50 protein-coding genes and 2 tRNA genes (2 of these 52 only partly in view) are annotated in these 57,487 nt (G+C 71.7%); 43 read left to right on the top strand and 9 right to left on the bottom strand.

Annotation, left to right across the window (positions count from 1 at the left end):
- Positions 1 to 92, bottom strand: partial view of a hypothetical protein gene (locus tag ACZ6KY_RS23140; RefSeq protein ID WP_469312166.1) — the beginning only. Its footprint begins 472 nt before the window's first position; only the first 92 of its 564 coding nucleotides appear in the window; it begins with the start codon at positions 90 to 92; its stop codon lies off the left edge, out of view.
- Between the two features lie 256 nt (positions 93 to 348).
- On the opposite strand from ACZ6KY_RS23140, the gene proB reads away from it, so the two are divergent.
- The 5 genes from proB to ACZ6KY_RS23115 all read left to right on the top strand — a co-directional run bounded on the left by proB (position 349) and on the right by ACZ6KY_RS23115 (position 5,612).
- A complete protein-coding gene (gene proB / locus ACZ6KY_RS23135) occupies positions 349 to 1,455 on the top strand; it encodes a glutamate 5-kinase (protein WP_469312165.1) in 1,107 nt (368 codons plus the stop codon).
- A gap of 188 nt (positions 1,456 to 1,643) precedes the next feature.
- Positions 1,644 to 2,102, top strand: coding sequence for a hypothetical protein (locus tag ACZ6KY_RS23130; RefSeq protein ID WP_469312188.1), 459 nt, complete (start codon positions 1,644 to 1,646; stop codon positions 2,100 to 2,102).
- A 61-nt stretch (positions 2,103 to 2,163) separates the two neighbouring features.
- Entirely contained in the window at positions 2,164 to 3,450 is a 1,287-nt protein-coding gene (locus tag ACZ6KY_RS23125; RefSeq protein ID WP_469312164.1) for a glutamate-5-semialdehyde dehydrogenase, read from the top strand.
- A gap of 367 nt (positions 3,451 to 3,817) precedes the next feature.
- Entirely contained in the window at positions 3,818 to 4,420 is a 603-nt protein-coding gene (locus ACZ6KY_RS23120) for an SCO2584 family spore wall biosynthesis protein (protein ID WP_469312163.1), read from the top strand.
- Between the two features lie 124 nt (positions 4,421 to 4,544).
- Entirely contained in the window at positions 4,545 to 5,612 is a 1,068-nt protein-coding gene (locus ACZ6KY_RS23115) for an SCO2583 family membrane protein (RefSeq protein WP_469312162.1), read from the top strand.
- A gap of 43 nt (positions 5,613 to 5,655) precedes the next feature.
- Here the strand turns inward: ACZ6KY_RS23115 and ACZ6KY_RS23110 are convergent, their stop codons facing one another.
- Complete coding sequence (locus ACZ6KY_RS23110) at positions 5,656 to 6,801, bottom strand: M48 family metallopeptidase (protein ID WP_469312161.1); 1,146 nt, start codon at positions 6,799 to 6,801, stop codon at positions 5,656 to 5,658.
- A 70-nt stretch (positions 6,802 to 6,871) separates the two neighbouring features.
- Between ACZ6KY_RS23110 and ACZ6KY_RS23105 the strand changes: the two genes are divergently transcribed.
- The 10 genes from ACZ6KY_RS23105 (at position 6,872) to ACZ6KY_RS23060 (ending at position 12,846) form a co-directional block, all read left to right on the top strand.
- Positions 6,872 to 7,063 (top strand): hypothetical protein, encoded by a 192-nt coding sequence (locus ACZ6KY_RS23105; RefSeq protein WP_469312191.1) that lies wholly within the window; start codon positions 6,872 to 6,874, stop codon positions 7,061 to 7,063.
- A 211-nt stretch (positions 7,064 to 7,274) separates the two neighbouring features.
- Positions 7,275 to 7,436: a hypothetical protein gene (locus tag ACZ6KY_RS23100; protein WP_401326883.1), complete on the top strand. Its 162-nt coding sequence runs from the start codon at positions 7,275 to 7,277 to the stop codon at positions 7,434 to 7,436.
- Positions 7,437 to 7,505: 69 nt separating this feature from the next.
- Entirely contained in the window at positions 7,506 to 8,237 is a 732-nt protein-coding gene (gene nadD / locus ACZ6KY_RS23095) for a nicotinate-nucleotide adenylyltransferase (protein ID WP_469312160.1), read from the top strand.
- Positions 8,238 to 8,254: 17 nt separating this feature from the next.
- A complete protein-coding gene (locus tag ACZ6KY_RS23090; protein ID WP_469312159.1) occupies positions 8,255 to 10,093 on the top strand; it encodes an LCP family protein in 1,839 nt (612 codons plus the stop codon).
- A gap of 113 nt (positions 10,094 to 10,206) precedes the next feature.
- Entirely contained in the window at positions 10,207 to 10,650 is a 444-nt protein-coding gene (gene rsfS / locus ACZ6KY_RS23085; RefSeq protein ID WP_469312158.1) for a ribosome silencing factor, read from the top strand.
- Complete coding sequence (locus ACZ6KY_RS23080; protein ID WP_469312157.1) at positions 10,647 to 11,333, top strand: histidine phosphatase family protein; 687 nt, start codon at positions 10,647 to 10,649, stop codon at positions 11,331 to 11,333. The genes rsfS and ACZ6KY_RS23080 overlap by 4 nt, the downstream gene beginning before the upstream one ends.
- A gap of 117 nt (positions 11,334 to 11,450) precedes the next feature.
- A tRNA-Ala gene (locus tag ACZ6KY_RS23075) sits at positions 11,451 to 11,523 on the top strand.
- Positions 11,524 to 11,904: 381 nt separating this feature from the next.
- On the top strand, positions 11,905 to 12,078 hold the full coding sequence (locus tag ACZ6KY_RS23070; protein ID WP_261702676.1) for a hypothetical protein: 174 nt from the start codon (positions 11,905 to 11,907) through the stop codon (positions 12,076 to 12,078).
- Positions 12,079 to 12,081: 3 nt separating this feature from the next.
- Positions 12,082 to 12,315 carry a DEAD/DEAH box helicase family protein gene (locus tag ACZ6KY_RS23065; protein ID WP_037618755.1) on the top strand — a complete coding sequence of 78 codons (234 nt, stop codon included), beginning with the start codon at positions 12,082 to 12,084 and terminating at the stop codon, positions 12,313 to 12,315.
- Positions 12,316 to 12,773: 458 nt separating this feature from the next.
- Positions 12,774 to 12,846: transfer RNA gene (locus ACZ6KY_RS23060), tRNA-Ala, on the top strand.
- 136 nt (positions 12,847 to 12,982) lie between these two features.
- On the opposite strand, the gene ACZ6KY_RS23055 is transcribed toward ACZ6KY_RS23060, so the two are convergent.
- Together ACZ6KY_RS23055 and ACZ6KY_RS23050 are read right to left on the bottom strand one after the other, a co-directional pair.
- Positions 12,983 to 14,599, bottom strand: a complete 1,617-nt coding sequence (locus tag ACZ6KY_RS23055) for an NADH-ubiquinone oxidoreductase-F iron-sulfur binding region domain-containing protein (RefSeq protein WP_469312156.1) — start codon at positions 14,597 to 14,599, stop codon at positions 12,983 to 12,985.
- On the bottom strand, positions 14,596 to 15,888 hold the full coding sequence (locus tag ACZ6KY_RS23050) for a ferric reductase-like transmembrane domain-containing protein (protein ID WP_469312155.1): 1,293 nt from the start codon (positions 15,886 to 15,888) through the stop codon (positions 14,596 to 14,598). The genes ACZ6KY_RS23055 and ACZ6KY_RS23050 overlap by 4 nt, the downstream gene beginning before the upstream one ends.
- Before the next feature lie 422 nt (positions 15,889 to 16,310).
- Between ACZ6KY_RS23050 and leuS the strand changes: the two genes are divergently transcribed.
- The 8 genes from leuS to holA all read left to right on the top strand — a co-directional run bounded on the left by leuS (position 16,311) and on the right by holA (position 27,958).
- Positions 16,311 to 19,199 carry a leucine--tRNA ligase gene (gene leuS, locus ACZ6KY_RS23045; RefSeq protein ID WP_469312154.1) on the top strand — a complete coding sequence of 963 codons (2,889 nt, stop codon included), beginning with the start codon at positions 16,311 to 16,313 and terminating at the stop codon, positions 19,197 to 19,199.
- A gap of 208 nt (positions 19,200 to 19,407) precedes the next feature.
- Complete coding sequence (locus tag ACZ6KY_RS23040) at positions 19,408 to 20,139, top strand: hypothetical protein (protein WP_469312153.1); 732 nt, start codon at positions 19,408 to 19,410, stop codon at positions 20,137 to 20,139.
- Positions 20,140 to 20,211: 72 nt separating this feature from the next.
- Positions 20,212 to 21,057, top strand: a complete 846-nt coding sequence (locus tag ACZ6KY_RS23035; RefSeq protein ID WP_469312152.1) for a DegV family protein — start codon at positions 20,212 to 20,214, stop codon at positions 21,055 to 21,057.
- A gap of 125 nt (positions 21,058 to 21,182) precedes the next feature.
- A complete protein-coding gene (locus tag ACZ6KY_RS23030) occupies positions 21,183 to 22,454 on the top strand; it encodes a ComEA family DNA-binding protein (RefSeq protein WP_469312151.1) in 1,272 nt (423 codons plus the stop codon).
- Positions 22,455 to 22,858: 404 nt separating this feature from the next.
- Complete coding sequence (locus tag ACZ6KY_RS23025) at positions 22,859 to 25,486, top strand: ComEC/Rec2 family competence protein (RefSeq protein WP_469312150.1); 2,628 nt, start codon at positions 22,859 to 22,861, stop codon at positions 25,484 to 25,486.
- Positions 25,487 to 25,490: 4 nt separating this feature from the next.
- Positions 25,491 to 26,324 (top strand): arylamine N-acetyltransferase family protein, encoded by an 834-nt coding sequence (locus ACZ6KY_RS23020; protein ID WP_469312149.1) that lies wholly within the window; start codon positions 25,491 to 25,493, stop codon positions 26,322 to 26,324.
- 123 nt (positions 26,325 to 26,447) lie between these two features.
- Complete coding sequence (locus ACZ6KY_RS23015; RefSeq protein ID WP_469312148.1) at positions 26,448 to 26,693, top strand: hypothetical protein; 246 nt, start codon at positions 26,448 to 26,450, stop codon at positions 26,691 to 26,693.
- Positions 26,694 to 26,971: 278 nt separating this feature from the next.
- Positions 26,972 to 27,958, top strand: coding sequence for a DNA polymerase III subunit delta (gene holA, locus ACZ6KY_RS23010; protein WP_469312147.1), 987 nt, complete (start codon positions 26,972 to 26,974; stop codon positions 27,956 to 27,958).
- Between the two features lie 253 nt (positions 27,959 to 28,211).
- Here holA and rpsT read toward each other — a convergent pair whose 3' ends face one another.
- Positions 28,212 to 28,478, bottom strand: a complete 267-nt coding sequence (gene rpsT, locus ACZ6KY_RS23005) for a 30S ribosomal protein S20 (protein ID WP_261702665.1) — start codon at positions 28,476 to 28,478, stop codon at positions 28,212 to 28,214.
- 291 nt (positions 28,479 to 28,769) lie between these two features.
- Here rpsT and lepA point away from each other — a divergent pair, with 291 nt between their 5' ends.
- From lepA to hemW, 4 genes are all read left to right on the top strand, one after another.
- The gene (lepA, locus tag ACZ6KY_RS23000) at positions 28,770 to 30,638 is read left to right on the top strand and encodes a translation elongation factor 4 (protein ID WP_469312146.1); all 1,869 of its coding nucleotides are present in this window, start codon (positions 28,770 to 28,772) and stop codon (positions 30,636 to 30,638) included.
- 213 nt (positions 30,639 to 30,851) lie between these two features.
- Complete coding sequence (locus ACZ6KY_RS22995; protein WP_469312145.1) at positions 30,852 to 32,723, top strand: AMP-dependent synthetase/ligase; 1,872 nt, start codon at positions 30,852 to 30,854, stop codon at positions 32,721 to 32,723.
- A 657-nt stretch (positions 32,724 to 33,380) separates the two neighbouring features.
- Positions 33,381 to 35,504, top strand: a complete 2,124-nt coding sequence (locus tag ACZ6KY_RS22990) for a SpoIIE family protein phosphatase (RefSeq protein WP_469312187.1) — start codon at positions 33,381 to 33,383, stop codon at positions 35,502 to 35,504.
- Positions 35,505 to 35,681: 177 nt separating this feature from the next.
- The gene (gene hemW / locus ACZ6KY_RS22985) at positions 35,682 to 36,914 is read left to right on the top strand and encodes a radical SAM family heme chaperone HemW (RefSeq protein WP_469312144.1); all 1,233 of its coding nucleotides are present in this window, start codon (positions 35,682 to 35,684) and stop codon (positions 36,912 to 36,914) included.
- A 68-nt stretch (positions 36,915 to 36,982) separates the two neighbouring features.
- Here hemW and ACZ6KY_RS22980 read toward each other — a convergent pair whose 3' ends face one another.
- Both ACZ6KY_RS22980 and ACZ6KY_RS22975 read right to left on the bottom strand, forming a co-directional pair.
- Entirely contained in the window at positions 36,983 to 37,789 is an 807-nt protein-coding gene (locus ACZ6KY_RS22980) for a DUF3097 domain-containing protein (protein WP_469312143.1), read from the bottom strand.
- A gap of 31 nt (positions 37,790 to 37,820) precedes the next feature.
- On the bottom strand, positions 37,821 to 38,606 hold the full coding sequence (locus ACZ6KY_RS22975; RefSeq protein WP_469312142.1) for an MBL fold metallo-hydrolase: 786 nt from the start codon (positions 38,604 to 38,606) through the stop codon (positions 37,821 to 37,823).
- Positions 38,607 to 38,784: 178 nt separating this feature from the next.
- On the opposite strand from ACZ6KY_RS22975, the gene hrcA reads away from it, so the two are divergent.
- The 10 genes from hrcA to ACZ6KY_RS22925 all read left to right on the top strand — a co-directional run bounded on the left by hrcA (position 38,785) and on the right by ACZ6KY_RS22925 (position 49,904).
- Complete coding sequence (gene hrcA, locus ACZ6KY_RS22970; protein WP_469312141.1) at positions 38,785 to 39,801, top strand: heat-inducible transcriptional repressor HrcA; 1,017 nt, start codon at positions 38,785 to 38,787, stop codon at positions 39,799 to 39,801.
- Positions 39,802 to 40,938, top strand: a complete 1,137-nt coding sequence (dnaJ, locus tag ACZ6KY_RS22965) for a molecular chaperone DnaJ (protein WP_469312140.1) — start codon at positions 39,802 to 39,804, stop codon at positions 40,936 to 40,938.
- Between the two features lie 111 nt (positions 40,939 to 41,049).
- Positions 41,050 to 42,144: a nitronate monooxygenase gene (locus ACZ6KY_RS22960; protein ID WP_469312139.1), complete on the top strand. Its 1,095-nt coding sequence runs from the start codon at positions 41,050 to 41,052 to the stop codon at positions 42,142 to 42,144.
- Positions 42,141 to 42,890, top strand: a complete 750-nt coding sequence (locus tag ACZ6KY_RS22955; protein WP_469312138.1) for a 16S rRNA (uracil(1498)-N(3))-methyltransferase — start codon at positions 42,141 to 42,143, stop codon at positions 42,888 to 42,890. Before ACZ6KY_RS22960 ends, ACZ6KY_RS22955 begins: the two co-directional genes overlap by 4 nt.
- A gap of 52 nt (positions 42,891 to 42,942) precedes the next feature.
- Positions 42,943 to 43,335: a VOC family protein gene (locus ACZ6KY_RS22950; RefSeq protein ID WP_401326819.1), complete on the top strand. Its 393-nt coding sequence runs from the start codon at positions 42,943 to 42,945 to the stop codon at positions 43,333 to 43,335.
- Positions 43,336 to 43,531: 196 nt separating this feature from the next.
- Positions 43,532 to 44,047, top strand: a complete 516-nt coding sequence (locus ACZ6KY_RS22945; protein WP_469312137.1) for a hypothetical protein — start codon at positions 43,532 to 43,534, stop codon at positions 44,045 to 44,047.
- Between the two features lie 73 nt (positions 44,048 to 44,120).
- Positions 44,121 to 47,333 (top strand): S41 family peptidase, encoded by a 3,213-nt coding sequence (locus tag ACZ6KY_RS22940; RefSeq protein ID WP_469312136.1) that lies wholly within the window; start codon positions 44,121 to 44,123, stop codon positions 47,331 to 47,333.
- Between the two features lie 114 nt (positions 47,334 to 47,447).
- Positions 47,448 to 47,825, top strand: a complete 378-nt coding sequence (locus tag ACZ6KY_RS22935; RefSeq protein ID WP_469312135.1) for a histidine triad nucleotide-binding protein — start codon at positions 47,448 to 47,450, stop codon at positions 47,823 to 47,825.
- Positions 47,826 to 47,831: 6 nt separating this feature from the next.
- Positions 47,832 to 48,737 carry a ribonuclease Z gene (locus ACZ6KY_RS22930; protein ID WP_469312134.1) on the top strand — a complete coding sequence of 302 codons (906 nt, stop codon included), beginning with the start codon at positions 47,832 to 47,834 and terminating at the stop codon, positions 48,735 to 48,737.
- A 174-nt stretch (positions 48,738 to 48,911) separates the two neighbouring features.
- A complete protein-coding gene (locus ACZ6KY_RS22925; protein ID WP_469312133.1) occupies positions 48,912 to 49,904 on the top strand; it encodes an adenosine deaminase in 993 nt (330 codons plus the stop codon).
- Between the two features lie 94 nt (positions 49,905 to 49,998).
- Here ACZ6KY_RS22925 and ACZ6KY_RS22920 read toward each other — a convergent pair whose 3' ends face one another.
- Positions 49,999 to 51,381 carry an MFS transporter gene (locus ACZ6KY_RS22920; RefSeq protein WP_469312132.1) on the bottom strand — a complete coding sequence of 461 codons (1,383 nt, stop codon included), beginning with the start codon at positions 51,379 to 51,381 and terminating at the stop codon, positions 49,999 to 50,001.
- A gap of 407 nt (positions 51,382 to 51,788) precedes the next feature.
- Here ACZ6KY_RS22920 and ACZ6KY_RS22915 point away from each other — a divergent pair, with 407 nt between their 5' ends.
- The 6 genes from ACZ6KY_RS22915 (at position 51,789) to ACZ6KY_RS22890 (ending at position 56,824) form a co-directional block, all read left to right on the top strand.
- Positions 51,789 to 52,898 (top strand): carbohydrate kinase family protein, encoded by a 1,110-nt coding sequence (locus tag ACZ6KY_RS22915; protein WP_469312131.1) that lies wholly within the window; start codon positions 51,789 to 51,791, stop codon positions 52,896 to 52,898.
- A gap of 247 nt (positions 52,899 to 53,145) precedes the next feature.
- Positions 53,146 to 54,204, top strand: coding sequence for a PhoH family protein (locus ACZ6KY_RS22910; RefSeq protein WP_469312130.1), 1,059 nt, complete (start codon positions 53,146 to 53,148; stop codon positions 54,202 to 54,204).
- Positions 54,205 to 54,216: 12 nt separating this feature from the next.
- Positions 54,217 to 54,714 (top strand): rRNA maturation RNase YbeY, encoded by a 498-nt coding sequence (gene ybeY, locus ACZ6KY_RS22905; RefSeq protein ID WP_328668970.1) that lies wholly within the window; start codon positions 54,217 to 54,219, stop codon positions 54,712 to 54,714.
- The gene (locus ACZ6KY_RS22900; protein ID WP_469312129.1) at positions 54,711 to 56,015 is read left to right on the top strand and encodes a hemolysin family protein; all 1,305 of its coding nucleotides are present in this window, start codon (positions 54,711 to 54,713) and stop codon (positions 56,013 to 56,015) included. The genes ybeY and ACZ6KY_RS22900 overlap by 4 nt, the downstream gene beginning before the upstream one ends.
- Positions 56,012 to 56,371 carry an MmcQ/YjbR family DNA-binding protein gene (locus ACZ6KY_RS22895; protein ID WP_469312128.1) on the top strand — a complete coding sequence of 120 codons (360 nt, stop codon included), beginning with the start codon at positions 56,012 to 56,014 and terminating at the stop codon, positions 56,369 to 56,371. The genes ACZ6KY_RS22900 and ACZ6KY_RS22895 overlap by 4 nt, the downstream gene beginning before the upstream one ends.
- 99 nt (positions 56,372 to 56,470) lie before the next feature.
- On the top strand, positions 56,471 to 56,824 hold the full coding sequence (locus ACZ6KY_RS22890) for a cytidine deaminase (protein ID WP_469312127.1): 354 nt from the start codon (positions 56,471 to 56,473) through the stop codon (positions 56,822 to 56,824).
- A gap of 92 nt (positions 56,825 to 56,916) precedes the next feature.
- Here ACZ6KY_RS22890 and era read toward each other — a convergent pair whose 3' ends face one another.
- Positions 56,917 to 57,487, bottom strand: the 3' portion of a protein-coding gene (era, locus tag ACZ6KY_RS22885) for a GTPase Era (RefSeq protein WP_261702641.1). 395 nt of this gene lie beyond the right edge of the window; the window shows 571 of its 966 coding nt (coding positions 396-966); its start codon lies beyond the right edge, outside the window; its stop codon occupies positions 56,917 to 56,919.

The following is a 57,487-nucleotide window of genomic DNA, read 5'->3' as shown; positions in this document are numbered from 1 at the left end:
GCGTTGGTGGCGATGACGTCCTGGTGGAGGGCCTGTTCCACGGGAACGACGTCGTACGGGCTTTTTCCCGGTCTCAGGAGGATGCGCTTCACGGGGGGAACGGTAGGTGCCACAACGTTCAACTTGACTTTGCACTGCCTTTAATTCCCCTGAGGAACGTGTACGACCTTTTGCGCGCACGCAACTTGTGATCACGCGACTACGCGGCGCCGTCCGTCTGCTGGACCGGCGGGCCAACCCCCTTCCCCTTCGCGTAGATTGCGCAGCGGGGCACCCGGACCGACCCGAGGGGACACACAGCAGGTGGCAGCGGCAAGGCAGACCGAGACGCACGCCGGCAGGGATGCTGTGGCGCGAGCCCACAGGATCGTCGTCAAGGTGGGCTCCTCGTCGCTCACCACCGCCTCCGGCGGCCTCGACGCGGACCGGGTCGACGCCCTCGTGGACGTCCTCGCCAAGGCGCGCGACGGCGGCGAGAAGGAGATCGTCCTCGTCTCCTCCGGCGCCATCGCCGCGGGCCTCGCGCCGCTCGGACTGCGCCGCCGCCCCAAGGACCTCGCCCGCCAGCAGGCCGCCGCCAGTGTCGGCCAGGGCCTTCTGATGGCCCGCTACACGGCCTCCTTCGCCCGCTACGGCATCCGCGTCGGACAGGTGCTCCTCACCTCCGACGACACCAGCCGGCGCGCCCACCACCGCAACGCCTCGCGCACCCTCGACAAGCTCCTCGCGATGGGCGCCCTGCCCGTCGTCAACGAGAACGACACGGTGGCCACGGACGAGATCCGCTTCGGCGACAACGACCGGCTCGCCGCCCTCGTCGCCCACCTCGTACGCGCCGATCTGCTCGTCCTGCTCTCCGACGTGGACGGCGTCTACGACGGAGACCCCAGCAAGCCCGGCACCTCGCGGATCGCGCAGGTGCGGGAGCCCGCGGACCTCGCCGGCGTCGAGATCGGCAGCTCGGGCAAGGCGGGCGTCGGCACCGGCGGCATGGTCACCAAGGTCGAGGCGGCCAGGATCGCCGCCGCGGCCGGCATCCCGGTGGTGCTGACCAGCGCGGTCCACGCCGCCGACGCCTTCGCGGGCCGCGACACGGGCACCTTCTTCCACGCCACCGGCAAGCGGTCCGCCGACCGGCTGCTGTGGCTCCAGCACGCCTCCACCCCGCAGGGCGCGATCACCCTGGACGACGGCGCCGTGCGCGCGGTCGTCCAGCGGCGCACCTCGCTGCTGCCCGCGGGCATCGCGGCCGTCGAGGGCGAGTTCACCGCGGGCGACCCGGTCGAGCTGCGCGACAGCACGGGCCGGGCCGTCGCGCGAGGACTGGTGAACTTCGACGCCAAGGAGATCCCCCAGCTGATCGGCCGCTCCACCCGGGAGCTGGCGCGCGAGCTGGGTCCCGCGTACGAGCGCGAGGTCGTGCACCGCGACGACCTCGTCCTGCTGAACCCGTAGAAGACGGTCTCCGCCGTCCATCGCTGACACAGCTGTCCACTGCACCCGTAAACGGCCGATTCCCCCGCCCCCGCCGGGGGACGTTCCGTAAAACCGCCACACGGCGGCTTCTCACCTGCTCAACTTTGTGGCAGGGAGAGTCCGGGATTCGGTACCACCATCGGGTAAAGGAGGCCGTCGTGAGACGAGTGCGCCCTGGGGCGGCGGCGTCCCGCGGTGGTTCCGCCTCCCGTGCGGTGGGCGAGGAGCGGGCCCTGACCAGTGTCGCCGCCGGCGACACCTACGAGGGCGAGCAGCCTGCCGACCAGCCCCGGCTGTGGCACGTCACGCTGAGCGTGTCCGGCGGCGAAGCCCCGCTGACCGAGGTGCGGCGCGGTCTCGAACAGCTCGCCCACGACCACCCGTTCCTGCTGACCAGCCGGTACGCCAACGACCACGCGGAGATCCGCTACTGGGAAGAGGCCCGCGACCTGCACGACGCGGCGGCCGTCGCGCTGCGCCTGTGGGGCGAGCACCGGCAGACCGCCAAACTCCCGCCCTGGGAGATCGTCGGCCTGGAGGTCATCGACCGCGAGACCTACCACCAGCGGATCGCGGAAGGGTACGGAACACTGCCGGCGGCACCCGTCGGAGTTCACCCCTTTTGAGCCTGTCTCGCCGGGTGGGACAACCGCCGGCCCGTCCTACCCGGCCCACTACGCTTCCCTCATGACCACGCTCTCGCCGTACGACTCCATGTCCCCGGTGGCCCAGGCCGCCTATCGCGCGAAGTCCGCCGCCGCCGACCTGGCGCCTCTGCCGCGGGCCGAGAAGGACGACGCGCTGCTTGCGATCGCGGACGCGCTGGAAGTCCGTACGAGCGAAATCGTCGCCGCCAACGCCAAGGACATCGCGAAGGCCCGCGAGGCCGGGACCAGCGAGAGCGTCATCGACCGGCTCACGCTCACCCCCGAGCGCGTTCGAGCCATCGCCTCCGACGTCCGTGACGTCGTGGCGCTGCCCGACCCGGTGGGCGAGGTCGTCCGCGGCTCGACCCTCCCGAACGGCATCGACCTGCGCCAGGTCCGCGTCCCCCTCGGCGTCGTCGGCATCATCTACGAGGCCCGCCCCAATGTGACCGTCGACGCGGCCGCCCTGTGCCTGAAGTCCGGCAACGCGGTCCTGCTGCGCGGCTCCTCCTCCGCCTACGAGTCGAACACGGCCCTCGTCAGGGTCCTGCGCGACGCCGTGGGCGGCGCCGGACTGCCCGCCGACGCCGTCCAGCTCGTCCCCGGCGAGGGCCGCGAATCGGTCCGCGAGCTGATGCGCGCCCGCGGCCTCGTCGACGTCCTCATCCCGCGCGGCGGCGCGTCCCTGATCCGCACGGTCGTCCAGGAGTCCATCGTCCCGGTCATCGAGACCGGCACCGGGAACTGCCATGTGTACGTCGACGCCCAGGCGGACCTCGACATGGCCGTCGACATCCTGATCAACTCCAAGGCCCAGCGGCCCAGCGTCTGCAACTCCGCCGAGACCCTCCTGGTCCACCAGGACATCGCCGCCGAGTTCCTGCCGCGCGCCCTGGACGCCCTCGCGGACGCCGGGGTCACGGTGCACGCCGACGAGCGCGTCCTCGCCTACGCCAAGGGCTCCAAGGCCACCGTCGTGGAGGCCACGGCCGAGGACTGGGACACCGAGTACCTGTCCTACGACATCGCGGCGGGCGTCGTGGACTCGCTCGACAAGGCCGTGTCGCACATCCGGCTGTGGAGTTCCGGTCACACCGAGGCCATCGTGACCACCTCGCAGCAGGCAGCCCGCCGCTTCACCCAGCTGGTCGATTCCGCGACGGTCGCGGTGAACGCCTCGACCCGCTTCACCGACGGCGGCCAGTTCGGCTTCGGCGCCGAGATCGGCATCTCCACGCAGAAGCTCCACGCGCGCGGTCCGATGGGGCTGCCGGAGCTGACGAGCACGAAGTACATCGTCACGGGCGACGGCCACATCCGCCGCTGAGACACCGCTGGGACACCGGCAGGGGCCGCACGCCCCGGGCGACGGGGCCGCGGGGCGCGCGTGAGCGGCCCCTCGGCCAGGGCCGGCCGCGCGGCGGCCTCGTACGGCCCGAGCCGCGCGCCGGGGCGGGCCACGGCTCCGCGGGACCCCGGGCCGCCCCGAAGGCCCGGAGGCGGCCCCTGAGGGCGTACGGGGCGCCCTTGAGCCGTGCCCGGAGGGCGCGCACGGCGTACGGGCGGCGCGGTGCCGGGCGCCGGGGCGTGCGGCGGACGGCGCACGGCCCGCGATCCGCTGAGGCGCGGTCCCGTCGGCAGATGAATTTCCGTACCGTCTGCCCAAATTGACCCCCCAGGTCTACTCTGGATCCGTGCCGGAGGACGTGGGGGGCACGCCGTTCCCTGACGGCTGGGAGCCCGACGACGACCGCGGGGGCGCGGACGAAGAGTTCGCCTCCGTGGTCTTCGACGAGGACTTCGTGAGGGCGGCGGTGATCCACGAGCCGACCGCCGTGGAGAGGCTGCTCGCGGCCGCCCAGGCCCGCGCCGAGGCCTCCGAGGCCGAGGCACGCCGGGCGCACGCCCGCGGCGCCCGTAGCGACGACTACGAGGACGGCTTCGGGCCGGACGACCACGGCGATTTCGACCACGATCCCGACCTGGACGACCTCGACGACAGCGACCTCCTCGAAGGCCGCTACGGCGCTCCGGGGACGTACGGCCGGCTCTACGGGAAGCACGCGCGCTGGCATCGTCCGGTCGCCTGGATCCTCGCCCTCGTCATGGGCATCGGCATGGTCGCCCTCGCCTTCACGGCGGTCTACCGGGGCGCTTCCTCCGGCGGCCGGGACCAGGTCCCCTCACCCGCCTCCTCCGGCCTCGAACAGGGCCGGGAGAAAGTCACCGGCACGGGCCCCTCCGCCTCGGCCGACTATTCCCAGCCGGCGGTGTCGGCGGTGCCGCGCACGCCCTGAGGCAGGTCTTCCCGCCGAGACGCCGACGATCCCTCACACAGCGTGACCGTCCTGGTGGGAACCTGTCAGAACTTGTCGCGTACCACAGCGTTTACCAGAGCTCCCGGAGACCTACTCTGAATGTATGGGCGGGCCTGGAGACCCACCTGAGGGGACACCCGAGGGTGCACCCGCTGGTGGAGAGGACGAGTACCGATCCGTCGTCTTCGACGAGTCGTTCGTCCGCGCTGCCCGCCTCCAGGAGTTCTCCGCCCAGGAACGCATGGCCGACCACAGCCCGGCCGTACGCCGTCGCCCGCCCCTCCAGCGCGGACTGTCCCGGCAGGCACTGATCCTCGTCCTGCTGATAGCCGTCGCCTTCGGCACCGCGATCTACATGGGTGTACGCCACCCGTACCAGACCCCCGCCACCCAGCCGGCCGAACCGCTGCGGATGACCGTGATCCCGCTCGCCCCGCAGACCGCGGTGCCCGGCTCAACGAGCGCCGACCAGCTGTACGCCGACAGCCCGGCCGCCCAGTTCCGCACCGGCGCCGACGGCATCACGTTCCCCGCGGTCCGGCGCACCGCGCACTTCTCCGACAGCCAGGTCGTCACCGCCCTGACCACCGCCAAGGACTACCTCGTCGAATCGTCCCTCGACCCGAGCGTGCTGACCGGAGGCGCCACCCGGCCCGTACGGATCCTGCTCGACCCGCGGCAGATCGATCAGTTCGACCAGAGCTTCGACCACCCGGTCGCCGACGGACGGCACGCCCCGACCGGCTGGCTGGTCCGCTTCGACGCGATCCGGACGCAGCTCGCCGACAAGGGGATCCGGGTGCAGGGCACCCTCCAGGCCGCCGAGTCCGACGCGAACACCCTGGAGGTCGTCGCCGACCACACCTTCGTCTACGCGCTGAAGCCGGCCGGCGCGAACGCCCGGGCCAAGGCCTCCCTGTTCACCGTCCGGCGCGAGCTGACCTTCCGCTTCGACCGCGACGACCTGCGCATGCGCCAGGCCGAGCTGGTGGTGTCCTACGTCCAGGCCGGCCCGCTCGCCTGCTCCGACGACTCGGTCGGCATGCTCCGGCCGCTGCTCGCGGGCGAGACGGCCAGGGCGGGCGGCCCGGCCGGCACCGACCCGTACGCCACCGGCAGCGCGACCGCCGTGTGCGGTTCGCTGGCCAAGAGCGCACAGCCGAAGGTGTAGCCGGACCACCGGGCGTCGCCGCGGCGGCACCCGGCGAGGGTGATCAGTCCCGGCCGTCGGTGTCCTCGTCGGAGCGGTCCTCACGCGGCGCCTGCTCGGTACCGGCGTTCCCGGCGTCCGTCGTGTTCCCGGCGTCCTTGGGCGCGCCGCTCGCGAAGCCCCCGAAGCCGCGCCGTACCCGGCCCCCGAGGTCGCCCGCGCCGCCGGCGATGTCGCTGACCAGCTTCATCAGCGGATCCTTGGAGTTCTTCATGTCGCTGGCGTAGCTGGCCGCCGACTGCCGGAAGGAGTCCGACACCGAGGTGTCCTTGTCCGCGTCACGCCGCGGGTAGTGGCCGTCCATGATCCGCTGGTAGTCGCGGGACTCCGCCCACTTCTTCAGCTCGGCCGCGCGGACCGCGGTGAAGGGGTGCGTGCGCGGCAGGACGTTGAGGATCTTGAGCACGGAGTCCCGCAGGTCGCCCGCCGACTCGTACTCCTCGGCCTGCTCGAGGAACGCGTCCACGTTCATCTCGTGCAGGTGGTTGCCGCCCGCGATCTTCATCAGGCCGCGCATCGAGGCCCGCAGGTCCTGGCCGACCAGCAGTCCGGCACGGTCCGCGGACAGCTCCGACTTGCGGAACCACTCGCGCAGCGCGGTCACGATCGCCATGATCGCGAGGTTCCCCAGCGGGATCCAGGCGACCCGGACCGCGAGGTTGGTGAGGAACAGCAGGATCGTGCGGTAGACGGCGTGACCGGACAGCGCGTGGCCGGCCTCGTGGCCGATGACCGACCGCATCTCCTCCTCGTCCAGCAGCTCGACGAGCCCGGTCGTCACCACGATGATCGGATCGTCCAGGCCGATGCACATCGCGTTCGGCTGCGGGTCCTGGTTCACGTACATCGGCGGGACCTTCTCCAGGTCCAGGATGTGGCAGGCGTCCCGCAGCATGTCGTTGAGGTGCGCGAACTGGGCCTCCGAGACGCGCACCGAGTCGGACAGGAAGAGCAGCCGCAGGCTGCGCTCGGGCAGCAGGCCGCTCAGTGCCTTGAAGACCGTGTCGAAGCCGCTGAGCTTACGCAGGGCCACCAGGGCCGAGCGGTCCGCCGGGTGCTCGTAGGCCCGCGAGGAGATCCCCTCGAAGCGCCTGCGCTGCCTGCTCGGCACTTTCTCGTGGCCGTTCTGGTCGTGGCCGTCGTCGGACATGTGTTCCCCCATGTGCGTCTGAGTGCCCTATGCGCCCCCAAGGCAGAGCCCAGCCTAGGCGGATATACCGTTGACGGGCAGTACAGAGAAGGAGTCGTACGACATGGAGCACATCCCCGCAGCCGCATGGCTCACGGAAGCCGCTGACGCGGCAGGCAAGCAGGGCCCGGGCAATCTGCTCCGCGTCGTGCTGATCGTCATGATCATCGGCGTGGTGCTGGCCGCGTGGTTCCTGCTGCGCGGCTACAAGCGCGAGGACTGAGCCGACACCGCGCGCCGACGTCGGCGGCGGCCGGGTGCGGCAGGGCGGAGGCGCCGGCCGACGCGGTCGCCACAACCGGCGTCCCCAACGGCGGAGTCGGCGTGTTCGCGGCCGAGGTGCCCGCATACGATGGGCCGACGTCGTTATCCCGCCCTCCCCACGCTCGACTTCGCTCGCGCGGGGGGACCCCCATCGGATAGGTCCTGCCGAGATGAGCTTCCAGCACACAGCCGCACAGTTGGTCACCGTCGCCGCCGAGGGCGAGAACGGCGGCAACCACGAAAGCCTCAGCCCGTTCCTGACCGGCGGCGGGGCCCTGTTCATCCTGCTTCTGCTGCTGTGGATCACCACGCGCTTCAACCGCGACCGCTGAGCCCCGCGGGGCCCGCTCGGGGCCCCTGTCGGCCGGAGCCCGTCGGCCGGGCCGGTAGGGTCTGCACGCATGGGAGAGCAGGACATGCCTACCGGTCCGGCGAGTGACACGGAGAGCGGCGCCGTCGGCGACGCGATGGGCAGCGCGAGCGGCACGGCCGGCGGTACGGCGAAGCGCCTGACGGCCGGCCCCGGCAACGGCCCCTCGAATCCGGGCAAGCGCCGGCTCGGCGTCATGGGCGGCACCTTCGACCCGATCCACCACGGACACCTGGTCGCGGCCAGCGAGGTCGCCGCGCAGTTCCACCTCGACGAGGTGGTGTTCGTACCGACCGGGCAGCCGTGGCAGAAGACCGACCGCAGGGTCACCCCGGCCGAGGACCGCTATCTGATGACGGTCATCGCGACCGCCGAGAACCCCCAGTTCTCGGTCAGCCGGATCGACATCGACCGCGGTGGCCCGACCTACACGACGGACACGCTGCGCGACCTGCGCGCGCTCAACCCGGACGCGGACCTCTTCTTCATCACCGGCGCCGACGCGCTCGGCCAGATCCTCACCTGGCGCTACACGGAAGAACTGTTCTCCCTCGCGCATTTCATCGGGGTCACCCGGCCAGGTCACACGCTGACCGACCCGGGGCTCCCGGAGGGCGGTGTCTCGCTCGTCGAGGTTCCCGCGCTCGCCATCTCGTCCACAGACTGCCGTGCGAGAGTCGCCAAGGGCGACCCCGTCTGGTACCTGGTGCCGGACGGTGTGGTGCGCTACATCGACAAGCGTGAGCTGTACCGCGGCCAGTGAGCCGAGAGGGGCACCCGGTGAACGACCGATACGACGGATACTCGGGCGGCGACCAGTACGAACTCGTCGGCTACGACGAGTTCGGGCAGCCTGTGTACCGGCAGGTCCCGCAGCAGCCCGCCCAGGGGTACGACGGCTATGGCGCCCAGCAGCAGGGCTACGGCTACGACCCCTATGCGACGGGCCGTCAGGAACCTGTCCAGCCCTACGACACGGGCCGGCAACCGCCTGTGTCGCCCTATGACACCGGTCAACATGAAACGGTGTCGGCCTATGACACCGGCCAGCACGAAGCGGTGTCGCCTTATGACACCGGCCAGCACGAAACCGTGTCGCCCTATGACACCGGCCAGCAGCCGTCCGTCCCGTCCTTCGACCCGTTCGGCACCGGTACGCCCCGAGCCGGAGGGAACGGGACCACCTCGGCGTCGTACGACGCCTACGGGCGGACCGCCGACACGGCGGGCACCGGCCGGCAGCCCCGGGTCGCCGAGCAGACCGCTTACATCCCGCAGCAGGCCGGGCCCGCGCAGGACGGGCCGGCGCAGGACGGCGCTCCCCGGGCCGACCGGGACTACCGCACCGAGCAGTTCGCGTTCGTCGAGGAGCAGGAAGCCGAGTCCGAGGACGTCATCGACTGGCTGAAGTTCACCGAGAACCGCACCGAGCGCCGCGAGGAGGCCAAGCGCCGCGCCCGCAGCCGGGTCGTCGCGCTGGTCGTGGTCGTCGCCCTGGTCGTGGTCGGCGGCGCGGGCTACCTCTGGTACGCGGGCAAGCTGCCCGGCACCACACCGCACGCCGAACCGGGGACCACGACGCCCGTCGCCGCGCAGAAGCGCGACGTGATCGTCGTCCATCTGCACAACACCAAGGGCGGCGGCACCTCCACCGCCCTGCTCGTCGACAACACCACCACCAAGCAGGGCACCACCGTCCTGCTGCCCAACTCCCTCGCCCTGACGGACGACGACGGCTCGACGACCACGCTCGCCAAGTCCGTCGACAGCGACGGCTCGTCCGGGACGCGGGACGCGCTCGACACCGTGCTCGGTACGGACATCCAGGGCACCTGGCGGCTCGACACCCCCTACCTGAACAACCTCGTCGAGCTCGTCGGCAACATCGAGGTCGACACGAACACCGACGTGCCGGACCCCGACTCCAAGAAGAAGGGTGATCCCCCGCTCGTCAAGAAGGGCACGGACCAGACCCTCAGCGGCAAGACGGCTGTCGCCTACGCCACCTACCGGGCCTCCGGCGAGGCGCAGGACGCGCAACTGGAGCGGTTCGGGCAGGTCATGCAGGGAGTGATGCGCAAGCTGTCCTCCGACAAGCAGGCCGCGACCACCACCGTGCAGACCCTGGCCCAGATCCTCGACCCGTCCCTGACCGACCAGGACCTCGGCGCCTTCCTCGCCAAGCTCGCCGACCTCGCCAAGGGCGGCGACTACAAGACCGCGCTGATGCCGGTGCAGCAGGACGGCACCCTGAGCGCGAGCGCCTCCAGCAGCGTGATCAAGGACGTCCTGGGCGGTACGGCGAAGAGCCCCGACGCCGGCTCCGCGGTCCGCGTCGGCATCGAGAACGCCACCGGCCTCAAGGCGGCCACGAGCCAGGCCCGTATCGTCCTCGTCAACGGCGGCTACACGTTCCTGGACTCCGGTACCGCCGGCGCCGCCCAGAGCGTGTCGCGGATCACCTACAGCGATCCCGCCAGGAAGGGCGACGCCGTCGAGGTCGCCAAGACCCTGGGCCTGCCCACCACCACGGTGAAGAAGGGCACGGTCACCAGCAACGCGGACGTGTCCGTCGTCCTCGGCCTGGACTACAAGATCAGCAGCGGCCCGAAGAGGTGACCGGCATCACGCCCCGGGGGCCACCCGGGGCGTGGCCGGAGAAACGCGTGGGGTGTCCTCGGCGGTCCGTGAGACCCTTGAGTCATAACTGACCGCCTACGGAAAGCCGCGTAGTGACCGCCACGGACCGCTCCATCGAGCTCATCAACACCGCCGCACAGGCGGCCGCAGACAAGCTCGCGCACGACATCATCGCCTACGACGTCAGCGATGTGCTCTCCATCACCGACGCCTTCCTGCTGGCGTCGGCGCCCAACGACCGCCAGGTCAAGTCGATCGTCGACGAGATCGAGGAGCGCCTGAACAAGGAGCTCGGCACCAAGCCGGTGCGCCGCGAGGGCGACCGCGAGGCACGCTGGGTGCTGCTCGACTACATCGACATCGTCGTGCACGTCCAGCACAGCGAGGAGCGCGTCTTCTACGCCCTGGAGCGGCTGTGGAAGGACTGCCCCGAGCTGGACCTGCCCGAAGAGGCCAAGGCCACCCGCGGCAAGGGCGCCGAGCACGCCAAGTTCCAGGCCGAGGAGGACTCCGCCGACATGGGGGAACTGCGGTGAGCGCCGAGGCCCGGAAGACGGCGGGCGCGAAGGTCGAGGAGAAGCCCGGCAGGGGCCGCCGCGTCATCCTGTGGCGGCACGGCCAGACCTCCTGGAACGTGGACCGCCGCTTCCAGGGCTCGACGGATGTCGAGCTGACCGAGACGGGCATCGGGCAGGCCCGGCGCGCCGCCCGGCTGCTCGCCTCGCTGCGGCCCGACGCCGTCGTCGCCTCGGACCTCAAGCGCGCCGCCGCCACGGCCGCCGAGCTGGCCGCGCTCACCGGCCTCGACGTCACCCACGACGAGGGCCTGCGCGAGACCTACGCGGGCGTCTGGCAGGGGCTGACGCACGAGGAGATCATCGCCCGCCACGGCGAGGAGTACGCCGCGTGGAAGCGCGGCGAGCCGGTGCGCCGCGGTGGGGGTGAGCTGGAGACCGAGGTCGCCGACCGCGCCGCCCCCGTGGTGCTGCGGCACGCGGAGAAGCTCCCCGACGACGGCACCCTCGTCGTCGTCAGCCACGGCGGCACGATCCGCACCACCATCGGCCGGCTGCTCGGCCTGGAGTCCCACCACTGGGAAAGCCTCGGCGGCCTTTCCAACTGCTGCTGGTCCGTCCTCGGCGAGGGCGCCCGCGGCTGGCGGCTCCTGGAGCACAACGCCGGCACGCTGCCGGAACCGGTGCTCGGCGACGACGACTGACCGGCGCCGGGCGGCCCTCCGTCCGGTCGCACGGGCCCGGCGGGACCGGATTTCACTTTCCGGCTGGTCGCAGGCTAAAGTTCTTCTTGTTCGGCCCGCAGGGCGGGAAGAACGCAAGGGGCTATAGCTCAGTTGGTAGAGCGCCTGCATGGCATGCAGGAGGTCAGGAGTTCAATTCTCCTTAGCTCCACAGACCGACTCTTTCTTGAGTTGTCGGACATCGCTGGAGAAAGATCCCGTTCCCGTCAGGGAGCGGGATCTTTCGCTGTTCATCCCCGAGTTGGGGCCCCGGTCGTGAAGAACGCGCAGGGGCGGGCGCAGTTGGCGGCCGGGCCGGCCCACGGGTGCCGTGGTCTTCGGCACACTCTTCTTGAACCGGCTGAGTCACTTGGGGTCCTCGGGGCGTATACCTTTGCGGACGCGCTCCTGGCGTGCGTGTATGCGCCGGCCGCTGCAGCTGCGCCAGGTGCCTGTGTCCGGACTGGTACGAAGGCGTCGCTGACCGTATTGCTCCGGCCGTGGCAGAATCAAACGGCCGGAAGGGGGCGCGGCCCGACGGGAGGGAGTAGCGATGCCTGCCAGCATCCTCGAGGAGGTCGACGATCTCCTCGAAGTGGCACTGAACCGTAAGAAAGCCACCCTCCTCGACTGCCCTTCCTGCGGATCGGTCCACGTTGCCCAGGTTCTCGGTGACAACGGTGGAATCTCCTACGTGTGCACGGCCTGCGGCCACAGCTGGAGCTGATTGATGGGTGCGCACAGGCGGAAATGCGATTGGTGCGGCAGTGGTACGCCGATCGTCCGCGACATGGAGCCGGTCAACCACGACTACCAGTACTGGTGTGAGGAGTGCGCGCGGGCGCTGATCATAAAAGGCGACCCCATCGAGACGTACCGCGAGCTCGAGGGCGAGCCGATCTACGCACGTCTCCTCGACGAGCACTGCACCCTCAAGCGGTTCTACTCGTTCGCCACGGCCTGACCCCGAGGCGGCCGGACGCGCGCCCGATCCCCGTGGCGGGCCGGCGACGCCAATCCGGCGCCGTTCCGGCGCAGTTCCCGCTTGCCGGGCCTCTGTGACACCCGCCACACGCGCGCCTGCGCGGGCGCGGCGCCGCGCCCGCCCGGGAGCGACGTCCGCGCGGCTCACGGCCAACGGGCCGCCACGAGGCCTGTAAGGCCCGCCAGAGGCCGCGTGGCGGCCCGGAGAGCCCACCTCCCTGCCATCCCCCCGGCGCTCCCTGGAACCCCGTTCGGCCCAACGGGCGTAGCGGGGCGGGCATGGAGGTGCGACACGGCCCATAAAGTGCGACATGAGACCCGAATCGGTACGGACGGGAAACGATTTGGTGGTGCACCAGGGGAACCGTGTAATGTTGGCGTCGCCGCCGGGGAAACCGGGCGACACAGTGAATGCGCGGCCTCGCCGCGTGGCCACAAGGGGCTATAGCTCAGTTGGTAGAGCGCCTGCATGGCATGCAGGAGGTCAGGAGTTCAATTCTCCTTAGCTCCACAGACGTTGAAAGCGGGCCACCCGATCAGGGTGGTCCGCTTCTTCGTTCTCGGGCGCCCCTCGCGGAACGGCCGTCCGGCGACCCGCGGAACGTGCCGAAGGCGGGCCACCGTTCCTGGTGGCCCGCTCCTTCGTGTCAGCGGCCGCTGCCGAGCGCGCGGCGACCGCGCCCCTGGGAGAGGACCGGCAGGTTGCGCGCCGGAGCGGAGGACCTGGTGTCCTCCTCGATGCGCAGGGCGAGCGCCGGGCAGCGCCGTACCGCGCGCAGGGCCTTCGCCTCGGCGTACGCGGGCACCGGGGCCTGCGCGACGGTCGGGAAGCCGTCGGCGCCCAGTTCGAAGACCTCGGGGAGGAGATCGGCGCACAGGCCGTGCCCGCGGCACAGCGTCCAGTCGACGAAGATCTTCTGGCGGCTGGGACCCGCCTCCTGCTCGCCAGGGCCGCTCAGGATGCCCATGGGTACCTGACCGTCCTCGAAGAGCGGCAGAACGCCCTCCACGGGCCTTCCGCAGCCGTTTCCGAGGACATGCGCGGCCAGGTCGTCCGTGAACGCCTTCAGGGTCGACTCGATGAACATCGCCGAACCGTCCGGGTGGGAGCAGGCGCCGCGCCGCTTCACGGACTTGGCGACCTGCTTCACGGCCTCCAGCGCCGCCGGGCCGCCGCCGTTCAGGATGTCCGCCAGACCGCGCGCCGCGGCGGGCAGCCCCAGGTAGCAGGGGCCGCACTGTCCCGCGCTCTCGTCGGCCAGCCACTGCGCCACGCGCAGCGACTCGCCGAGGGGGCAGGTCTCCTGGGTGATGGGGAGGATCGCGCCGGCACCGAGCGCGCCGCCCACCGCGGCCAGGGAGTCCCGCGAGACGATCGCCTCGTTGACCGTCGCCGCGTCCAGCCACTTGCCGTGGTAGCCGCCGGTCAGCACGCCCTGCGGCATCGCCGGGGCGCCGGCCAGCTGGAGCACGTACCGCAGGGGTACGCCGGTGGGGACCTCGATCACCATGGGGCGCGCGACCGCGCCCGAGACGGTGAGCATGACGGTGCCGGGCTCGTCGTACAGGCCCGTGTTGCGGTAGCGGTCGGGGCCGATGCGGGCGGCGATGGCCAACTGCGCGAACGTTTCGGCGTTCGACAGCAGGGTGGGCGCGCCCCCGACACCGGTCTGGGACGCGCTGACCTTGCGGCCCGGCGGAACGGCCGGGCCGCCGTCGATCGAGCGGATCAGCGACGCGGCCGCTCCGGTCACCATGCGTATGGGATTGCGCTGCACGCGCGCGCGAAGGGGCGATCCCCTGCGGTTGCTCAGCCCCCGCTCGGCCAGCGCCGCTTCCATGGAGCGCTGTGTGGACTCGCGGGTCACGCCGATCACGAGGGTGCGGGCCCCCATGGCCTCCGCGACCAGCAGGGCGCCGTCGAGGATGAGGTGCGGGGCACGGTTGATGAGCACCGTGTCCTTGCGGCAGGCCGGTTCGTCCTCGCTTCCGTTGACGACCACCACCGGGCGGATGCCCTTCTTGATGGCCGACTCGGCGACCGAGCGCAGTTTCTTGGCGAAGGGGAAGCCCGCCCCGCCGCGGCCCTTCAGGTTGATGTCCTCGGCGAGGCTCGCGAGCTGTTCTCCGCCCAGGGGTTCGAGCGGCCCATGCACCTTGAGGTGCATGGGTAGATCAAGACGTTCAACCAGGTCGAAACCCGACGTGAGCTGCGGAAGTCCGACGACGCGGACTTCCGGGACGTCGGGCAGGGCCTCGTTCACTTAAAGCCTCCGGAAGGGGCATTCCATGATTCACCGGAGCCAGGAGCGTCGAAGGCGCCCGGCAGTACGTCAGTCGTGGGACCGCTGTCGTACGTGTCGTTGGTGTTGTACGTGCGGTAGGACGCGTTCGTCTCACCGGTGTTGTACACATCACTCGTGCCGTAGCCGTTGGCGGGCGGATTGCCATAGACCGGAACGGTGTATCCGGTGTCGTTCAGCGGGTCGTACGCCGACGCCGGCGCCTCGCCGACGGGGGGCGGGGAGGGGACGGGCCAGCTGCTCGGGGTGCCGCCGTTGTCGACGCGGGGGAACGTCTGGGTGGGCTGCATGTTCACGGGCATCTGGAACTGCTGTGTCCCGGGGGCCGCGGGGCCGTCGCCGGGCGGTGTCACGGCCCGGTAGGCCGCCGCGAAGCCGCCCGTGTCCGCGGGGTCGGGCGCGCCACCGTACTGCGGGGAGGCGGGCTCCTTGCGCTGGGAAGGGACGAAGTTCTCGCCGGCGGACTGCTGGGAGGAGCGCCCCCCGGAGCCCGGCTGCGGCGACTCCATCGCGGCGGCGCGGGAGGCGTCCAGGTCGTCGCGGAACCCGCGGGCACCGGGGCCGCCCCCGCCGATGAGCGCCAGGACCCGCATCGCGACCTTGCGCTTGAAGGGGGCGGGCGAGGTCCTCAGGGCGAGCGCCGCCATGACCGCGAGCAGGCACAGGCTGTAGAGGATGGTGAAAACCGGCTTCGCCGCGCGACCCGCGTAGAGGCCGTGGACGAGTGCGGCGCACCAGGCCGGGTAGGCCAGCATGTGCATCGCGCGCCAACGGGCCGCGACCGGGGCCGGCGAGGCGAAGGCGCTGCGCAGCGCGCCGGTGACGGCCGTGAAGACCATGAGCAGACCGGCCAGGGAGCCGAGGCCGATGAGCCCGGCCGTGCCGGTGAGGCCGAGGCTGAAGGGGATGAGGGCGGAGATCAGGCTCGTGTGGTCGAGCGCCACCTTGACCGTGATGTGCAGGAACAGGAAGGCGACCGAGGACACGGCGGTCGTCCGGTGCACCGCCTGTGCCACGAGTCGCTGGCGGGTGTTCAGGAAGATCCGGTCGGTCGCGACCAGCCCCCAGATCACGGAGCAGGACAGGGCGACCAGCGACAGGACGCCGGCGCCGAAGTTCAGGAAGTCCTGGACTGCGTTGCCTCCCACCAGCACGATCACGGGTATGAGGAGCAGGACGGCAGCCGTAGCCGCCCCGTAGGCCGAACGGCCCACCCGGGGAAGTGAGCTGTTGTTACGACGAGGGTCCATGAGGGGGTACTCCCAAGGGTTCGGGGAAGCGGTCCCGAAGGCGCACTCTAAGTCGAGAAATACCGACGAGTTCCAGGTTTGAGTTATTGCGTTGTTACCAAAGGGCAATGAGGTCTTTGTGTTGTCCGCAAGCGTCCGTTAAGCGAAGTAAAATTTGAACATCGTTCAACGTTTTTGATGGCCGAGACGGGTGGCACGGGGTGCCGGACGGACCCGAAAGCTCGTCGCGGCCCCTGCGGGCGCTGCGGTACCCTGACGCCATGCGTGCCGTACGCCTTCTGCTTAGCGAGCCGCGCTGATCAGTACCGACCACTGACGCATCGTGGTCGGCATCAGCGCGGCGCCCCCTCCTGTGTGAGGGGTTTTTTCATTTCTTGAGTGTCACAGCCGCTGGCAGAGACGATCGATGGAGCTTTGAGGACATGAGCGAGACGAACACCGCTGCCACCGCCGAGCTGGCCGCGCCGCACCGCTACACGGCCGCCCTGGCCGCTGACATCGAGGCACGCTGGCAGGACTTCTGGGACGCCGAGGGGACGTACGAGGCTCCGAACCCCACGGGCGACCTGGCCGGGGACCCCGAGCTGGCCGCCAGGCCCAAGAAGTTCATCATGGACATGTTCCCCTACCCCTCGGGTGCGGGTCTGCACGTGGGTCACCCCCTGGGCTACATCGCCACCGATGTATATGCCCGGTTCCAGCGGATGACCGGCCACAACGTCCTGCACACCCTGGGCTTCGACGCCTTCGGCCTGCCCGCCGAGCAGTACGCCGTGCAGACCGGCACACACCCGCGCGTGTCCACCGAGGCCAACATGGAGAACATGAAGGTCCAGCTGCGCGCGCTGGGCCTGGGCCACGACAATCGCCGGTCGTTCGCCACGATCGACCCGGAGTACTACAAGTGGACCCAGTGGATCTTCCTGCAGATCTTCAACTCCTGGTACGACGACGAGGCCGGCAAGGCCCGTCCCGTCTCCGAGCTGGTCGCCCAGTTCGAGAGCGGTGAGCGCGCCGTCCCCGCCACCGGCTCCACCACGCGCGCGTGGAGCGAGCTGAGCGCCACCGAGCGCGCCGACGTCCTGAGCGGCTACCGCCTGGCGTACGCCTCCGACGCGCCGGTCAACTGGTGCCCCGGCCTGGGCACCGTCCTGGCCAACGAGGAGGTCACCGCCGACGGCCGTTCCGAGCGCGGCAACTTCCCCGTCTTCAAGGCCAAGCTGCGCCAGTGGAACATGCGCATCACCGCCTACGCGGACCGCCTGCTGGACGACCTGGACGGGCTGGACTGGCCCGAGGCCATCAAGCTGCAGCAGCGCAACTGGATCGGCCGCTCCGAGGGCGCCCGCGTCGACTTCCCGATCGACGGCGAAGCGATCACGGTCTTCACCACCCGCCAGGACACCCTGTTCGGTGCCACCTACATGGTGCTGGCGCCGGAACACCCGCTGGTCGAGAAGTTCACCCCGGCCGCCTGGCCCGAGGGCGCCCACGAGGTGTGGACCGGCGGTCACGCGACCCCCGCCGAGGCCGTCGCCGCCTACCGCGCGCAGGCCGCCTCGAAGTCCGACGTCGAGCGGCAGGCCGAGGCCAAGGACAAGACCGGCGTCTTCACCGGCACGTTCGCCACCAACCCGGTCAACGGCGAGAAGGTCCCGGTCTTCATCGCCGACTACGTACTGATGGGCTACGGCACCGGCGCGATCATGGCCGTCCCGGCCCACGACACCCGCGACTTCGCCTTCGCGCGCGCCTTCGAGCTGCCCATGCGCTGTGTGGTCGAGCCCTCGGACGACCGCGGCACCGACGCCTCCACCTGGGACGACGCCTTCGCCTCGTACGACGCGAAGATCGTCAACTCCGCCGGCGAGGACGTCTCCCTGGACGGCCTGGGCGTGGTCGACGCCAAGGCGCGCATCACGGAGTGGCTGGAGCGCCGCGGCATCGGCGAGGGCACCGTCAACTTCCGGCTGCGCGACTGGCTGTTCAGCCGCCAGCGCTACTGGGGAGAGCCCTTCCCGATCGTCTACGACGAGGACGGCGTCGCCCACCCGCTGCCCGAGTCGATGCTGCCCCTGGAGCTGCCGGAGGTCGAGGACTACTCGCCGCGCACCTTCGACCCGGACGACGCGAACACGTCCCCGGAGACCCCGCTGTCCCGCAACGAGGACTGGGTCGCCGTCACCCTGGACCTGGGCGACGGCCGCGGCCCGCAGAAGTACCGCCGCGAGACCAACACCATGCCCAACTGGGCCGGTTCCTGCTGGTACGAGCTGCGCTACCTGGACCCGCACAACGACCGGAAGCTGGTCGACCCGGCCATCGAGCAGTACTGGATGGGCCCGCGAGAGGGCCAGCCGACCGGTGGCGTCGACCTGTACGTCGGCGGCGCCGAGCACGCCGTGCTGCACCTGCTGTACGCCCGCTTCTGGTCGAAGGTCCTGTTCGACCTGGGCCACATCTCGTCGGCCGAGCCGTTCCACAAGCTGTTCAACCAGGGCATGATCCAGGCCTACGTGTACCGCGACAGCCGCGGTATCGCCGTACCGGCGGCCGAGGTGGAGGAGCGCGACGGCGCCTACTTCTACCAGGGCGAGAAGGTCTCCCGGCTGCTGGGCAAGATGGGCAAGTCCCTGAAGAACGCGGTCACCCCCGACGAGATCTGCGCCGAGTACGGAGCGGACACCCTGCGCCTGTACGAGATGGCGATGGGCCCCCTGGACGTGTCCCGGCCGTGGGACACGCGCGCGGTGGTGGGCCAGTACCGGCTGCTGCAGCGGCTGTGGCGCAATGTCGTCGACGAGGCGACCGGCGAGGTCACGGTCGTCGCCGCCGAGCCGGACGAGGACACCCTGCGCGCCCTGCACAAGGCCATCGACGGCGTCCGCCAGGACCTGGAGGGCATGCGGTTCAACACCGCCATCGCCAAGGTCACCGAGCTGAACAACCACCTGACCAAGACGGGCGGCCCGGTCGCGCGCCCGATCGCCGAGGCCCTGGTGCTGATGGTCGCGCCGCTGGCCCCGCACATCGCCGAGGAACTGTGGCGCAGGCTGGGACACAGCGACTCGGTCGTCCACCAGGACTTCCCCGTCGCCGACCCGGCGTACGTCGTCGACGAGGCCGTGACCTGCGTCGTGCAGATCAAGGGCAAGGTCAAGGCGCGCCTGGAGGTCTCCCCGTCGATCTCCGACGCGGAGCTGGAGAAGGTGGCGCTGGCCGACGAGAAGGTCGTCGCGGCGCTGGACGGCGCGGGGATCCGCAAGGTGATCGTGCGCGCGCCGAAGCTGGTGAACATCGTCACGGCGTAGCCGTACGGCGTCGTCGTACGGCGCACTCGTCACGGCGTGGCGGGCGCCGGGCCTCGGTCCGGTGCCCGTGCAGGTCCGGGCCGTGTGACGGCTCGGGGTAGTCCCCTACGGGCAGGTTCGGGGTTCTTCTGGAACTCCGAACCTGCCCGCAGCGTTTACCGTTGAGAGCGCGGAGACAGTTGCCGCGACCGGTCGGAGGAGGAGTGTGATGGGTACCGTGATCACCGTAATCGCCTTGCTCTTCCTGCTGTTCGTGGTGTTCGGCGCGTACGCGACGGTGAAGGTGATCGGCGCCGCCAAACGCGGCGTGGACCGCACGATCTCGCAGGCCCGCCGCACGGTCGAGGACACCACCCTGCGCGCGAAGACCTTCGCCCAGTTCGGCCCCCAGGGCGAGCTCGCCCAGCTCAGGCTGTCGCTGCGCACATCGATGCGGGCCACCCAGGACGCGCTGCAGGCGAGCGTGGCGGAGGACGAGTCCCTCAAGGAGTCCCTGAGCCTCTTCGAGCGGCTCAGCACGCACGGGCGCGAGCTGGACGCCGAACTGAAGCGCCTGGAGGCCGAGCCCGACCGGGGCACACTCGCCACCCGGCTGCCCGGCCTGCGCGAGCGCACCCAGCGGATCACACAGTCGGCGGACTCGCTGCGCTGGGCCGCCCGCGACCGGGCCCACCGCTTCGCGGGCGACGACCTGGACACCCTGAGCGCCCAGATCGACGTGGAGGCCGGCGCGCTGCGTCACTGGACCAAGGAGCCGGGGCCCGCCGCGTCCTGGCCCGACCCTCCCACGACGGACGAGGGCACCTCCGGCGGACAGTCCCGGCCCCCGAGCCCGGAGTCCCGTCCGGCGGACCAGCCGACGCGTTCCGCCATCACACCGCCCGGCCAACGGCCCACCTATCCTTGGCAGAAGAAGCCCCGGCCCGAGAGCACGACATGATCCGGCCGCCCCGACCGCAGGTGGAAGGGGCCGGGCTGCCGCCCACCCGTCCCGCCAGGTAACCTCCAGCTCATGTCCCGCCATGTCGCGATCGTCACCGATTCAACGGCCTACCTGCCGCCGCGGACGATGGAGCGCCACAGCATCACGGCGGTTCCCCTGACCGTGGTCCTCGGTGACCAGGCGCTCGAAGAGGGCACCGAGATCTCGGCCCGCTCCCTCGCCCAGGCACTGCAGAAGCGGCGCCCCGTCACGACGTCCCGGCCCAGCCCCGAGACGTTCGCCGCGGCCTACCGCAAGGTCGCCGAGTCCGGCGCCACCGGCATCGTCTCCCTGCACCTGTCCTCCGAGTTCTCGGGCACCTACGACGCCGCGGTACTCGCGGCGCGGGACGCTCCGGTGCCGGTGCGCGTCGTCGACACCGGGATGGTCGCGATGGCCCTCGGGTTCTGCGCGCTGGCCGCGGCCGAGTCCGCAGAGCTGGGCGGGACCGTCGACGACGCGGTCACGGCCGCGGAGAAGCGGGCCGCGGGCACGTCCGCCTACTTCTACGTCGACACCCTCGACTACCTCCGCCGTGGCGGCAGGATCGGGGCCGCACAGGCTCTGCTGGGTTCCGCCCTCGCGGTGAAGCCGCTGCTGCAGCTCAACGACGGCCGCATCGAACTCCTCGAAAAGGTCCGGACGGCGTCCAAGGCGATCGCCCGCCTGGAAGAGATCGTCGCCGACCGCGCCGGCAGCGCACAGGTCGACATCGCCGTTCACCATCTGGCGGCCCCCGAGCGGGCGTCCGCTCTCGCGGACCGTTTGCGGGCGCGAGTGCCGGGGCTCGCCGAACTGCATGTGAGCGAGGTGGGGGCGGTGATCGGAGCCCACACCGGACCCGGACTGCTCGGGGCGGTTGTCTCGCCTCGGTGAGTCGAACCCCAGTGGTGTCCGTGCGCGTCACTCGTGAGGGTGATGGAATTATCCACAACTGGGCCGCCCTCCACCGGAATTGACCAAGATCATCGCGAAGGGTCGGGTTGCCGGATCCTCGTCGCATGGCACTTCGATCAAGCTCACGCACCGCCACACCGACCAGTGGCCCGGGTCGTGGCCCCCTCTCCGACAGCCGCAGCCGTCACCGCCGCCGGGACCAGCGAAGCCGGGCCCGTCGCCACGAGGCGTCGGCCGCCGCCCTCCGTCTCCGCACCGACGCGCTCTTCACCGAACGCGCGCAGGGGCGGCGGGAGTTGGGGAACGCGCCGCCGGGGGCGGACCACGATGTCGGGGACGGCCCCAGGGCGGACACGGCCGTGGGTACGGCAGTTCTGACCGATGCCCGGGGACCGTGGAACCACCGGGCCGGGTCCTACGGCCGCGGCACCGGGCAGGATGCCGGTGGCGCAGTGCCGTCGGATCGCTCGGTGGCCGACGGGGCGGCGACGGCGAGCGCGCTGAATGCGCGTGCGCCGGCTGGGGGTGCGCCGGCCGAAGGTGCGCAGGCCGGTGGTGTGTCGGCCAGAAGTGCGTTGATCGGGAGTGCGTCGGCCGGGGAGACGGGCGCGCGGCGGGACCGGGCCTGGCTTGCCGTGCGGGAGCGGCTGCCGTTGTGGCTTCAGTCGAGGTGCGGTCTCGAGCGCAGGAGCGTGGCCGCACTGACCGTACTGCTGGTCGTGGCCGCGGTCTTCGCCGTGCAGCACTTCTGGGCAGGCAGGACACAGCCGGTCCGGGCTCCTGAGGTGGTGAGCGCTGCGGCACCCTACGGCGAGAAGCGCGGACCGGGCGAGCGGCGGGGCACGGAATCCGATGCCCCGGCCCGAGCTTCGGACCCCCGGGCTTCGGCCCCCGCAGGCCCAGCCGGTGCGACCGGTGCGATCGTCGTGGACATCGGCGGAAAGGTGCGCACCCCGGGACTCCAGCGGCTGCCGGCCGGTTCACGCGTCGAAGACGCCCTGCGAGCCGCCGGTGGCGTACGGCCAGGCACGGACACCGACAGCCTCAACCGCGCGCGGCTCCTCGTGGACGGCGAACAGATCGTGGTCGGCGCATCCGCACCCCCACCGGGAGCCGGCTCGGGCGGTTTAGGCGGTTCGGGGACGGTCGGCACCGGAGGATCCGCAGCGGGTGCGGCGCCCTCCGCGCCGATTCCCCTCAACACGGCGACCGTCGACCAGCTCGACGGTTTGCCCGGTGTCGGTCCCGTACTGGCCCGGCACATCATCGACTACCGCTCGGCGCACGGCGGTTTCCGCTCGGTCGACGAGCTCCGCGAGGTGACCGGAATCGGAGACCGCCGCTTCGCCGATCTCCGGAACCTGGTGCGGCCATGAGCGGCTCCGGGAGGCGGGGCGAGCGGGCCGGACTGGTGATGAGGACGAGGCGTGGCAGGCCCCTGACCAGGAATGGACCCGACGGGGCGGTCTGCTCTGTCGGGTCCGTGAGGAGAGGGCGACCGGGTGGGCCGGCAGCCGCGCGAAGGTTGCGCGAGCCGGATGGGGCGCGAGCCCTGCGCGGGCCGTATGGGGCCTCGGACCTGTCCGGGTCGGATGGGACCTCGGGCCTGTCCGAGCCGGTAGGGATGCCAGAGAACTCCGGGCCGGTAGGGATGCCGGAGAGCTCCGAGCCGGTAGCCGCGCGAGGGCTGCGCGGGCCGGAGGCGACGAGGGAGCCTGGTGAGCCGGCAGGTCTTCTGGCCCGTCCGGCAGGTCTCCCCGGCGCTACCGGCCGGAGGTCCGTGCACGCCGACTCGGGGAGCCGGCTGGGGGCCTCGCACCCCAGGGTGGAGGGGCCGACCGATCTCCGGCTCATGGCGCCCGCAGGTGCGGTGTGGCTCACGGCGGCCGTGACGGTCGGGGCGTCGCCGAGCTGGGTCACGGGTGTCGTGGCCGTGTCCCTGGTCGCGAGTGCCGTACTGCTGGCGGCGGGGCGGAGAGGCGCGCCTGCGGGGCGGGGAGGCCCGCGTGTGAGGCAGGGAGGTCCGCGTGCGAGGAGGGGAGACGTGCGTGCGGGGCGGGGAGGCCCGCGTGCGGGGCAGGGGCGAGAGGCGGCCTGGCCGGGGGCGTGGCCGTGGGTGTCCGTCACCGCCGTGCTGCTCTGTGTCGGCGCGGCCGCGGCCTCCGCGGGGCTGCACGGGGCCGACCTGCGACGTGGACCCGTTCCGGCGCTCGCGGAGCGGTTCGCCGACGTGACCGCCGAGGTGGAGATCACCTCCGATCCCCGGCTCACCCGGCCCCGGGTCAACGGGGACCACATCGCCCCGACGGCTCTGCTGTTCGACGCCGACGTCACGCGGGTCGTACAGGGGGACGGCACGGTGGTGGCTACTCGGACGCCGGTACTGGTGATCGTCGACGCGCGCTCGCGACGGGGTTCGCCCCAGGAGGCCGGCACGCGCTCGCGACGGGGTTCGCCCCGGAAGGCCGGCGGGCGTTCGCCCTGGTTGTCGCTGCTGCCGTCCACACGGCTGCGGGTGGCGGCGCGGGTCGTGCCCGCTCTGTCGGACGGGGACGACATCGCGGCGGTGTTGCGGGTGCGGGGGAGCGCGCCGCCGGAGGTGGTGGGAGAGCCGTCCGGACCGCAGCGGTTCGCCGGCCGGCTGCGCGAAGGGCTGCGGGAGGCGACCGACGGACTGGACCCGGACGCGCGGGCGCTGCTGCCAGGGCTGGTGGTCGGGGACACCTCGCGCGTCACGCCGGAGCTGGACGACGCCTTCAAGGCCACCGATCTCACCCACCTCCTCGCGGTCAGCGGGGGCAACCTCGTCATCATCCTCGCGCTGTTCATCGGGCCACCGGGCCTCGCCCAGCGCGTCGAGCGCCGGGGCCTCGCACCCCGGCTCGGTGTCCCGCTCCGGGCGACCGCCTTGCTCGGCGGAGCGCTCACCCTCGCCTTCGTGATCGTGTGCAGGCCGGACCCGAGCGTGCTGCGGGCAGCGGCCTGCGGATCGATCTCGCTGCTCGCCATCGCGACTGGGCGCCGCAGATCGCTGATCCCGGCACTGGCCGCCGCGGTTCTGCTCCTGGTGCTGTACGACCCCTGGCTCGCCCGCAGCTACGGATTCCTGCTCTCCGTCCTCGCGACCGGAGCCCTGCTCACGCTCGCCCCGCGCTGGAGCGCGGCGCTCCAGCGACGTCGTGTGCCTCCGCGCCTGGCCGAGGCGTTCGCCGCTGCCGCCGCCGCACAGACCCTGTGCGCGCCGGTGGTCGCCCTGCTGTCGGCCAGGGTGAGCCTGGTGGCGGTGCCGTGCAATCTGCTCGCGGAGTTCGCGGTCACCCCGGCCACGGTGCTGGGCTTCGCGACACTGGCGACGGCGTCCCTGGCGATGCCGGTGGCCAAAGCCCTGGCGTGGACGGCGAGTTGGCCCGCCCGGTGGATCGCGGGCATCGCGCGCACGGGAGCGGCCCAGCCCGGTGGGGGAGTGGACTGGCCGGATACGTGGGCGGGCGCCCTTCTGCTGGCCCTCGTCACGGTGGTCGTCGTGACCGTCGGCCGACGGCTGCTGAGGCATCCGGTGCTGAGTGGTGTCTGCGCGGTGCTGTTCCTGCTGGTCGTGGTGCGGCCGCCGCCGCTCACCAGGGTGATCACGGGGTGGCCACCGCCCGGCTGGAAGTTCGCGATGTGCGATGTGGGACAAGGCGACGCGACGGTGCTCGCGGTGGGTGACGGAAGTGCGGTGGTGGTGGACGCGGGACCCGACCCGGTGTTGGTCGACCGCTGCCTGAGCACGCTCGGCGTCACCAGAATCCCGCTCGTCGTTCTCACGCACTTCCACGCCGACCATGTCGCGGGACTGCCGGGTGTGCTCCACGGGCGTTCGGTGGGCGCGATCGAGACGACCACCTTCGAAGAACCTTTGGAACAGGCCGAGTTCGTACGAAGGGAGGCGGCCGCACGGCGCATTCCCGTGACCCGGGCCGTGGCGGGGGAGCGGAGGCGCGCGGGAATCCTCGACTGGCGGGTGCTGTGGCCGCCACCGGATCCGGCCCCGCCGCCGGACGGTCCGAACGACGCCAGCGTCACCCTGCTCGTACGGTCCGCGGGGCTGCGGCTTTTGTTGCTCGGCGACCTGGAGCCGCCCGCGCAGCAGGCCTTGTCGAGATCGCCAGCGGCCGCGGAACTGGACGGCGTGGACGTGCTCAAGGTCGCCCATCATGGTTCCGCGTATCAGGATCCGGAGCTCATACGCAGGGTGGCTCCGCGGCTCGCGCTCATTTCCGTGGGCAGCGACAACCCCTATGGACATCCTGCCCCGAGTACGGTCGCGGCTCTGCGGGCCGGGGGCGCGGTGGTGCTGCGTACCGACGAGGACGGCGATCTCGCTGTCACCGGTGCGGGCGAAGGGCTGAGCGTGGCGCGACACTGAACGCATGAATTCCGCACAGGCCGACGCCTACCTTCGCCGTATCGGGGCCCAGCACCCGGCATGGCCCACGTCCGATGTGCTCCGCGAGCTTCAACTGCGCCACCTGCGGACAGTGCCGTTCGAGAACCTGTCGATCCATCTCGGCGAGGAGATCGTGCTGGAGGAGAAGAGGCTGCTGGACAAGGTGGTGGGCGCTCGCCGAGGGGGCTTCTGCTACGAACTGAACGGCGTGTTCGGGGCGTTGCTGGCGTCGCTGGGCTTCGATGTGACGTATCTCGCGGCGCGGGTGTACGGGGACGAGGGGAAGCTCGGGATTCCCTACGACCATCTCGCGCTGCGGGTGCGGACGGTGGACGGGGGCGACTGGCTGACCGATGTCGGATTCGGGGCGCACAGCCACTACCCGTTGTCGTTCATGGAGCGAGGCGAACAGCGGGACCCCGGCGGGATGTTCCGGGTCGTGGAGTCGGGGCCGGACGAGGCGGGAGTGCGGGGTGTCGGCGGGTCGCGGGAGCGCGAGGACCTCGATGTCCACCTGGGCGACAAACGCCAGTACCGCCTGGAGGTACGGCCGCGGGTGCTCGGGGACTTCGTCGTCGGAGCCTGGTGGCACGGCACTTCGCCGCTGTCGCACTTCACTCGGTCCTTGGTCTGTTCGCGGGTCACGGAGGACGGAGGGAGGATCACGCTCAGCGGCCGCAAGTTCACCGTGTCGACGGCCGACGGGACCAAGGAGGTGTCGGAACTGGCCACCGACGAGGAGGTGCTGGCCACTTACCGGGAGAGCTTCGGAATCGAACTGGACCGGGTGCCGGAGGTCAAGGAGGCCGCTCAGTAGCTCAGGTCCGCCAGGGCGCACCGCTACCACGACGCACACGGTCCGCGCCGGTACCACCGCACGTAAGGGCCGCACAGGAGGACCCCGGCGTCGGCCGCGTCGGGCGTATCGGAAGATGTTCATGTGAGCGATGTGAGACATGTACTGGTGCTGCCCGACCGTGATGCGGCGGAAGAGGCGGCGGAGGCCGTCGGCGACCGTTTCGCCCTCGTCGAGGAGCCGCAGCTCGTCCGGGACGCGCTGGCGGGCGAGGACGATGCCGAGGACGCGCAGTGGCTGGTGGTGCTGACGGACCCCGAGGCGCGGCTGGACCCGAAGGAGCTGGACGAGTTCGCGGCCGAGTGGGACGGCTGGCACGAGGAGCCGTAGCCGTAGCCGGAGTTGGGCAAGGCAGGCCTGCTCCAGGCCCCGGCCCAGGCCCCGGCCCAGGCCCCGGCCTAGGCCCCGGCCTAGGCCCCGGCCCAGGCCCCGGCCCCGGCCCCGGCCCCGGCCCCGGCCCCGGCCCCGGCCCCGGCCCCGGCCCAGGCCCCGGCCCCGGCCCAGGCCCAGGGGCAGCGCCAGGCGGGGCGTGGGGGCGGGGGTTCACGCGGGGCGGGGACCGCGGCTCGCGGCTCGGGTTGTCAGTGGCGCGTGGGATGCTTTCGGTGATGGCCAAGAAGACCGCACAAGACGACCCTCTCGCCCCTGTCACGCTGGCAGTGGGCCAGGAGGATCTCCTGCTCGACCGTGCCGTGCAGGAGGTGGTGGCCGCCGCCAGGACCGCCGACGCCGACACGGATGTACGGGACCTCACCCCGGACCAGTTGCAGCCGGGCACGCTCGCCGAGCTGACGAGTCCCTCGCTCTTCTCCGAGCGCAAGGTCGTGGTCGTACGCAACGCGCAGGATCTGTCGGCCGACACGATCAAGGACGTCAAGGCGTATCTGGGGGCGCCCGCCGAGGAGATCACCCTGGTGCTCCTGCACGCGGGCGGGGCCAAGGGCAAGGGGCTGCTCGATGCCGCGCGCAAGGTGGGAGCGCGGGAGGTCGCGTGTCCCAAGATGACGAAGCCCGCGGACCGGCTGGCCTTCGTGCGGAGCGAGTTCCGGGCGCTGGGCCGGGCGGCCGCACCCGAGGCCTGTCAGGCGCTGGTGGACTCCATCGGGAGCGATCTGCGGGAGCTGGCGTCCGCCGTGTCGCAGCTGACCGCGGATGTCGAGGGGACGATCGACGAGGCCGTCGTCGGGCGGTACTACACAGGGCGGGCGGAGGCTTCCAGCTTCACCGTGGCCGACCGGGCCGTGGAGGGGCGGGCCGCGGAGGCGCTGGAGGCGTTGCGGTGGTCGCTGTCGACCGGCGTGGCGCCCGTCCTGATCACCAGTGCGCTCGCGCAAGGGGTGCGGGCGATCGGAAAGCTGTCCTCCGCGCGGGGCGGCAGGCCCGCCGACCTGGCCCGTGAGCTGGGGATGCCGCCGTGGAAGATCGATCGCGTGCGGCAGCAGATGCGGGGATGGACGCCGGACGGGGTCGCCATGGCGCTCACGGCCGTCGCGGAAGCTGATGCCGGGGTCAAGGGCGGCGGGGACGATCCCGAGTACGCCCTGGAGAAGGCGGTCGTGGCCATCGCCCGGGCGGCTCGCTCCGGTCGGCGTTAGCCGCACACCGGGTCGCTCCGACCCGAACGTCCGAGGGCCCCGTACGGGAACAGCCACCGCACACCGAAGGCCCCGCTCGTTCTCCCGGGGAAGGGAGGGGCGGGGCCTTCGGTTCGAGATGGTGGACTCACGCCCGCGTGGCGAACGCAGATCGTGCGTGAATCCGGGGTGTCGGTCGGGAGCGGGAGAGAGGGCCCGCTCGGGTCCGGCCGACGGTCAAGTCAGGGGTTGAGCCCCGGAGGGCTCAGCCGACTCAGCCCTTGAGGGCGGCGACCTTCGAAGCAAGCGCCGACTTCTTGTTGGCGGCCTGGTTCTTGTGGATGACGCCCTTCGAGACGGCCTTGTCGAGAGCGCGCGACGCGGCGCGCGTGTACTCGGTGGCCTTCTCGACGTCACCCGCGGCAGACGCCTCGCGGGCCTTGCGGATCGCGGTCTTCAGAGAGGACTTGACGGCCTTGTTGCGCAGCCGGGCCTTCTCGTTGGTCTTGATCCGCTTGATCTGGGACTTGATGTTCGCCACGAATGAGCCTTTACAGGTTCAGGCGCGCGAGACGACACGTCTCACTCGCCGTTTGATTTTCTTGGGTGCGTCTCCTGCAGAGAGGGCACGAGACACAGCTACCCAGGCTACCAGTCGCCGTACGACCGGCCCAAACCGGCCGCCCGCCCTGGTCGAGAGGCCCCCCGAACCGGTTGCGGCCTGCCCCGCTCACGCGGACCGAACCGGTCGCAGCTCCCCACGCGTGGGACCATGGAACCTACGTATCGATCCGACCCGAGGCGACAGGCGCCTCAAGAGACAGGACCCTGCGTGCCCGCGACCCCTAACAATGTGCCCGAGCCGAGCCGTACCGCCCCGGCTCTGATCCGCAATTTCTGCATCATCGCGCACATCGACCACGGCAAGTCCACGCTCGCCGACCGCATGCTCCAGCTGACCGGGGTGGTCGACCCGCGGCAGATGCGTGCTCAGTACCTCGACCGTATGGACATCGAGCGCGAGCGTGGCATCACGATCAAGTCCCAGGCGGTCCGGCTGCCCTGGGCGCCGACCGAGGACCCGGGCAAGACCCACATCCTCAACATGATCGACACCCCCGGGCACGTCGACTTCACGTACGAGGTGTCCCGGTCCCTCGCGGCCTGTGAGGGCACGGTCCTGCTGGTCGACGCGGCCCAGGGCATCGAGGCGCAGACTCTCGCCAACCTCTACCTGGCGATGGAGAACGACCTCAAGATCATCCCCGTACTGAACAAGATCGACCTGCCGGCCGCCCAGCCGGAGAAGTTCTCCGAGGAGCTCGCCAACCTCATCGGGTGCGACCCCGAGGACGTGCTGAAGGTCTCCGCCAAGACCGGCCTGGGTGTCGAGGCGCTGCTCGACCGGGTCGTCGCGGAGATCCCCGCCCCGGTCGGGGTCCAGGACGCCCCCGCCCGCGCGATGATCTTCGACTCGGTCTACGACTCCTACCGCGGTGTCGTGACGTACGTGCGTGTCATCGACGGGCAGCTCAACAAGCGTGAGCGCATCCGGATGATGTCCACCGGCGCGACCCACGAGCTGCTGGAGATCGGGGTCTCGGCCCCGGAGATGAAGGCGGCCGACGGGCTCGGTGTCGGTGAGGTGGGTTACCTCATCACCGGTGTGAAGGACGTCCGCCAGTCCAAGGTCGGTGACACGATCACCACCCTGCACAACGGTGCGACCGAGTCGCTCGGCGGGTACAAGGAGCCCAGGCCCATGGTCTTCTCGGGCCTGTATCCGCTGGACGGGTCCGACTACCCCGAGCTGCGCGAGGCCCTGGACAAGCTCCAGCTCAACGACGCCGCGCTGGTGTACGAGCCGGAGACGTCGGCGGCGCTGGGCTTCGGCTTCCGGGTCGGTTTCCTCGGGCTGCTGCACCTCGACGTGATCCGTGAGCGGCTGGAGCGCGAGTTCGGGCTCGACCTGATCGCGACCGCGCCGAACGTGGTCTACCGCGTCGAGATGGAGGACCGCAGCGAGCACGTGGTCACCAACCCGAGCGAGTTCCCCGAGGGCAAGATCGACAAGGTGTACGAGCCCGTCGTGCGGGCGACCGTCCTCGCCCCCTCGGAGTTCATCGGCGCGATCATGGAGCTGTGCCAGACCAGGCGCGGCACCCTGCTCGGCATGGACTACCTCTCCGAGGACCGGGTCGAGATCCGCTACACCCTGCCGCTCGCGGAGATCGTCTTCGACTTCTTCGACCAGCTGAAGTCCAAGACCCGCGGCTATGCCTCGCTGGACTACGAGCCCACCGGCGAGCAGGCCTCCAGCCTGGTCAAGGTCGACATCCTGCTGCACGGCGACAAGGTCGACGCCTTCTCGGCGGTCACGCACAAGGACGCGGCGTACGCGTACGGGGTCCGGCTGGTCGCCAAGCTGCGCGAGCTGATCCCGCGACAGGCCTTCGAGGTGCCGATCCAGGCGGCCGTCGGCTCCCGGGTCATCGCCCGCGAGACCATCCGCGCCATCCGCAAGGACGTCCTCGCCAAGTGTTACGGCGGTGACATCTCCCGTAAGCGGAAGCTGCTGGAGAAGCAGAAGGAGGGCAAGAAGCGGATGAAGATGGTGGGCTCTGTGGAGGTTCCGCAGGAGGCCTTCATCTCCGTGCTGTCCAGCGACGACAGCGGCGGCTCGGCCAAGGGCAAGAAGTAGTCACGCCGAATGCCGTAATTCAGGGCCCGTCGCGCTTCGGCGCGGCGGGCCCTGTGCTTGTCTCCGGGGTGTGTCCTGGAGGAAGAGACGGACCGTCGCCTCTTACGCACCGGCCGGACGCGCTCTAGTCTGATCTCTGCTCGGTAGTTACTCGCGAGTTAAACAACAGCCGCAATTGAGCCAGCCGCACTGCCGCGGGCCCCGGAGGATGTCGTGAGCGACACACAGACCCTGATCGAGAACCGTCCGCCGTCCGTCGCGGCCCTCTTCCTTGAGCGCGTGGCGGCCACACCCGACGCCGAGGCATACCGCTACCCGGTACCGGCCTCGGGCGACGGCCCGGACGAGTGGAAGTCGCTGACCTGGGCGCAGGCCGCCGAGCGGGTCTACGCCATCGCGGCCGGTCTGATCGAACTGGGCGTAGAGCCTGAGCAGCGCGTCGCGCTCGCCTCCTCGACCCGGGTCGAGTGGATCCTGGCCGACCTCGGCATCCTCTGCGCGGGCGCGGCCACCACGACCGTGTACCCGCAGACCAACGCCGAGGAGTCGGCGTTCATCCTCTCCGACTCCGCGAGCAAGATCCTCATCGCGGAGGACGCGGCCCAGCTCGCCAAGGCCCGGGAGAAGCGCGCGGAGCTTCCCGAGCTCACGCGGGTCGTCGTCATCGACCCGCGGGGTGTGGAGACCGACGACTGGGTCCTCACGCTGACCGAGCTGGAGGCGCGCGGCACCGCGTACCTGGAGAAGCACCCCGAGCTGATCAAGGAGCGCGTCGGCGCGATCACCGCCGACCAGCTCGCGACCCTCATCTACACCTCCGGCACCACGGGCCGTCCCAAGGGTGTCCGCCTGCCGCACGACAACTGGTCGTACATGGCGAAGGCGATCGCCTCGACCGGCCTGGTCGGCCAGGACGACGTCCAGTACCTGTGGCTGCCGCTCGCGCACGTCTTCGGCAAGGTCCTCACCTCCGGCCAGATCGAGGTCGGGCACGTCACCGCCGTCGACGGCCGCGTGGACAAGATCATCGATAATCTGCCGATCGTACGGCCGACGTACATGGCGGCCGTGCCGCGCATCTTCGAGAAGGTCTACAACGGGGTCGCGGCCAAGGCGAGGGCCGGCGGCGGCGCCAAGTACAAGATCTTCCAGTGGGCCGCCGAGGTCTCCCGCGAGTACGCGAAGGCCAGCCAGGACAACTTCCGCCGTACCGGCTCGGCCTCCGTGCCCTTCGCGCTCGGCGCCAAGCACAAGGTCGCCGACGCGCTCGTCTTCGCCAAGATCCGCGAGGCCTTCGGCGGCAACCTGCGCGCCTGTGTCTCCGGCTCGGCCGCGCTCGCGCCGGAGATCGGCTACTTCTTCGCCGGCGCCGGCATCCACATCCTGGAGGGCTACGGGCTCACCGAGTCCTCCGCCGCCTCCTTCGTGAACCCCGGCGAGGCCTACCGCACCGGCACGGTCGGCAAGCCGCTGCCCGGCACCGAGGTGCGCATCGCGGACGACGGCGAGATCCTGCTGCGCGGCCCCGGCATCATGGAGGGCTACCACGGGCTGCCCGAGAAGACCGCCGAGGTGCTGGAGGCCGACGGCTGGTTCCACACGGGTGACATCGGTGAGCTGTCCCCGGACGGCTACCTCCGCATCACCGACCGCAAGAAGGACCTCATCAAGACCTCGGGCGGCAAGTACATCTCGCCCGCCGAGGCCGAGGGCCAGTTCAAGGCGGTGTGCCCGTACGTCTCCAACATCCTCGTGCACGGCGCCGACCGGAACTTCTGCACCGCGCTCATCGCTCTCGACGAGCCGTCCATCCTGGAGTGGGCGAAGGACAACGGCCTCGGGGGCAAGTCGTACGCCGAGGTCGTCGCGGCGCCCGCCACCGTAGCCCTCGTCGAGGGCTACGTGAAGGAGCTCAACGGGGGCCTGCAGCGCTGGCAGACCATCAAGAAGTTCCGTCTCCTGCCCCGCGACCTGGACATCGAGCACGGCGAGATCACTCCGAGCCTCAAGCTGAAGCGCCCGGTCGTCGAGCGGGAGTACAAGCACCTGATCGACGAGATGTACGCGGGCACCCGCGAGGCATAACCCTCGCCCCGTCCCTTACGGAGGCGGTGGCGCGCAGGACTTCTCCGCGACCGAGCGGCGGAGCCCCGGCGCGTCCCCGCCCCCGGCGCGGCTCCTGCGCGCTCCTGTACGCGGGTGGAGCCCTGGCCGGGCTTGCTCACCAGGGCGATGCCCCGCACCCGGGCCGTCAGCCCGCACGCAACCGTGTTGACCGCCTCGGCCATGTCCCGCCAACTCCCGGACAGCCGCGTCATCTTGGCCCGGCCGCCGGACGCTCGTCGAGCCGCCCGTGCCGGGCCGGCTCCGTGCGGCCCCGCTGCGCCTCGGAGTCGAAGCGGGAGCCCCGGTCCATGATCCGGTGGAGCACCGTGCCCGGTTCGGCGACCGGTCCATGACTCGACCCGCCTCGGGCGCCCTGCCGAAACCGCCGTCCCGCGCCGCCGTCATCGCGGTGAACAGTCGCGGTGAACAGGGGACGCGGATCGGATGCTCGAACCTGTCCGTCTTCGGAGCACATCCATACCACTGTTCTCACTCATGACGGCCCACTTCGGTGACTCCGTGCTTATGGGTGCCGCCAGTCTGTCACCCTGGCCGCATCGTTCGAGATGTGGATGTATTCGTCCGAACTGCCCAGGGAGCCGCACAGTGGGGGCCATTCCGACGCAACGCGAGTCCATGGCGTGTGCCCCGGACGAGCCCGCGCACCACCGCGCCGGCCGGGACGTCGTGTCACGTACGTCATTGCCGGGCACTCCGCTCGCCCCCGGAGCCGCGCGCCGTTTCCTCCGTGACACCCTCCTGAGCTGGGCCGAACTGGCCCTGCCCGGCGCCGAGATCATCGACGACCGGCTCAGCGACGACGCCGCCGTGGTGGTCAGCGAACTCGTCACCAACGCCGTCGTGCACGCGGGCACCGACGTCGAGCTGCTGTGCCGCCTGGAGTCCCCGGCCGACGGCCCGCCCGGCCCGCTGGTCGTCGAGGTATCCGACCATCACCCCTCCCGTGCCATACGGGAGGACGGCGCCGAACCCCCTTACGGAACACCGGAGTACGGGCGGGGCCTGCGCCTCGTCTCCGCGCTCTCCGAGGCCTGGGGGATCACCTACCGCCCGGGCGTCAAGACGGTGTGGTCGAGGCTGCTGGTCGACGGGGGCGCCGGCGCCCTGCCCGGGGCCGATGTCTTCGCGGACGCGGGCGACCCGCGCCGGCCGGGCGGATCGGCGGACGCCAAGGGTCTCCCCGGAACCGGCGGGCTCGCGGACGCCCAGGGTGTCCCCGGACCGGGTGGGCCCACCGGTGCCGACGGGCTCCGGGGACCGGGCGGGTTCGCGGAGGCCGACGGGTTCGCGGGCGCGCGGGACGGGGCGGAGGGGGCCGCGGTCGGCGCGTACGGCGAGGGGTGGGCCCCGGGGTACGGGCGGCCCGGGGCCGGCGACGAGCCGTATCCCGCGATATCCGCCTCCCGGGTGCCCCGGAGCGGCGCGCGGGGCCACGAGTGGCTCGACCGGGGCGCCCTCTCCTTTCTCGCCGAGGCCTCCGACCTGCTCGCCGGGCAGCTCGACGAGGACCTGGTCGCGGCGCTGGCCGGACAGCTCCTCGTCCCGCGCCTCGCCGACTGGTGCGCCGTGTGGCTGGAGGACGAGGCCACCGACCGGGCGGGCGGTCTCGGCCTCGCTCTGGGACCCCGTCTCGCCCGCGTCTGGCACGGCAGCGAGAACCTCGTCGAGGGACTGCGCCGCTCCCTGGAGCAGGACCCGCCGCGGCTGCCCGACGCGGTGCGCTCCCGGGCCGTCCCGGTGCCCTGGCCCGGCGAGGCGCTGGGCGCCCGCGGGGCGAGCGGCGCGGCGCTGGCGTACCGGCTGATCGCGGGCGGCCGGCCGCTGGGCACGCTCGTCATCGGGCGGGCCGGACTGCTCGGCTTCCCCGACGAGGTCACCGGGCTCGTCGAGGATCTCAGCCGCCGGATCGCCCTCGCCATCGGCGCGGCCCGCCAGTACGCGCGCCAGGCCACCATCAGCCGGGTCCTCCAGCGCGGACTGCTGCCGGGCGCGGTCGCCGAGATTCCCGGGGTACGCAGCGCCCTCGTCTACGAGCCGCTCGACAAGGGCGGGCCGAGCGGCGACTTCTACGACGTGTTCCCGGCCGGCGACGGGCGCTGGTGCTTCGCCGTCGGCGATGTCCAGGGCAAGGGCCCCGAGGCCGCCGTCGTGATCGGCCTGGCCCGGCCCTGGCTGCGGCTGCTGGCCCGCGAGGGCTACGACGTCGCCGACGTCCTCGACCGCCTCAACCAGCTCCTCCTCGACGACGCCACGGAGGTCGCGGACGCGGCGGCCCGCGCGCTCGTGGCCGCCGGCGGACCCGGGCTCGGCGGCGACCCCGGCCCGCAGACGCGCTTCCTCTCCATGCTCTACGGCGAACTGGTCCCCTTCGACGGCGGAGTGCGCTGCACCCTGGCCTCGGCGGGACACCCGCTGCCCCTGCTGCTGGGCCCCGACGGCGACGTACGGGAGGTGGCCCGGCCGCAGACCCTGCTCGGCGTCTTCGAGGACCCCGACTACACCTCAGAGTCCTTCGAGCTGTACCCCGGGGACACCCTGCTGTGCGTCACCGACGGCGTGACGGAGCGGCGCGACGGCTCCCGCCAGTTCGACGACGACGACGGTCTCGCGCAGGCCCTCGCGGGCTGCGCCGGCCTGAACGCCGAGCTGATCGCGGAACGGATCCGCGGGCTGGTCCACGAGTTCGGCACCCGCCCGCCGGAGGACGACATGGCCCTGCTGGTGCTGCAGGCGGAGTGACTCCCGAGGCGCCCGGCACCGCGTCCCCGCGAGCCCCGCACCCCGCGGTTGCGGGCCGCGTACCCCGCCGGTCCGGGCTGGGTGCGAGACCGCTGCCCGGCCGGTCCGGGAACGGGACGGTTCGGTCCGGATACGGGACGGAACCGCGCGCCCCGCCCGTACTGGACAATGGAAGGCATGCCTTCCGCACTTCCCGACGGTGAGCCCGTCCCCGACGACGGGGCGCTGCCCGCGCACGCCCTGGACGGGGCGGCCGAGCGGCCCCTCGGGTTCTACCTCCACGTGCCGTACTGCGCGACCCGCTGCGGCTACTGCGACTTCAACACCTACACGGCGACCGAGCTGCGGGGCAGCGGCGGTGTGCTCGCCTCCCGCGACAACTACGCGGACACCCTCACCGACGAGGTCCGCCTCGCCCGCAAGGTCCTGGGCGACGACCCCCGCCCGGTCCGTACGGTCTTCGTCGGAGGCGGTACGCCCACACTGCTGGCCGCCGACGATCTCGTACGGATGCTGGGGGCGATCCGTGACGAGTTCGGGCTCGCGGACGACGCGGAGATCACGACGGAGGCGAACCCGGAGTCGGTCGACCCGGAGTACCTCGCGACGCTGCGCGCCGGCGGCTTCAACCGGATCTCCTTCGGCATGCAGAGCGCCCGGCAGCACGTCCTGAAGGTGCTCGACCGTACGCACACCCCGGGCCGCCCCGAGGCCTGTGTCGCCGAGGCCCGAGCGGCCGGATTCGCACATGTGAACCTGGATCTGATCTACGGCACACCGGGCGAGTCGGACGACGACTGGCGGGCATCGCTCGAAGCGGCCCTCGGCGCGGGTCCCGACCACATCTCCGCGTACGCGCTCATCGTCGAGGAGGGCACGCAGCTCGCGCGCCGCATCCGCCGCGGCGAGGTCCCCATGACGGACGACGACGTGCACGCGGACCGCTATCTCATCGCGGACGAGGTGATGTCGGCGGCGGGCTTCGACTGGTACGAGGTGTCGAACTGGGCCACCGCCGAGGCCGGCCGCTGCCTGCACAACGAGCTCTACTGGCGGGGCGCCGACTGGTGGGGCGCGGGCCCCGGCGCGCACAGCCATGTGGGCGGTGTTCGCTGGTGGAACGTGAAACATCCGGGGGCGTACGCGGCCGCGCTGGCCTCGGGCCGCTCGCCGGGCGCGGGGCGTGAGCTCCTCTCCGACGAGGACCGCCGGGTCGAGCGGATCCTCCTCGAACTGCGGCTGCGCGAGGGCTGCCCGCTCTCCCTGCTCCGCCCCGACGGGCTCGCGGCCTCCCGCCGCGCCCTGTCCGACGGGCTCCTCGAAACCGGTCCGTACGACGCCGGCCGCACGGTCCTCACCCTGCGCGGGCGGCTGCTCGCGGACGCGGTCGTCCGGGACCTGGTGGACTGAACGCCGCCGCCCCGCCCCGGTGCAGCCGTCCCCGGCTCCGGCGGCGCGAGCGGCCGGGAGCCGCCCCGTCACTCCGGAGCCGTGACGAAGTCGATCAGCTCCTCCACCCGGCCCAGGAGTTCCGGCTCCAGGTCCTTGTAGGAGTGGACCCGGGACAGGATGTGCTGCCAGGCCGCGCCGGTGTTCTCCGGCCAGCCCAGGGCCCGGCACACGCCCGTCTTCCAGTCCTGGCCGCGCGGGACCCGGGGCCAGCCCGGGATGCCCGCGGAGGACGGCTTCACGGCCTCCCAGACGTCGATGTACGGGTGGCCGAGCACCAGGGCGTGCTCGCTCGTGACCGCCGCGGCGATCCTGGACTCCTTCGAACCGGGCACCAGGTGGTCGACGAGGACGCCGAGCCGGGCGTCCGGGCCCGGGTCGAACGCGGCCACGATCGCCGGGAGGTCGTCGACGCCCTCCAGGTACTCCACGACGACGCCCTCGACGCGCAGGTCGTCGCCCCAGACCCGCTCGACCAGTTCGGCGTCGTGGCGGCCCTCGACGTAGATGCGTCCGGCCCGCGCGACCCGGGCGCGGGCGCCGGGCACCGCCACGGAACCGGATGCCGTACGGCTGGGGCGTACGGGCGCCGCGGCCGTCGGGCGCACCAGCGTCACCACCCTGCCCTCCAGGAGGAAACCGCGCGGCTCCAGCGGGAACACCCGGTGCTTGCCGAAGCGGTCCTCCAGGGTCACCGTGCCGGCCTCGCAGCGGATCACCGCGCCGCAGAAGCCGGTGCCGGGCTCCTCGACCACCAGACCGGGGTCCGCGGGGACCTCGGGCACGGGCTTGGGCTTCTTCCACGGCGGGGTCAGGTCCGGAGAGTACTGGCGCATTCGGATGACGATAGGAGAAGCCCGGCGGTGATCACCGCGACACGCCGGAACCTCCCGAGCCGGAACCTCCCGAGCCGGAACCTCCCGCGCCGGAACCCGCCGCGCCGAAACGTTCGGCCAGGGCGTCCCGCTGGGCCCGTACGAACGCGGCGTCCACGACCGCCCCGTGACCGGGCACGTACCGCGCGTTCTCGCCGCCGAGGGCGAGCAGCCGGTCGAGGGCGGCGGGCCAGCGCGACGGCACGGCGTCGGGTCCCGCCTGCGGCTCACCGGACTCCTCGACCAGGTCGCCGCAGAACACCACCGCCGGGTCGCCCGGCACCACGACCACGAGGTCGTGGGCGGTGTGTCCCTCACCCGTCCGCACCAGCCGGACCCCGACGCCACCGTCGAGCTCCAGGTTCCGGGTGTCCCGGACGAGCTCCCGGGGACGTACGAGGATGTCGGCCGCCTCCTCCGCCGCCCGCGGGCCGAGACCGTTGCGCACCGCGTCCGCGCACAGCTCCCCGCGACCGTTCTCGTACACCTCGGCCGAGCCGTCCGCGGCCAGGATCTGCGCGCCCGCGAACGCCGCGGCGCCGAATACATGGTCGAAATGCGGGTGGGTGAGCGCGAGATGGGTCACACGGTGCTTGGCCAGAGCCTGCGCCTCCCGGCGCAACCGCGCGCCCTCCGCGAGGCTCGATCCCGCGTCGATCATCAGCGCCGCGCCCTCGCCGACGACGAGCCCGACCGTGCAGTCCCAGCCGGGAAGCCGCCGCCGCCCGACCCGGGGCGCCACCCTTTCCCACCCCAGCTCTTCCCAAGTCAGCCTCATGCGGCGACGCTAACGGTGACCGGGTGCCGTGCACGGCATCGCAGGCCCGCCCTTGCCGGGGTCGTGCCTCACCGCCGTACACTGGGCCGGGGAACGCTGGCACTCCCGTGCGCCGAGTGCCAGACGAAAGCCACGAAGGCCACGAAGACCACCGAGTCGACTTCTGGAGGTGTGCGCGATGCTCAGTGAACGCAGGCTCGAGGTGCTCCGCGCCATCGTCCAGGACTATGTGGGCACCGAGGAACCGGTCGGTTCCAAGGCGCTCACCGAGCGGCACCGGCTGGGCGTCTCACCGGCGACCGTCCGCAACGACATGGCCGCCCTGGAGGACGAGGGCTACATCGCCCAGCCGCACACCAGCGCCGGCCGCATCCCCACGGACAAGGGATACCGGCTCTTCGTCGACAAGCTCGCCGGCGTCAAGCCGATGACCGCGCCCGAGCGGCGCGCCATCCAGAACTTCCTGGGCGGAGCCGTCGACCTCGACGACGTCGTCGGGCGGACCGTGCGGCTGCTCGCGCAGCTCACCCGGCAGGTCGCCGTCGTGCAGTACCCCTCGCTGACCCGCTCGACCGTGCGCCATGTGGAGCTGCTGTCACTCGCCCCCGCGCGGGTGATGCTCGTGCTGATCACGGACACCGGCCGGGTCGAACAGCGCATGATCAACTGTCCGGTTCCGTTCGGCGAGACCTCGCTGGCGGATCTGCGGGCCCGGCTCAACAGCCGGGTCGCGGGACGCCCCTTCGCGGACGTCCCGCAGCTCGTCCAGGACCTCCCGGACGCCTTCGAGGCGGAGGACCGGGGTACGGTCTCGACGGTGCTCTCCACACTGCTGGAGACACTCGTCGAGGAGACCGAGGAGCGGCTGATGATCGGCGGTACCGCCAATCTCACGCGATTCGGACATGACTTCCCTCTCACCATCCGGCCGGTGCTCGAAGCGCTGGAGGAGCAGGTCGTGCTCCTCAAGTTGCTTGGAGAGGCCGGGGATTCGAGCATGACCGTGCGAATCGGGCACGAGAACGCGTATGAGGGACTCAACTCCACGTCCGTGGTCTCGGTCGGCTACGGTTCGGGCGGCGAGGCAGTAGCCAAACTCGGCGTGGTCGGCCCGACCCGCATGGATTACCCGGGAACGATGGGAGCGGTACGAGCGGTGGCACGGTACGTCGGACAGATCCTGGCGGAGTCATAAGTGGCCACGGACTACTACGCCGTACTCGGCGTGCGCCGCGACGCGTCCCAGGACGAGATCAAGAAGGCGTTCCGGAGGCTCGCTCGCGAGCTTCACCCGGACGTCAATCCCGATCCGAAGACGCAGGAGCGGTTCAAGGAGATCAACGCCGCGTACGAGGTGTTGTCGGACCCGCAGAAGAAGCAGGTCTACGACCTCGGTGGCGACCCGCTGTCCCAGCAGGGCGGCGGCGCGGCCGGCGGCTTCGGCGCGGGCGGCTTCGGTAACTTCTCCGACATCATGGACGCCTTCTTCGGCACGGCGTCGCAGCGTGGACCGCGCTCGCGCACCCGCCGCGGCCAGGACGCCATGATCCGGTTGGAGATCGAGCTCGACGAGGCGGCCTTCGGCACCACGAAGGACATCCAGGTCGACACGGCCGTCGTCTGCGCCACCTGCAACGGTGAGGGCGCGGCGCCCGGGACCTCCGCGCAGACCTGTGACATGTGCCGCGGTCGCGGCGAGGTGTCCCAGGTGACGCGGTCGTTCCTCGGCCAGGTCATGACCTCACGGCCGTGTCCGCAGTGCCAGGGCTTCGGCACCGTGGTCCCGACCCCGTGCCACGAGTGCGCGGGCGACGGCCGGGTCCGGTCCCGTCGCACCCTCACGGTCAAGATCCCGGCCGGTGTGGACAACGGCACACGGATCCAGCTCGCGGGCGAGGGCGAGGTCGGCCCCGGCGGCGGCCCCGCCGGCGACCTGTACGTCGAGATCCACGAGCTGCCGCACTCGACGTTCCAGCGTCGCGGCGACGACCTGCACTGCACGGTCACCCTCCCGATGACGGCGGCGTCCCTCGGCACCAAGGTGCCGCTGGAGACGCTCGACGGCATGGAGGAGGTCGACATCCGTCCGGGCACGCAGTCCGGCCAGTCGATCCCGCTGCACGGCCGGGGCGTCACCCACCTGCGCGGCGGCGGCCGCGGCGACCTCATCGTGCACGTCGAGGTCACCACGCCGACCAAGCTCGACGCGGAGCAGGAGCGGGTGCTGCGCGAGCTCGCCATACTGCGCGGCGAGGAGCGGCCCACCGGCCAGTTCCAGCCCGGTCAGCAGGGGCTCTTCTCCCGGCTGAAGGACGCCTTCAACGGCCGCTGATCCAGGCGCGGCGCGGGGTGGGAACACCACCCCGTGTCCGCCGCCCCGAAGCCCGTTTCCGGGCGGACGGCCGGATTCGGACTTGCACTGAGGACGTGACAACATGCCGTCATGTCCTCCGCGCTGACCGATCTCTTCCCTCACCCGATCGTGCAGGCCCCCATGGCGGGCGGCGTCTCCGTCCCGCAGCTCGCGGCCGCCGTGTCCGAGGCCGGCGGGCTCGGTTTCCTCGCCGCCGGGTACAAGACCGCCGACGGCATGTACCAGGAGATCAAGCAGCTGCGCGGGCTGACCGGCCGTCCCTTCGGCGTCAACCTCTTCATGCCGCAGCCGGAGTACGCGGACCCCGCGGCGGTCGAGGTGTACGCCCACCAGCTCGCGGGTGAGGCCGCCTGGTACGAGACCGAGCTCGGCGATCCGGACAGCGGCCGCGACGACGGCTACGACGCCAAGCTCGCCGTCCTCCTCGACAACCCGGTGGCGGTGGTCTCCTTCCACTTCGGCGTTCCGAGCAAGGACGTGCTGGACTCGCTGCGCCGCGCCGGCACCGTCACCCTGGTCACCGCCACCACGGCCGAGGAAGCCCGCAACGTGCAGCGGGCCGGTGCCGACGCCGTCATCGTGCAGGGCATCGAGGCCGGCGGACACCAGGGCACCCACCGCGACAACCCGGAGACGGACGGCACGGGCGTCGGCCTGCTCTCCCTGGTCGCCCAGGTCCGCGAGACCGTGCGGATCCCGGTCGTCGCGGCCGGCGGCATCATGCGCGGCAGCCAGATCGCCGCCGTCCTCGCCGAGGGCGCGGACGCGGCCCAGCTCGGTACCGCCTTCCTCGCCAGCCCCGAGTCCGGCGCGAGCGCCGTGCACAAGCAGGCGCTGACCGACCCCCTCTTCGTCCGCACGGAGCTCACGCGCGCCTTCTCCGGGCGCCCGGCGCGCGGGCTGGCCAACCGCTTCATGCGCGAGCACGGCCCGTACGCCCCCGCCGCCTACCCCGAGATCCACCACCTGACCTTGCCGCTGCGCAAGGCGGCGGCCAAGGCGGGCGACGCGCAGGGCATGGCGCTGTGGGCGGGCCAGGGCCACCGCATGGCGCGCGACCTGCCCGCCGGGCAGCTCGTGGAGGTACTGAACGCAGAGATCGCGGCCGCCAAGACAGCGTTGTCGGCCGCCGACGAGATCCCGGAAGAGGGTGCGGCCCGATGACGGCACCGGTGTTCCTGGTCGAGCACTTCGACGCGGACGGCGGCGGACGTTACGTCCTCGACGGCCCCGAGGGACGGCACGCCGTCTCCGTGAAACGGCTGCGGAGCGGCGAGGAGATCGTCCTCACCGACGGGGCCGGGCGCTGGGCGGACTGCGTGGTCCTCGACACCGAGGGCAAGGACCGGCTGATCGTGCGGATGGGCGAGGTGGCCGAGGAACCGGCCGAGGAGCCGCGCGTCACGGTCGTCCAGGCCCTGCCCAAGGGCGACCGGGGCGAACTGGCCGTCGAGACCATGACCGAGACCGGCGTCGACGCGATCGTCCCCTGGGCCGCCTCCCGCTGCATCACGCAGTGGAAGGGCGAGCGGGGTCTGAAGGCGCTCGCCAAGTGGCGCGCCACCGCCCGGGAGGCCGGCAAGCAGTCCCGCCGGGTGCGCTTCCCGGAGGTCGCGGACGCACTGACGACCAAACAGGTTGCCGCGCTTCTCGCCAAAGCCGATCTCGCCGCCGTACTCCACGAGGACACGGAACTCGGCACCGAGCCCTTCGCGACGGCCGGACTGCCCGGCTCCGGGGAGATCGTCCTGGTGGTCGGCCCCGAGGGCGGGATCTCCCCCGAGGAGGTCGCGCTCTTCACCGAGGCCGGCGCGAAGACGTTCCACCTGGGGCGCACGGTGCTGCGCACCTCGACGGCCGGGACCGTGGCCACGGCACTGCTGCTGGCCCGCACCGGCCGCTGGTCCTGACACCGGCACCCGCCGTCCCGACCCCATCACCCGCACTTCCACCGGGGAATTCATGGAACTCGCCCAGGTACGGCTGCTCGTCTCCGACTTCGCCGCCTGCTACCGCTTCTACTCCGAAGTCCTCGGCCTCAGGCCCCAGTCGGGCGCGGCCGAGGGCCCGTACGAGAAGTTCAGTCCCGTCGCCGGATCGGCGGGCATCGCCCTCCAGGACCGCTCGATGATGGCCGAGATACTGGGGGAGCTCGGTGACGTGGTGACCGGACACCGGTCGCTGGTGGTGCTGCGGGTGGACGACCTCGACACCTACTGCGAGCAGGTCGTCTCGCGCGGCGCGACCCTGCTGCACGGCCCGGCGCCCATGACGGACCGCATGCGCGTCGCCCATCTCAAGGACCCCGAGGGCAACCTGGTGGAACTCCAGGAGTGGCTGCTGCTGCTCGGCTGACGGGCGGACCACGGCCCGTCCGGCCGGGGGACGAGCGTCTCCATCGTTGCCCCGCCGGGGGGCCGGCAACTCCTTCGGGTGGTTGTGCCCCCGATGGCCGCATGCGGTCTACCGCCGATCGCCCTGCGGTGGGACGCTGCCGTCCATGGGGGCTTTGAGGCATATCAGGCGCCGGACGGGGCGCGGGCGGGTACTGATGGCTGTCGGGCTGGGCGCCACCGGAGTGTTCGCAGTGACCGCGTGCCAGCCCGGGGACGGACTCGGCACCGCCGCCGTGGCCTACACGACCGACCAGACGGCGACCAAGCAACTCGAACGGCAGCACGTGGACGTGCGCTGGCTCACCTGCACCGCCCACTACGGCAACGCCAACAAGGCCTACACGCCCGGGAAGTCGCCCTCGCCGACCGAGAACACCGTGGCGACCGTCGACTGCCGGGGCCAGACAGGCGACGGCCGGGCCATCGTCGTCAAGGGCAAGGTCACCCGGGCCGTCAACGGCGCCTGCGTACGCGGCGATCTGACCGCCACCGTCGGCGGCAAGCAGTGGTTCCATGTGAACGGCCTGGGCGACTGCAACGCCGCCGGCACCATCCCGCCGGTCACCTACCACCCCACGAACGGGCAGCCCAACCCCACCGTCACCGTCACCGTGACGAAGACCATGTGGTGCAAGGGCGACCCCACCTGCTGGCCCTCGCAGGGCAAGTGACCTGCCGGGCCGTACACGGATCAAGTGATCCAAACCCCTGTCGGGGCGCGTGTCCGCTGCGTAGGGTGACCGGGTGACTGAGTCCGCACCCTCCGCGTATCTCCGGTTTCCGCATCTGCACGGCGAGTTGGTCGTCTTCACGGCCGAGGACGACATCTGGGCCGCCCCCCTCGACGGCGGCGGCCGCGCCTGGCGGGTCAGCGCCGACAACGTGCCGGTCAACCATCCACGCATCTCCCCGGACGGTACGACCGTCGCCTGGACGTCGACGCGTGACGGAGCCCCCGAGGTCCACGCCGCCTCCCTGTCCGGCGGGCCCGCCAAACGGCTGACGTACTGGGGCAGCCTGAAGACCCAGGTACGCGGCTGGACCCCCGACGGACAGGTGCTCGCCCTCAGCACCCAGGGCCAGGCCAGCCTGCGCCGCAGCTGGGCACGGTCCGTCCCGCTCGACGGCGGCCCCGCGACGACCCTGCCGTACGGGCCCGTCGGCGATGTCGCCCACGGCGAGCCCGGCGTCGTCCTGCTGTCCGCCCCGATGGGGCGCGAGGCCGCCTGGTGGAAGCGGTACCGGGGCGGCACGGCGGGCAAGCTGTGGATCGACCGGGACGGCGACGGCGAGTTCGTCCGGCTGCACGAGGACATCGACGGGAACCTCGAATACCCCTTCTGGGCGGGCGAACGGATCGCCTTCCTGTCGGACCACGAGGACGTCGGAGCCCTGTACTCCTCCCTCGCCGACGGATCCGACCTGCGGCGCCACACGCCACTCGACGGTTTCTACGCCCGCCACGCGGCCACCGACGGCACCCGCGTGGTGTACGCCTCCGCCGGTGAACTGTGGCTCCTCGACGACCTCGACGGGGCCGAGCCACGCCGGCTGGACCTCCGGCTCGGCGGCCAGCGCGTCGACCAGCAGCCGCACTCCGTGAGCGCCTCGCGCTGGTTCTCCGCCGCCGCTCCCGACCACACCGGACGCGGCAGCGCGATCTCCGTGCGCGGCGCCGTCCACTGGGTCACCCACCGCTCCGGACCCGCCCGCGCGCTCGCCGCCGAGCAGGGCGTCCGCGCCCGGCTGCCCCGCACCTTCCGCGCGGAGGGCGAGGAGCACGTGGTCTGGGTGACCGACGCGGAGGGCGACGACGCCCTCGAATTCGCCCCCGCCACCGGAGTCGCCCCCGGAGCCACCCCGAGACGGCTCGCCGCCGGCGCGCTCGGCCGGGTCCTCGGCCTCGCCATGGCGCCCGACGGAAGCCGCGCCGCCGTCGCCTCGCACGACGGGCGCGTGCTGCTCGTCGAACGCGAGAGCGGCGAGGTCCGCGAGGTCGACCGCAGCGAGGACGGCGACGTCAGCGGCCTCGTCTTCTCGCCCGACTCGGCATGGCTCGCCTGGTCGCACCCCGGACCGCGCCCGCTGCGCCAGCTCAAACTCGCCAACACCACCGACCTGTCGGTGACCGAGGCGACCCCGCTGCGCTTCCGGGACTACGCGCCGGCGTTCACCCTCGACGGCAAACACCTCGCCTTCCTGTCGGCACGCGCCTTCGACCCCGTCTACGACGAGCACGTCTTCGACCTGGCGTTCGTCGGCGGCTCCCGGCCGTATCTGATCACCCTGGCCGCGACGACCCCGTCCCCCTTCGGACCGCAGCGCCACGGCAGGCCCTTCGACGCGCCCGACAAGGACGAGACCCCCGACAGCGAGGGCACCCCCAGCACCCGTATCGACCTGGACGGACTCGCCGACCGGATCGTGCCGTTCCCCGTCGAGGCCGCCCGCTACTCGACACTGCGCGCCGCCAAGGACGGGCTGCTGTGGCTGCGCCACCCGGTACGGGGCGTGCTCGGCGCCTCCCGCGCCACCCCGGACGACCCGGACCCGAAGACCGAACTGGAGCGGTACGACCTCGCCCAGCAGCGCATCGAGCACCTCGCCGCCGACGCCGACGACTTCACCGTCACCGGCGACGGCAAGCGGGTCCTGCTGAGGACCGACGGCAAGCTCAAGGTCGTCCCCAGCGACCGGCGCGCCTCGAACGACGACGAGAGCGACACGAACATCACCGTCGACCTCTCGCGGATCCGCCAGACCGTCGAACCGGCCGCCGAGTGGCGCCAGATGTACGACGAGACGGGCCGCCTCATGCGGGACAACTTCTGGCGTCCCGACCTGGGCGGCGTCGACTGGGACGCGGTCCTCGACCGGTACCGGCCGGTCCTGGAACGGGTCGCCACCCACGACGACCTCGTCGACCTGCTGTGGGAGGTGCAGGGCGAACTCGGCACCTCGCACGCCTACGTCGCCCCGCGTGGCGGACACCGCGGCGGCGACCTCGCCCAGGGACTCCTCGGGGCGGACATCTCCCGCCACGAGGACGGCCGTTGGCGCATCGACCGGATCCTCCCCTCGGAGACCTCCGACCCGGACGCGCGGGCCCCGCTCGCCGCGCCCGGCGTCGCGATCCGCGCCGGGGACGCGATCGTCGCGGTCGGCGGCCGGCCCGTGGACCGGGTGGCCGGGCCCGCACCGCTGCTCGTCGGCACGGCGGGCAAGCCGGTCGAGCTGACCGTCTCGCCCGCCGGCGGCGGCGATCCGCGCCACGCGGTCGTCGTACCCCTCGCCGACGAGGAGCCGCTGCGCTACCACGCGTGGGTCGCCGACCGGCGCGCCTACGTCCACGAGCGGTCCGGCGGACGTCTCGGCTATCTGCACGTGCCGGACATGGTCGGCTCCGGGTGGGCACAGCTCCACCGCGATCTGCGGATCGAGGTGGCCCGGGAGGGTCTCGTCGTGGACGTCCGCGAGAACCGCGGCGGCCACACCTCCCAGCTCGTGGTGGAGAAACTCGCCCGGCGGATCGTCGGCTGGGACCTGCCCCGCGGCCTGCGCCCCTACAGCTACCCGGAGGACGCGCCGCGCGGCCCCGTCGTCGCCGTCGCCAACGAGTTCTCCGGCTCCGACGGCGACATCGTCAACGCGGCGATCAAGGCGCTGGGCATCGGACCGGTGGTCGGCACCCGCACCTGGGGCGGTGTCATCGGCATCGACAGCCGCTACCGCCTCGTCGACGGCACCTCCGTCACCCAGCCCAAGTACGCCTTCTGGCTGGAGGGTTACGAGTGGAACGTCGAGAACCACGGCGTCGATCCGGACGTCGAGGTCGTCCAGGCCCCGCAGGACCACGCGGCCGGCCGTGACACCCAGCTCGACGAGGCCATCAGGATCGCGCTGGCCGCGCTGGAGGAGAACCCGGCGAAGACCGCGCCCGTACTGCCGCCGCTGTGACCCGCCGCGGGCGGCTCGCGGACGGGCGGCGACGCGAGCCGCCCGCGAGCCGTCCGACCCGTTGGGCCGCTAGCATGCGGAGGTAATGATCGGCTGGCGTGAGGAGGCACCCGCATGGCGCAGGAGCCGAGGCGGGACGAGGGCGGGGAACCGCAGGACGACTGCCTGTTCTGCAAGATCGTGGCGGGGCACATTCCGGCGACGCTGGTGCGCGAGACCGATACGACGGTGGCGTTCCGCGACATCAACCCGCAGGCACCGACCCACATCCTGGTCATCCCCAGGGTGCACTACCCGGACGCGGCCTCCCTGGCCGCCGCCGAACCCGCCGTCGCCGCGGACCTGTTGCGCGAGGCGGGCGAGGTCGCGGCCGAGGAGAAGCTGGAGAGCTACCGCGTCGTGTTCAACACGGGCAGCGGCGCCGGGCAGACCGTCTTCCACGCGCACGCCCACCTCCTGGGCGGTCGCGGCATGCAGTGGCCGCCGGGATAACGGGCCTTGTCCGCACGTGAACTGGTGGTCCTCGGCACCGCCAGCCAGGTCCCGACCCGGCACCGCAACCACAACGGCTATCTGCTGCGCTGGGACGGTGAGGGTCTCCTCTTCGACCCCGGCGAGGGCACCCAGCGCCAGATGCTGCGTGCCGGGGTCGCCGCGCACGACCTGCACCGCATCTGCGTCACCCATTTCCACGGCGACCACGCGCTCGGACTCGGCGGGGTGATCCAGCGCATCAACCTCGACCGGGTACCGCACGAGGTGACCGCGCACTACCCGCTCTCCGGACAGCACTTCTTCGAGCGGCTGCGCTACGCCACCGCCTACCGCGAGACCGCCCGGCTCACCGAGGCGCCGGTCGGGGACGACGGCGTCCTCGCGACGACCCCCGCTTACACCCTGGAGGCCCGCCGGCTCTCCCACCCCGTCGAGTCCTTCGGGTACCGGCTGGTCGAACCGGACGGGCGGCGGATGCTGCCGGAGCGGCTCGCCGAGCACGGGATCAAGGGGTCCGACGTCGGGGTGCTGCAACGGGAGGGCTCGCTGCGGGGCGTCACGCTGGACGACGTCAGCGAGTTGCGGCCGGGACAGCGGTTCGCGTTCGTCATGGACACCCGGCTGTGCGAGGGCGTGGACGCGCTCGCCGAGGACTGCGACCTGCTCGTCATCGAGTCGACGTTCCTCGACGGGGACCACCAACTCGCCCAGGACCACGGTCATCTGACGGCAGGTCAGGCGGGCCGGGTGGCCAAGGAGGCGGGCGTACGACACCTCGTGCTCACCCACTTCAGCCAGCGCTACTCCGATCCCGACGAGTTCGAGCGCGAGGCCCGCGCGGCGGGCTTCGACGGGGAGCTGACGGTGGCGCACGACCTGGTGAGAGTGCCGGTCCCGAAGCGAGGGTGACGACACCCGGACCCGGATCGGACCTGCGTTCCGAACCGGATCGGACCCGGATCGGCCCAGGTCCGAGGTCCGTCCCGACCCGGGTCGGAGCCGGATCCGCCCCGGTCCGGGGTGTCCCGGTGTCGGGAAGGTGCCGGTTTCGGTGGGGCCGGGGATCGACCGTACGATGCTTCGATGTCCCTCCCCAAGGCTGAACTGCACCTCCACATCGAAGGCACCCTCGAACCCGAGCTGGCCTTCGCGCTCGCCGCGCGCAACGGCGTCACGCTGCCGTACGCGGACACGGAAGAGCTGCGCAAGGCGTACCTCTTCGACGACCTCCAGACCTTTCTGAACCTGTACTACGAGCTCATGGCCGTCCTGCGGACGGAAGCGGACTTCGCCGACCTGGCCGACGCCTACCTCGCCCGTGCCGCGGCCCAGGGCGTGCGGCACGCGGAGATCTTCTTCGACCCGCAGGCGCACATCGCCCGGGGCGTGCCGATGGGGACGGTCGTCGAGGGGCTGTGGCGGGCACTCGGACGCAGCGAGGAGACCCACGGCATCTCCACCCAGCTCATCATGTGCTTCCTGCGCGACGAGTCCGCCGAGTCCGCCATGGAGACCCTTCAGGCCGCGAAGCCCCACCTGGACCGGATCGTCGGCATCGGCCTCGACTCCGCCGAGGTCGGCCACCCGCCGGTCAAGTTCCGCGCGGTGTACGAGGCCGCCGCCGAGCTGGGTCTGCGGCGCGTCGCGCACGCCGGCGAGGAGGGGCCGCCCGCGTACATCACCGAGGCCCTCGACATCCTCGGGGTCGAGCGCGTCGACCACGGGCTGCGCTGCATGGAGGACCCCGAGCTGGTCGAACGACTGGTCCGGGAGCGGGTGCCGCTGACCCTCTGCCCCCTGTCGAACGTACGGCTGCGCGCCGTCGACGTCCTGGCGGAGCACCCGCTGCCCGCCATGCTGGACGCCGGGCTGCTGTGCACGGTCAACTCCGACGACCCCGCCTACTTCGGCGGTTACGTCGGCGACAACTTCGGCGCGGTGCGCGAGGCCCTCGGTCTCGGCGAGGAGCGGCTGCGGGAGCTGGCGCGCAACTCGTTCGAGGCGTCCTTCCTGGAGCACGACGAGGAGCGCCGGGCGCGCTACATCGCCGAGGTCGACGCGTACGAGTTCGACTAGCCGGGCGAGGGCCCGTCCGCCTGTCGGCTCCCCCCCCGTCCGCCCGGATGGACAGGCCGACGGATGGACGGACGGGCAGGTGGACGGGCGGGCGTCAGACGGTCACGGGCCCCGGCGTGGCCGAGGTGGCCGCCGGGCGCCGGGGCCCTGCCGCGCCGTACGCCTCCCGCTGGGCGGGTACGCCCTCCAGCGGGGTCTCCGCGACGTCCGCGACGGCGATTTCCGTGAAGGCGTCGGCCACGACCGGGACCGGCGCCACGGAGATCTCCACGACCGGGATCTCCGCGAAGTGGCCGACGGCGGCCTGGATCTCCATGACCGGCGTCTCCACGACCGGGATCTCGACGATCTGGCCGGTGCGCCGTGGGCGCAGGGCCACGAGGGTCATCGGGACGCCGACCAGCAGCAGACCGGCCGCCAGGACCGTACCCATCGCCGGGTAGCCGGCCCGCGCGGACAGCAGGCTGCCGGTGAGCGGGCCGCACGCCGTGCCGAGCGAGGAGGCGGAGCCGACGAGAACCGCCCACCGGCCGCGCGGGTCCATGGACGCGGCGAGGCCGATCACGTACGACAGCACGACCGGGTACAGCGCGTTCCAGGCGATCTCGCCCGCCGCGAAGGACGTCAGATCGGTGGCCGCCGCGCTCAGCGCGATGCAGCCGGCGATCAGCGCCGTGCCCAGGCCGATCGGCAGTGCCCGGCCGAGCCGCGGGCCGAGGGCGCCCGCGCCGATGGTCCCGAGCAGTCCGGCGCCGAGCGCCACCGCGAACACCGCGCCGACCTTGACCTCGCTGAGGCCCGCCTGGGTCAGACCGATCCGGCCGCTCACGCCCCACAGGGAGTTCTGCGCGAGGGACCAGAAGAGCATCGCGCCGGCGAGGAGCAGGCCGGAGCGGCGGTGCGGGAGCGGGGCGGCGGTGCGCGGGGCGTGGGCGGCCGGTGCGCGCGTGGGAAGCCGTCCCGTCAGGGACAGCGCGAGCAGGGCCGTGCAGGCGATCGCGGCGAGGGGGACACCGTGCGCCGGGCCCAGACGGGGGATCGTCAGATACAGCGCGCCCGCGAGGCCGGAGACGCCGAGCAGACCCAGGGTGGTGACCCGGTGCGGATCGCGCCGGCCGGCGATTCCGGTCGCGGCGACCGCGGTGGCCGTACCCGAGCCGAAGCCGCCGACGATCGCGCCGGCGACGACGGGAGGAACGGCCGCCGAGAGCGCGGCGGCGGCGTAGCCGACGGCCGCGAGGAGCAGACCGGCGCGGGCCAGTCCACGCGGGCCGAAACGGTCGACGCGGGAGGCGAGCAGGAAGCCGGCCGAGGCCGAACCCAGCAGCAGGACACTGCCGACGGCTCCTGCCTGGGTGGCCGACAGCGGGAGTCCCGAGTCGAGGCGGCCGACAGTGGTGGGGAGCAGATACGCGGCGAGGTACCCGGCCGTGAAAAGGGCGACGAGGGGCCAGGGCGTGGGGGTGCGGGCGGACACGGGCGTTCCCAGGGCAGGCGAGAGCGGCTCAAGAAGAGGGGGAGGGGGCGGCTGTCGACGGACAGGGACGCGCGGGCAATTTGTATCAAGGTGGGGGTCCGCGAAGAAGGCGTGGCGGTGTGATCTGGGGCACTCTTCGTTTGGGATGGGGGTGCCGGGGTATACCGGCCTGCTTTTCGAGCGCCGAGGCCGAGCCGGGTGCCGGACGGGTGCCGCTGCCACGCGCGCGTGCGGCGGCGTTCGGGCAGGCGGGGGACCGGAGCGGGCCCCGGACGCGGGGCGGGCGCGGGCCGGGCGGACACGCCCCACCCGCACCACGGACTACAGCCGCCCCGGCGTGACCCACGGCCTCATGCGGCCGGTGTGGTGCACACTGGCCAGATCCGGACCACCCCAGGGAGCGCACCGTGATCGCGTCCAACGGCGAGGGACCGTTCCGTCAGGCCCATGTCGACCCGCTCGCCGGGCTGCGCGCGGCCGGAGACCCGCCCTGGGACGTCTATCTCACGGGCACCGTCTTCTTGGACATCATCTTCACCGGGCTCGACTCCGCCCCCGTACGCGGCACCGAGTCCTGGGCGCGCGGCATGGGTTCGAGTCCCGGCGGCGTCGCGAACATGGCGACCGCCCTCGCCCGGCTGGGCCTGAAGACCTCCCTCGCCGCCGCCTTCGGGGACGACCACTACGGGGAGTACTGCTGGGACGCCCTGGAACAGGGCGAGGGCATCGACCTGGCGCCGTCGCGGACCGTGCCCGACTGGCACTCGCCGGTCACCGTGTCGATGGCGTACGAGGGCGAGCGGACCATGGTCAGCCACGGGCACGAGCCGCCGTACGAGGAGCCCGCCCCGGACCGCCCGCCACGCGCGCGTGCCGCCGTCGCCTCGCTGACCCCGGGAGTCCGCGCGCCCTGGATCGCACAGGCCGCGAGCCTGGGCACCCGGATCTTCGCGGACGTCGGCTGGGACGACACCGGCCGCTGGGACCTCGCGGGCCTCGCCGATCTGGCGCACTGCGAGGCGTTCCTGCCGAACGCCGAGGAGGCCATGCGCTACACCGGCGCCGACTGCCCGCGCTCGGCTGCGCACGCCCTGGCCGAACACGTACCGCTGGCCGTCGTCACCCTGGGAGCCGAGGGCGCCTACGCCGTGGACGGCCGCTCCGGTGAGAGTGCCGAGGTTCCGGCGATCGCCGTCGAGGCGCTGGATCCCACGGGCGCCGGTGACGTCTTCGTCGCCGGATTCGTCATGGGAACCCTGGCCGACTGGCCGCTCGCCGACCGTCTCGCCTTCGCCGGGCTGACCGCCGCGCTCTCCGTCCAGGAGTTCGGCGGATCACTGTCGGCGCCCGGCTGGTCGGAGATCGCCGCCTGGTGGCGCCGGGTCCAGTCGGTCGACGACCAGGATCCGGCGGCTCTCAGCAGGTACGCCTTCCTGGAGGGACTGCTCCCCGAGGTCACCCGCCCCTGGCCGCTGCGCCGGGCGGTGCCGACGATCGGTTTCGGCCGCTCGGCGTGAGGCCGCCCGGTCGTGAGGCCACGCGCTCGTGAATCGAACCGGTCCCGAGGTCACCCCATCGTGAAGGCCACCCGGTCGTGCGGTCGGCGCGTCCCCAGGTCCCGGCGCGCCCTCAGGTCACGACCTCGTGACCTGAGGAAAAGCCCTACGGCTCCGGGAGTGCCGCGACGTACGCTGGGAACCGCAAGGCTGCCCGTGTGGCAAGCGTGCCGACCGAGGAGGATACGCAGGCCTACAGAGCCGGCCCATGACTCAGACACCCACAGCTCACGGCCCCGCTCAGGGGCAGGCGCGCGCGCACTTCACCGTCCCGGCCAAGCACCCCATGGTGACGGTGCTGGGTTCCGGAGACGCCCTGCTGCGCGTGATCGAGAAGGCCTTCCCGGCGGCCGACATCCACGTCCGGGGAAACGAGATCAGTGCGGCAGGCGACGCCGGTGAAGTCGCTCTCGTCCAGCGCCTGTTCGACGAGATGATGCTGGTGCTCCGCACGGGGCAGCCCATGACGGAGGACGCAGTGGAACGCTCGATCGCCATGCTCAGGGCGAGCGGGAACGGGGAGGGCGACGGCCAGGAGACCCCGGCCGAAGTGCTCACGCAGAACATCCTGTCCTCGCGCGGTCGCACCATCCGCCCCAAGACGCTCAACCAGAAGCGCTACGTCGACGCCATAGACAAGCACACCATCGTGTTCGGCATCGGCCCCGCCGGTACCGGCAAGACGTACCTCGCCATGGCGAAGGCCGTCCAGGCGCTCCAGCTCAAGCAGGTCAACCGGATCATCCTGACCCGCCCGGCGGTCGAGGCCGGCGAGCGGCTCGGCTTCCTGCCCGGCACGCTCTACGAGAAGATCGACCCGTACCTGCGCCCGCTCTACGACGCGCTGCACGACATGCTCGACCCGGACTCGATCCCGAAACTGATGGCTTCGGGGACGATCGAGGTCGCGCCGCTTGCTTACATGCGCGGCAGGACTCTGAATGATGCTTTCATCATCCTGGACGAGGCCCAGAACACGAGCCCCGAGCAGATGAAGATGTTCCTCACCCGGCTCGGCTTCGAGTCGAAGATCGTGATCACGGGTGACGTGACACAGGTCGACCTGCCGAGCGGTACGACGTCGGGTCTGCGGCAGGTCCAGGACATCCTGGAGGGTGTCGACGACGTCCACTTCTCGCGGCTCACGTCCCAGGATGTCGTCCGGCACAAGCTGGTCGGCCGTATCGTCGACGCGTACGAGAAGTACGACAGCGAGAACGGCACCGAGAACGGCTCCCACAAGAGCCGGGGCCACAAAGGGAAGTAGACCAGCACCGCCATGTCGATCGACGTCAACAACGAGTCCGGAACCGAGGTCGACGAGCAGGCGATCCTCGACATCGCCCGCTACGCGCTCGCACGGATGCGCATCCACCCGCTCTCCGAGCTCTCGGTGATCGTCGTGGACACCGACGCCATGGAGCAGTTGCACATCCAGTGGATGGACCTGCCCGGACCGACGGACGTCATGTCCTTCCCGATGGACGAGCTGCGTCCGCCGTCGAAGGACGACGACGAGCCGCCGCAGGGACTGCTCGGCGACATCGTGCTCTGCCCCGAGGTCGCCGAGCAGCAGGGCAAGGACGCTCCGACGCAGCACACCATGGACGAGGAGCTCCAACTGCTCACCGTCCACGGCGTGCTGCACCTGCTCGGCTACGACCACGAGGAAGCCGACGAGAAGGCCGAGATGTTCGGCCTCCAGGCCGCCATCGTGGACGGCTGGCGCACGGAGAAGGGCATCACGGGTCCCTCTCCGGCCCCGACCGTGTCATGAGCCCACAGCTGGTCATCGGTGCCATCACGCTGGTCGTCGTCGCCTGGCTCGCCGCCTGCGCGGAGGCGGGCCTCGCGCGCGTCTCCAGCTTCCGCGCCGAGGAGGCGGTCCGCAGCGGCCGACGGGGCAGCGCCAAGCTCGCGCAGGTCACCGCCGACCCGACGCGGTATCTGAACGTGGCGCTGCTGGTCCGCGTGGCCTGCGAGATGGCGGCCGCCGCGCTCGTCGTCTTCGCCTGCCTGAAGGAGTTCGACCGGACCTGGCAGGCCCTCGCGGTCGCCATCGCCGTCATGGTCCTCGTGTCGTACGTCGCGGTCGGCGTCTCCCCGCGCACCATCGGCCGCCAGCACCCCCTGAACACCGCGACGGCGGCGGCGTACGTCCTGCTGCCGCTGGCCCGGATCATGGGTCCGATCCCGCCGCTGCTGATCCTGATCGGCAACGCGCTGACACCCGGCAAGGGCTTCAGGCGCGGCCCGTTCGCCTCCGAGGCGGAACTGCGGGCGATGGTCGACCTCGCCGAGAAGGAGTCCCTCATCGAGGACGACGAGCGCCGCATGGTGCACTCCGTCTTCGAACTCGGCGACACCCTCGTGCGCGAGGTCATGGTGCCCCGCACGGACCTCGTCGTCATCGAGCGCTACAAGACCATCCGGCAGGCCCTCACCCTCGCCCTGCGCTCGGGCTTCTCGCGCATACCCGTCACCGGGGAGAACGAGGACGACATCGTCGGGATCGTCTACCTCAAGGACCTGGCCCGCAAGACCCACATCAGCCGGGACGCCGAGTCCGAGCTCGTGTCCACGGCCATGCGCCCGGCCGCGTTCGTGCCCGACACCAAGAACGCCGGCGATCTGCTGCGCGAGATGCAGCAGGAGCGCAATCACGTCGCCGTCGTCATCGACGAGTACGGCGGCACGGCCGGCATCGTCACCATCGAGGACATCCTCGAGGAGATCGTCGGCGAGATCACCGACGAGTACGACCGCGAACTGCCGCCCGTCCAGGAGCTCGGCGGCGACAGCTTCCGGGTGACCGCCCGCCTCGACATCGGCGACCTCGGTGAGCTGTACGGCTTCGAGGCGTACGACGACGAGGACGTGGAGACCGTCGGCGGACTGCTCGCCAAGGCGCTGGGACGCGTCCCCATCGCCGGTGCCTCCTCGGTGGTCGAACTGCCCGACGGGCGCGAGCTGCGGCTGACCGCGGAGGCCGCGGCAGGCCGCCGGAACAAGATCGTCACGGTCCTCGTCGAGCCGGTCGGCCCGGCCGGGCCGACCGAGGAGGACAAGCCGGAGTGACCCCGCAGCGGCTGCGCGCGTTCTGCCTGTCCTTCAACGCGACCGTCGAGGACTTCCCGTTCAACCCCGAGACCTCGGTCTTCAAGGTGCTGGGCAAGGTCTTCGCCCTGACGAACCTGGACGGGCGCCCGCTCAAGGTCAACCTCAAGTGCGACCCGCAGGACGCGATCAGGCTGCGCGAACAGCACCCCGGGCTGATCATCTCCGGCTATCACATGAACAAGCGGCACTGGAACACGGTGACCGTCGACGGCGAACTCCCGGACCGCCTGGTCCGGGAGCTCATCGAGGATTCGTACGACCTCGTCGTGGCCGGCCTGCCACGGGCCGAGCGACTGCGCCTCGACCGTCCCTGACCGGCCGGCGGGCCCGTACCCCGCCGCGGGCCGAGGTATCCGGTGGGCGGGGCTGACCCTTCGGCGGGGGCGGGCACCGGCACTTCGTATGCTCTGGTCATGACCGACAGCAGCGCGCTCGACCCCGAGGACCGCAAGATCGTCACCCTGGCCCGTTCCGCGCGGGCCCGCAACGGTGTGCCCGAGGGCGCGGCCGTACGTGACGAGACGGGGCGTACCTACGTCGCCGGGACCGTGGAGCTTGAGTCCCTGCGGCTGAGCGCCCTGCGGACGGCCGTGGCGATGGCCGTGGCGTCCGGGGCGAAGTCACTGGAGTCGGCGGCCGTGGTGTCCGAGGCGGAGGCCGTCACGGACGCGGACCGCGCGGCCGTACGGGACCTCGGCGGGCCCGGGACGCCGGTGCTGCTGGCCGGGCTCGACGGTGTCGTACGCGTGACGGTGACGGCGGGCTGACGGGCAGACCGAGGCGGCCTTCTCCCCTTTTCGGAAACGACGGACGGCCCGGAGAACGGGCCGTCCGTCGTGCCTTCAGGGGCCGAGACCGCTCAGAAACCGAGCTTGCGCAGCTGCCGGGGGTCGCGCTGCCAGTCCTTGGCGACCTTCACATGGAGGTCGAGGAAGACCGGTGTGCCGAGCAGTGCCTCGATCTGCTTGCGGGACTTGATGCCGACGTCCTTCAGGCGCTTGCCCTTGGGGCCGATGATGATGCCCTTCTGGCTGGGGCGCTCGATGTAGACGAAGGCGTGGATGTCCAGGAGCGGCTTGTCGGCCGGGCGGTCCTCGCGCGGCAGCATCTCCTCGACCACGACGGCGATGGAGTGCGGAAGCTCGTCGCGGACGCCCTCCAGGGCGGCCTCACGGATCAGCTCCGCGATCATGACCTGCTCCGGCTCGTCCGTCAGGTCACCCTCGGGGTAGAGGGCGGGCCCCTCCGGCAGCAGCGGGACGATCAGATCGGCCAGCAGACCCACCTGCGAGTCGCCCACCGCCGACACCGGGACGATCTCGGCCCACTCGAACCCGAGCTCCCGGCCGAGCTGGTCGATCGCGATGAGCTGCTCGGCGAGCGTCTTGCTGTCGACGAGGTCGGTCTTCGTGACGATCGCGATCTTCGGC

This window comes from Streptomyces sp. NPDC042002, from assembly GCF_055588305.1.
The sequence above is the reverse complement of the archived record's forward strand: the minus strand, read 5'-3'. Positions and strand labels throughout refer to the sequence as shown.

What these genes read in the sequence shown, in the direction of transcription:
- ACZ6KY_RS22925 (WP_469312133.1), top strand. Translation starts at nt 48,912, where the DNA reads ATGTCCCTCCCCAAGGCTGAACTGCACCTCCACATCGAAGGCACCCTC.
- ACZ6KY_RS22980 (WP_469312143.1), bottom strand. Translation starts at nt 37,789, where the DNA reads ATGCGCCAGTACTCTCCGGACCTGACCCCGCCGTGGAAGAAGCCCAAG.
- nadD (WP_469312160.1), top strand. Translation starts at nt 7,506, where the DNA reads ATGGGAGAGCAGGACATGCCTACCGGTCCGGCGAGTGACACGGAGAGC.
- ACZ6KY_RS23110 (WP_469312161.1), bottom strand. Translation starts at nt 6,801, where the DNA reads ATGTCCGACGACGGCCACGACCAGAACGGCCACGAGAAAGTGCCGAGC.
- ACZ6KY_RS23030 (WP_469312151.1), top strand. Translation starts at nt 21,183, where the DNA reads ATGGCACTTCGATCAAGCTCACGCACCGCCACACCGACCAGTGGCCCG.
- hemW (WP_469312144.1), top strand. Translation starts at nt 35,682, where the DNA reads ATGCCTTCCGCACTTCCCGACGGTGAGCCCGTCCCCGACGACGGGGCG.
- ACZ6KY_RS23125 (WP_469312164.1), top strand. Translation starts at nt 2,164, where the DNA reads ATGACCACGCTCTCGCCGTACGACTCCATGTCCCCGGTGGCCCAGGCC.
- ACZ6KY_RS23020 (WP_469312149.1), top strand. Translation starts at nt 25,491, where the DNA reads ATGAATTCCGCACAGGCCGACGCCTACCTTCGCCGTATCGGGGCCCAG.
- ACZ6KY_RS22910 (WP_469312130.1), top strand. Translation starts at nt 53,146, where the DNA reads ATGACTCAGACACCCACAGCTCACGGCCCCGCTCAGGGGCAGGCGCGC.
- ACZ6KY_RS23040 (WP_469312153.1), top strand. Translation starts at nt 19,408, where the DNA reads ATGGGTACCGTGATCACCGTAATCGCCTTGCTCTTCCTGCTGTTCGTG.
- ACZ6KY_RS22955 (WP_469312138.1), top strand. Translation starts at nt 42,141, where the DNA reads ATGACGGCACCGGTGTTCCTGGTCGAGCACTTCGACGCGGACGGCGGC.
- ACZ6KY_RS22975 (WP_469312142.1), bottom strand. Translation starts at nt 38,606, where the DNA reads ATGAGGCTGACTTGGGAAGAGCTGGGGTGGGAAAGGGTGGCGCCCCGG.
- leuS (WP_469312154.1), top strand. Translation starts at nt 16,311, where the DNA reads ATGAGCGAGACGAACACCGCTGCCACCGCCGAGCTGGCCGCGCCGCAC.
- ACZ6KY_RS22935 (WP_469312135.1), top strand. Translation starts at nt 47,448, where the DNA reads ATGGCGCAGGAGCCGAGGCGGGACGAGGGCGGGGAACCGCAGGACGAC.
- ACZ6KY_RS22960 (WP_469312139.1), top strand. Translation starts at nt 41,050, where the DNA reads ATGTCCTCCGCGCTGACCGATCTCTTCCCTCACCCGATCGTGCAGGCC.
- ACZ6KY_RS23100 (WP_401326883.1), top strand. Translation starts at nt 7,275, where the DNA reads ATGAGCTTCCAGCACACAGCCGCACAGTTGGTCACCGTCGCCGCCGAG.
- ACZ6KY_RS23065 (WP_037618755.1), top strand. Translation starts at nt 12,082, where the DNA reads ATGGGTGCGCACAGGCGGAAATGCGATTGGTGCGGCAGTGGTACGCCG.
- ACZ6KY_RS23035 (WP_469312152.1), top strand. Translation starts at nt 20,212, where the DNA reads ATGTCCCGCCATGTCGCGATCGTCACCGATTCAACGGCCTACCTGCCG.
- ybeY (WP_328668970.1), top strand. Translation starts at nt 54,217, where the DNA reads ATGTCGATCGACGTCAACAACGAGTCCGGAACCGAGGTCGACGAGCAG.
- ACZ6KY_RS22950 (WP_401326819.1), top strand. Translation starts at nt 42,943, where the DNA reads ATGGAACTCGCCCAGGTACGGCTGCTCGTCTCCGACTTCGCCGCCTGC.
- ACZ6KY_RS22890 (WP_469312127.1), top strand. Translation starts at nt 56,471, where the DNA reads ATGACCGACAGCAGCGCGCTCGACCCCGAGGACCGCAAGATCGTCACC.
- ACZ6KY_RS23115 (WP_469312162.1), top strand. Translation starts at nt 4,545, where the DNA reads ATGGGCGGGCCTGGAGACCCACCTGAGGGGACACCCGAGGGTGCACCC.
- ACZ6KY_RS22990 (WP_469312187.1), top strand. Translation starts at nt 33,381, where the DNA reads ATGGCGTGTGCCCCGGACGAGCCCGCGCACCACCGCGCCGGCCGGGAC.
- ACZ6KY_RS23070 (WP_261702676.1), top strand. Translation starts at nt 11,905, where the DNA reads ATGCCTGCCAGCATCCTCGAGGAGGTCGACGATCTCCTCGAAGTGGCA.
- holA (WP_469312147.1), top strand. Translation starts at nt 26,972, where the DNA reads ATGGCCAAGAAGACCGCACAAGACGACCCTCTCGCCCCTGTCACGCTG.
- ACZ6KY_RS22900 (WP_469312129.1), top strand. Translation starts at nt 54,711, where the DNA reads ATGAGCCCACAGCTGGTCATCGGTGCCATCACGCTGGTCGTCGTCGCC.
- ACZ6KY_RS23050 (WP_469312155.1), bottom strand. Translation starts at nt 15,888, where the DNA reads ATGGACCCTCGTCGTAACAACAGCTCACTTCCCCGGGTGGGCCGTTCG.
- hrcA (WP_469312141.1), top strand. Translation starts at nt 38,785, where the DNA reads ATGCTCAGTGAACGCAGGCTCGAGGTGCTCCGCGCCATCGTCCAGGAC.
- ACZ6KY_RS22945 (WP_469312137.1), top strand. Translation starts at nt 43,532, where the DNA reads ATGGCTGTCGGGCTGGGCGCCACCGGAGTGTTCGCAGTGACCGCGTGC.